Raw genomic sequence first — 57,671 nt, 5'->3', positions numbered from 1 at the left:
GAAGTTATTGAAGAAATCGCAGGTTGGACAAGTCCGAGGTTGGGAATTCGGTTTGAATTAACTGATAGCGAACTGCAAATTTATCGCCCTGATGGACAACAATTTGCCACTTTTGTAGAACTACCCCAACGAGCAGAGCAAGCTGGGGCATTATCACAACAGGAGCGGGCTTTACGAAAGCAAGAACAGCGGCGACCTGAACTGTTGGAACAACGATTGCGGGAATTGGGAGTGAATCTAGAAGATTTGTAATATAGCAATAATGTAAGATTCCTAAGAGGGTGTCTGAGAAGTATCTAATTATGCCAGCCGCTTGAGCATGAGCCGAGAAGATGAACTGAACCTAATAACAACCTGATTCAGAACAAAATATGGATATCCCTCTTCTATCGCTTAGTTTACCTTTCACGAATTTTACGTCATTTCACTTGACGAAAGAACGACGTTTTAGACAGATTTAACAGGAGAACAATAAAGTGATAATGGATCATTTTTCTATCCATAAATCTTTAATATTTTGTGGCACGAAATCAAGGGGAAACTCTTCTATTCCTTGCCAGCCTGGAGAGATATATTCATGAATTTCTATTTCTGTAAAACCATTTACATAAAGTTTTTTGTCGTAATCTATGACAATTTGCAATGACCAATGGTTTGCATCTTCACGTTGCAGTAGTTCTCTTACCTCTTGATAAGAAAGCTCGTACCTTTGTATGGCATTAAGAAAATCCGAGAAGTTTCTGTCATTTACTTCGAGCAAACCATTGCGAAATAAAACAGAATTTTGAGATGTGATACAACTGGGATCGTACCTAGCATAGTCTAAAATCCATTCGACTACAGTACAAACAAAAAATCGCCATTGTGATTGATATTTGATGATGCCAAGTAAATCATCAAGATCGAGTTCGTCTAAGTTCATCTTTCTGTTAATTTTATATTTTTAAAGTTCCTGGAATTGCCGCTTCTACTAACTTTTGTATCCAGTTTGCGGGTAGTTCATATCCAGTAGATTCATGTTCCGCTAAGCCCAATTCTCGTCTAATCGAAGGTGTTGTCTTCGATGGATCTGAAATTTCCGGTGCACTTCTATTATGGCGAATCTCTGACTATCGCTAGTTTTCATTCCTCCATCTTCCAGAATGTAAGTGTGAGGATGGCAATGAAAGCCCCCTGTTGTTCGTGGTAGCTAATAATCTCATTCAGCCGTTCTTCAGTGGTGTAGCGCACGACTTGTAAGGCAGCAGGTACAACTTGTCCAGCGATGCGAATAAACTCTAAGTGGCTGTACGCAGGCTAACCCCGGCTTAATCCACCGAATCTCGTTCATCCGCGTCAAGTCGAGAATCACCCCACCCTCAAGAGGAATGCACTGTCCGTAATTTCCTGTTCCTGCACCTCGCACAGTTAAAGGAATTTTGTATTTCACGCAGGTAGCAGCTACCCGCAAGACTTCCGCCTCATTGACAGGACGCACAACCAAATCACCAGTCTTGTCCGCTAGCTGCGGTTGCAGTACGGGGCTGAAGTGGTAATAATCCTGAGAGAGTTTGGCAATCTGAACAGAGTCGGTAATCGTTTCTATTCCCGCTAATTGGGCTAATAAAGCATCCCTGTCAATTGATTGAGTAGTCGTCGGAGGTATGTAATTTTCCGGTTTTTTCACAAGTTTTCAAGTAGTATTTAGTACCCGCTCATAGTCCCCAGTGAAATAGAGCGATCGCTCCCTTCATCTCGACTTAGGTACCGCTCAAAGAGTAGAGTTGAAGAAATAAACATTTTTTAATCAAACTAATGCGTCAGTTTGTTTTGTGGATCGCTATTTTGTGGACGGCTATTTGTTGGTCTATAGGGCTGTTGTTTAGCCTTTACTTATTTCTCGGCTGGGATATAAACTACCACTCATCGCCCTACGTTGAGCTATCGCGCTCTCTAGTTTTTGGTCTTGTTAGCGGAGGAATGGGGGGATTGGGCATTGCGGTAGGATTGATTTCGATTGTATCCACTCAGTATTGGAGAAGCTTCCTTGTTGTTCCCATAATTTGGGCGATCGCCCTAGTTGCTGGTGCGCTTGTATCCTTAAGCTGGTACGATTACACGTCGCCTGAGATTTTGTTTGCCACCGGAGCGATCGCCGGAGTAATTGGCGGATTGCTTATGGGCTTAATCCTCAAGTGGTTTAAACCTTCCCTAAAAGGGACGCAGGTACTGCGAGTCATCATTGCTTGGGCTATTTGCCTGCCTCTAAGCCTGACGCTATTTCATGATTCCGTCCTACTTATTCTTACTAATATTGTCGGTGGGTTACTGACCTACATTCTGACTACTGTTGTTAGCGGATTGCTCATTGCCACAATTGGCGGTGGAGTAACATTTTGGCAACTAATCGCTAACGGAAAATAAACTCAGCGTCAGGTCAATCCTCACTTATCTATAGCCATCCTACTAAATACCTTGAACCCCTTTTTCTTCTCTTCCTCTGCGTTCTCTTCATAAATTATCCAGTTCCGAGTAATCCGGTAGCTTCGTATCAATCTCCTTACCATTTCTCAAAATAATACGATCGTGCTGCGATCGCGACAACAACTCACTGAAATAACGAGCCTTAAAAATAACTAAGTCCGCTGGCAACCCAATAGCAATTCGTCCAACAGTTGGCAACCCAATTAAATCTGCTGCCGTCTTAGTAACCGTACAAGGAGAGTCCCCATAAGGCGTATCCAAATGAGCAATGCGGACGGATTGGGTAAAAACTTCTAAGACATCGTGGTCGCCAAATCCATAAAAGGCGTCGCGGCAATTATCGCTAGCAACAGCAATCGGGATGCCCTGTTGTTTGAGTTCGTGCAGGATAGTCACGCCTCGCAAACGAGGGGTGCGATTGGGTTGACGGTCTTGCAGATAAAGATTGCACATCGGCAGGCTGACGATGCCAATTCCTGCTTGCTTGACTAAGGAGAGGGTGTTTTCAACTGATTCTGGTGACTGAACTGACAGGCTACAGCAGTGTCCGCAAACGATTTTCCCGGCGAACTGATGGCGGATAGCGGCTTGGGCGATGTGGCGGAGGCAGATTGAGCTGGGATCAGTATTTTCATCCGTGTGGAAGTCAAGGTCGAGATGGCGTTCCTTTGCCAGGGTAAAGACTGCATCTAACTGGGCGTCTAAGTCAGGATGCGTGTAAACTACACCTCCGAGGATGCCGCCGATTTCGGCAATGCGGTCAGCTAAAGCTATTCCTTCTGGAGTTTGGTAGTAATCAAGGGTTACTAGGGAAACTGCTTGCAAAATGACTCGATTCGCCCATTCGTTTTGTAAGGTTTTGAAGACGCCAAGACTAATCGCCGCTTGTTCCCCGAAGGAATCAATGTGAGTGCGAATGGCTTTTGTACCATGGGCGTAGCTGCACTTGATGCCAAACTCCATGCGGCGGTAAACGTCTTCCTCGTTCCAATATTCTGCATCTTTATGAACGGTAGTGAGGGCGCTATCGAAGGTGCCATCGGGATTAGGACTACGCTCGCAAGTGTGACCCTTATCTAAATGGCTGTGGATGTCCACAAAACAGGGAAACACAATCCCATTTTTTAGATCGTGTCTGAGTTCTTGTCGGCTAGTAGCCGTTGCTGGAACAATATTGGCGATCGCATTCCCCGCAATTTCAATATCTACGGCTACTAAACCTTCCCGCGTCTTTGTTGCGGCGATCGCCTCCTCTGGATTCAGCAGACAGGCTGGTACATGAGCATTTGTCAGCCAGTAACGAGGTGCAGTTGGAATCATGACTTTTTCTCTTCCTTTTTTCTGGTAAGTATCTTATTCATAAATGTCAGGATTCGTTTCCATTTTGTGAATGCGAGGTCACTTCTTAGAGAAGTCAGTAATCTGAGAGGCTAACATCTCGCTGACAATATCAATAGAACCTCATCACAACAGACAACCATGTTAGAACTGCATTGTCATACCACTTATTCTGATGGCACCCTGACGCCGGGAGAGCTGGTACAAAAAGCGATCGCGGCTGGGGTGCGGGCGCTGGCGATTACTGACCACGACACGATTTCGGGTTGGGAGGAGGCGTTTGCAGCGGCGAAACACTACGAGCTGGAAATTGTTCCGGGACTGGAGTTGAGTACGGTTCATCGCGATCGCTCTTTGCATATCCTCGGCTTTTATCCGCAACCCGAACGGCTATGTGCGCCTTTACAGGAGCGTTTAGAAGGACGCAAACGCCGTTCTAGGCAAATGATGGAAAAGTTAGCAGAGTTGGGTTATCCGATTGAGCTGCCCTCAATGGGAGAAGGAATGGCACCGGGACGCCCCCATATTGCTAACGCTTTGGTACGAGCCGGATATGTGCAGTCGGCGCAGGAAGCGTTTGAGCGTTGGTTAGGGGATGATCAACCCGCTCATGTGCATTACGAGAAGTTTTCTATTGCTGAGGGGATAGGATTGTTACGTAGTTCCGGTGCTGTACCCATCTGGGCGCATCCCTACCTATTTCGGGGCGGCGCAGTTGAGGAGGTTTTAGAGGAATTAGTCGCCGTGGGTTTGATGGGAGTGGAAGTGTATCATCCTGGTCATAGCCCTAGTCAAATGAGACGCTTAGAAGCGTTGTGTAATCAGTACAATTTACTGATGACGGGGGGGAGCGATTACCACGGGCCCAGCCCTGATGGTAAAAAAGCAGGGAGTACCCTCAATCAGATGCAGGTGCCGCTATCTTTGCTTGAGCCGATTAAACAGGCAGCTCTACAGCTAGCTTAGGAAAATAGTGCTAAATCCCTCGGTTGGTGAGTCAGTCAACCCACTTCCGTGAGCAACTTTTGGCAAGCTTTTATCCCGCCAGACTGGCTTCCTGCTGGAGCCAGCAGTGCAGAAAATCAGTGAGCCATTTTTCCATAGCGATCGCATATACAGCATGATTTTGTAGCTGTTCGTCGCGAGACTGCGCCCCTGGGTTGCTCAGGTGTTCGGCTCCCAGTACAGTCCACTTTTTCAGCATCTCTTCCGTCATCTCTGGATGAAACTGCACACCGACGGCGTTCTCACCGTAACGAAAGGCTTGATTGACAAACGTTTCCCCTGTAGCCAAAGAGACAGCACCCGCAGGCAGTTCCCACCCTTCATTGTGCCAATGATAGACATACAGAGGTTCGGCAAAATCTTTCCTTCCAGCCGAGGTGGGCATAATCGGGAAATAGCCAATTTCTACTTTTTCCTCTGGATGGGGCTTGACTGTCGCCCCTAATACCCGCGCCAACAGTTGAGCGCCCAGACAAATTCCTAGGTAGGGCTTTCCAGAGGCAAGCGCCACAGGAATCCAATCCAGCTCTGTTTTGATAAACGGTAAGGTTTCGTCATCATTAGCACTCATCGGGCCACCGAAGATCACCACCGCTTTGTGGTCATCCATGGTCAGTGGGAGGGGGTCGTTGTTGCTAGGGCAACGGATATCGAGGGTATAACCGTAACGGTGCAAAATCTGCCCCACCAGACCGGGGTCAGACGTGACTTGATGGATGATGACGAGAATTTTGTTCACTGTTTATTTTTAATCGCTGCCTAACTTGTAACTTAACGTGAGTTAGGGAGTTGTGGCTGTTCAAGGCGAGCCGGGGAGAGCTTTCCAAGTAGTATTTGCTCTGGAGGTTTAGATGACTTTCCAATGTGGATTGGTCAAACTTGTGAGGATATGGTCTTCCATTTTCCCATTAACTAATAAATAATTTTTGGCGTATCCTTCTTCAATGAATCCTAATCGTTTTAGCAGCTTGCCACTACGCTGATTGTGGGGCATATAGTTTGCCATCACTCGGTGCAAATTTAAGTTTTGAAAGATATAAGGAATTGTAGATTGTAGAGCTTCGGTCATATAACCTTTGCCTTGTTCTACTTCCGCTAAGTTGTACCCTAAAAAGCAAAATTGTGCTGATCCTCGAACAAAATCAACATTGCCAATAATAGTTTCGGGATTTAATCGTGGAAAAATAAACAACTTTAAAGCTCGATCTTTTCTGAATTCTTTAATGTTTTGATTGACTTGCTTTTGCCAAAATGTTTCAGTAAAGAAGCTGTCAAACCAACGGGGATGAAAGGGGGTGAGATAGGTCTTATTTTCACTGTAGTAGTTGATGATAGCGGCAACATCATCGGGTAAGGCAAGCCGCAGATAAAGGCGATCGCTTGTAATTAGAGGTAACAAGTCAGGCATCTGAATATTAATCTCTCCTGGGAATCCTTCATGGGTACTATCGACGCGGTTCTCCGGCTGATGTGAGTGCCACCGGGAACTTCTAGGGGCAACGTTGACATCAAGTGCTTAGGGGAACGCCTGAGATGCAGTTAGTTGTAGGTGAGGCACTGTCCACCACTGAAAAATGTAGATTTATGCTAAATTGCACGAGCTTTGAGAGAAAACCGGACAACTAACAAAAATACCGTAATCATTACTAATGCACGATCATCACGCTCACTGCAACCATCACGCCGCACTGAATAAAGACTCTGTTGGTTCCAACAAAACTAGAGTACTAACCATCGCTCTGACGTTAATTGCTGGCTTTTCTCTGGTGGAGTTAATGGCTGGTCGATTTAGTCACAGCTTGGCGCTGATGGCAGATAGCGGTCATTTGTTTTCAGATTGCTTTGGTTTAGGGTTAGCACTGTTAGCAACATGGATGACGCGCCAACCCCTGTTGAGAGGCGATCGCCGTTTGGAAGTATTAGCGGCTCTAATCAACGGCATCTCAATTGTAGCGATCGCCTTGTGGATTGGTTGGGAAGCCGTGGTGCGCCTGCAATCTCCCCCCGACGAAATTCTCAGCTTGCCAATGCTAGTCACCGCGAGTGTTGGGTTGGGAGTCAACAGTTTTAATGTTTTTCTCCTGCACAAAGATAGCCACCACGACCTCAACCTCAAAGGCGCATTCCTGCACGTTTTTGCCGATGCTGTTAGTTCTGTGGGCGTTGTGATGGCGGCGATCGCTATTTGGGCACTGAAATGGATGTGGGCGGACGGCGTTATTAGCTTATTAGTCTCCGGCGTGATTCTGATTACGGCTGTTCCCTTAGTTATGCAAAGCCTCAATGCTTTGTGGGGAGAACAGCAGGTAGTAATTGAGGATTAATTAAACATCGCTCTGGCGGTGCTTCGTGGCAGAAAAAAGCGCTATAAATCCTCGCCTGCATCCTACAGCAAAGTCCTGAGTCGGTGAGTTGAAGATTCAACCAGCACTTGCTTTTAGAGAATCCGGAATGCCCTAACCTATGGGGCGACTGGTATAACGTCACTCCTCGCTACAGCTTCGTTACATTTGCGGCGGTTGGCGTCAAACATCGAGTAGATTGGCACAAAATTGAGCCAGAACTTCAGCCTGCGGGCAGATATCTGCACGAAGCATTTAGTAAAGAAGAGGCATATGAAAGCAACTTATTCCCTGAGTCACTCGCTCATTGCTGCCCATCACCCCTCTACCGTAGATCTGCTAATTAGTTTCCAGGGGGAAGCAGAAATCCGCAACCAGGCTCCCCGGCGTCCCCTCAATCTGAGCTTAGTAATCGATCGCTCCGGCTCTATGGCTGGGGCACCCCTCAAACAAGCGATCGCCGCCGCCCAAAGGCTGGTTGAGCATCTGACACCAGAAGATTATCTGTCGATTGTTACTTATGACGATACCGCTGAAGTGGTTTTTCAGCACCAGCTTGTCCAGGATAAATCCGCCATTCGTCAGGTGATTGGCAAAATCAAAGCCGGCGGATGTACGAACTTGAGCGGTGGCTGGCTGATGGGATGCGATCGCGTTGCAACCCAACAGTCCACTGAACGAATCAACCGCGTTCTCCTATTAACCGACGGACAGGCAAATGTCGGCATTACCGATTCCCAGATACTCATCAACACCGCTAGGAAAAAAGCCGAAGCTGGAATCATTACGACAACTTTAGGGTTTGGCAGCTACTTTAACGAAGATTTGCTCATCGGCATGGCAAATGCGGCAGAGGGAAACTTCTATTTCATCCAATCTCCTGATGATGCCTCTGATGTCTTCCGCATCGAACTAGAAAGCCTCACCTCTGTTGTTGCCCAAAATCTTACCGTGACGATGCAACTAGAGGAATCTGTAGAGATTGCCAAGATTCTCAACAATTATCGCACTACGGCACTTGGCAACAACCCAGAAATCTTCTTGGGTGACGTTTATGAGGTTGAGCCGAAAAAGTTAGTAGTAGAACTCTCCCTCCCATCGCTAACTAACCTTGGCGTTACCAACATTGCTACCGTCTCCTACAAATATCAGACGGTTGTAGATGGCAGCATCCAACAGTTCACCGACGCAATCCCGATTGTGATTACCATTGCGTCCGAGGAAGCCGCCAATAGTAGTCAGCCAGATGCCGTTGTCGTCGAACAGGCAAGCCAGTTAAGGATTGCGAAAGTCAAAGAAGAAGCGATCGCCCTGGCTGACAAAGGAGATTACACCGCCGCCTCCCAAAAACTTCGCCAAACCCTTGAGGCTCTCCAGCAGGCATTGCACGAGTCTTTTGAAGTTGCCGAAGAGATAGAGCAGTTGGATCACTACGCCCAACGTCTAGAAAGCAAACAGTTTGATAGTAGTATGCGGAAGGAGATGCGCGACCAGTCTTACCAGGCACTAAAACGCGATCGCGGCGATTTAAAACTGCGAGGCGTTGCGGCGGGTTCAGCTAGCAGCTTAGAAGCGGTTTCCCACGCGGATACAGGCATTCTGGTACAGTGCTTCCGTGAAGGAGGTAAGTTGCGAGTTCGCGTAATTTCTGACGGCTATAACCCCGACTTCAATGTGCAATTCCCCCGGAACCTTCGCCAGGAGGGCGTTACTTATGTCGTTGATGAAATCAAGCTATCGGCTGACAGTAGCTTTTATCGCGCCTCCGGTACAATCCGCCGCTTAGTAAAGCCAGGAGAGGAACGCGCGGCGAATACATCTTCTACCAAAAGCTCAAAACGACAAAAGCTCAATGCACCTACGTCTGCTGCCGATTTAGAAACAGTCGATACGGTGGGGGATGGTGTTCTCGTTCAGTGTGTTAAAGAAGGCAAGAAGCTGAGGGCGAGAGTTGTTTCAGATGGCTACGATCCTAACTACAACATGCGCTTTCCCCGCGACATTCGAGAAGAAAACATCCTCTATGTTGTGGACGAAGTGGAAGAAGCTAAGAATGGGGGTTCTTATATTGCTTATGGAAAGATTCGCCGATTAATTCAATAAGCGATCGCTTTTACGCTCCTGGAAATACGCGCTTTAAATCGAGAGATAAGTCAGGAAAGCCAGGAAGTGTAACCGTTTCATTTGGCAAGGCAATCTGCCTGATCCGATAGCCAAATTTCCCTTGAGTATCTTGATAGGGCTGACTGTAGCGCTCCAGTTGATTAGCAACCAAATTCATCATCCAATAATCCTGAATTTGGTTTTCTGCATACAAAGATAGCTTGACAGTTCGGTCATACTCCAAGGTGGAGTCTGAAACTTCAACGACCAGCAGAATATCCTGGGGATAAGGATGATGGGATAAGTAATCATCTGGCTGTCCTTGGGCGATCGCCGCATCGGGTTCTGGCTCGCTGTCGGCAGATAAAACGATCGGCTCCTGTCCCCGTACCACAGCACAATTGACGACTAACCGATCCAACTCCCGGATTAGCTTAGTATTGCCAACCGAATGCAGCGTACCTTTAGCCGCCATTTGCACGAGTTCTCCCCGAATCAGCTGCACGCGATCGCCCTCAGCAAAGAAACCTAGCTCAATCAGGCGATGATACTCGGTTACTGTAAAGCGCTTAGTGGTGACCGGGAGCATACTGAGTCAGCAGGAAACGACACCTTTATTTTCTCGCAAGTGACGCGGCGGGATATGAAGCGATCGCTCCCCATCATCGGGGAGAAGTCAGAATAATTCTTCTCCCTCCTCGTCAACGGCACCATGCTTTACCCATAAATGACCCAATCAAAACCCTCAGAGGGATTTGGGTACAGCCGTTTCCAGAATTTATCAGTCGCTATTAGCTGATGACGGCGGAAGTTAGGAAAACAACGCCAATGGCGCTAATTGCCAAACCTGCAAGTTGGGTTGGGGAAAAGGGTTTGCCGCTAAAGTTCTGTAGCGCCCATTTGCCGCCTACGAAAGCGAAGAGGGCAATACCGTACTGCATGATGAAGAAACCTAACAGATAAGCAATCAGCGGTGACATTTCTGCACCGATAATGGACTCACCATAGGCGAAACCATGAAATAAGCCTGCAATGGCAGCTATCACGGTGAGTACTAACCCGTTGGGTTTAGTTGGGATTGCCAGAATAGCTCCGAAGGCGACGACAGAAAAGGAAATTACAATTTCAGGGCTTGGTAAGTCAATACTGAGCAGATGAATCCCCGTTCCTGCGAGGGTTGCCACGATGAACCCGGTGGGAATCAATAGTCCCTGCGTCAGTCCAATGGCGACTAATCCGCTAGCAATGACAAACGCTAAATGATCCAGACCTACAACCGGGTGTCCCAATCCTGATAGGAAGCCAGTGATGAAGTTGGCGGGTACCTGTCCTCCTGTGGGATGGTGAGCGATCGCCTCTGGAGCCGCACACAACAACCCAGCAATTACAAGAATGACTATACCCAAGCCAAGTCCCTGTCTATGCTTGAGAAAAGGCGATCGCCCAGGGTGAGCAGAAACAGAATGTACGAGTTTTGCAGATTTGACATGGGACATGGAACACCTCTGTATTCACAACAATAGATTTGACAAACTGGTTTCGGGGACTGGCAATTGATAGTGGGAAAGATACGAAGTTGTTGATTTGCTTGATCCTGAAGATTGTTCCCCAATCTCCAAAACATATCGATGTAGAAATGCACAGTTGAGGGACTGAGCTGCGGTCGCGATCGCTACCTACTCTCACCTGTAATCAAACCTCAATCAGCCTTTCAGCTAAATTTTGTTCAGTACCGTATTCCTAAAACCAGCAACTCGTAGCCTAGGATACTAGATGATTGATGAGCCTCTTACCTAATTCGTCGAGTTAACTGCTCAATCCGCGCTGGTATGACGTTAATTCTCAGCGATTGACTGCTTCCTACAGACAGCGACGGCTATAACCACTAATTAATTTTTGTAATTTCCAATCAGTCCTCATCCGTACCTCGCAGATGTTTTTAATATCGACTTTCTTCATCGGCGGGCATTCTGACTGAGAGAACATCTCATTACAGTTGCGGTACAGTGCCGGATTTTCACCGAACTTTCCCCGTTATCTCTGGTAGCTGCTCCCTACCAGAACCGATGCATGGGTACTGTATCACATTTACTAAACTGGCGTTATCCTCAACAGCCTCGCCAACTTAGGCATTCATAAAAAGAGGGGCACGCTATAGCGCACCCCTATTTATGGAATTCAATTACCTAAAGAAAAAGACTTCCTTTCTTAATCGTCTCTCTCTCTGTTTAAATCGCTGTGTTAGGCGTCGGGGGGTAGGATGACTTGGTCAATGGCATGAATAACACCATTGCTGGCTTCAATATCGGCTTGAACAACACGGGCATTATTTACCATGACGCCAGTGTCGCTGACTACCACTTCTACAGGGCTACCTTGCACGGTTTCAGTTGCTCCAGATTCCAGCATTGTGGAACTCATTTCACCAGGAACTACGTGGTAAGAGAGAACTTGGACGAGTAGATCGCGGTTTTCTGGTCTTAACAGTTGCTCAATTGTACCCGCAGGCAGAGCAGCAAAGGCTGCATCTGTGGGGGCAAAGATAGTGTAAGGCCCTTCAGCCGCTAAGACTTGATCTAAACCTGATGCTCTCAGAGCTGCCGTTAAGATTTTAAAGGAATCATTAGACGCGGCAACACCAATGACGCTGTCGCTTGCGGTGGTGGAGCGAGCTTCCATTGTCGATTCTGTGCCCATCTCCATTGAGGTATTACCCATAGTGGAGCGATCGCCTGTCATGGTGGAGCCAGAACCCATGGCTGATTCATTACTCATACCCATTGAGGTATTACCCATTGAGGCATTACCCATAGTGGAGCGATCGCCTCTCATGGTGGAGCCAGAACCCATTGCTGATTCACTACTCATACCCATTGAGGTATTACCCATTGAGGTAGTACCCATGGTTCTAGAACTACTGGAACTTACTAAGTCAGACAAGGTGCGGGGAGTGAGGGCATTAGCACCTAGGGTAGAAGTGAGGGCAGTAGCGATTTCCTCAGGCACTAGGACTTGGTTAATGACATGAATGACACCGTTGTTGCCTTGGATGTCGGCTTGAGTAACCATCGCATTGCCAATCATGACGCCAGAGGAGCCAACCTGAACATCGACAGAGCTACCTTCAACAGTTTCTGCTGTCATTGACTGAAGTTCGCTGGAAACCATCTCTCCAGACATGACGTGATATTTCAGAATCTCAGTGAGAAGTTCCCGATTTTCTGGCTGGAGTAAGGCTTGGAAGGTTTCTCTTTGCAGTGCCCCAAACGCTGCATCAGTTGGTGCAAAAACGGTATAAGTGCCATTTTCCAAAACGTCGTCTAAACCCGTGAGTTTCAATAAACCGGATAAGACATCAAAAGAATTGCTAGAGTCAGCGATCGCTACAATGCTATTTTCCATCATTGCAGACTCAGAGCCTGAGGGAGTCATCGGCTCAGCTTGTGCCTGAAGCGGGGATTGAGTTCCCACCGTTGGCATGTTCTGAGCGATCGCTGGTAATGCGACAATTGCACCAGCTACTCCTGCAAGCACAGCAAACTTTTTGACTGATTTAGAAAATTTTTGCATATCATATTCTCCTATTAAGAAATATTACAAGTCTTCATTGTCAGCATAGTCATGTCTGCGACGATGAAGCTTCTACCAAAAGGTGGAGGCAAAACAATCTAATCAGCAATAAGGTCATATTTTCAGCTCACCACACTTGTAAATCTGTCTAAAGGCTGATTTTGGGGGTACCTCATCCCCATTCGCCCTAACGCAACACTTCCTCTAACTGATGCTGACTCCAGAGGGAGCGGTATAAACCTTGCTTTGTCAGGAGTTCCGCGTGGGTGCCTATTTGAACAATTGTGCCAGCATCCATGACTAAGATGCGGTCAGCCGTGGCAGCCGCCGAAAGTTGGTGAGAGATAAAAATCACCGTGCGGCGTTGCTTACCCTCAGACAGGTTGTTAAGAATTTGCGTTGCGGTTTGATTATCAACGCTAGACAAGGCATCATCCAGAATCAGAATCGGGGCGTCCATCAGCAGCGCTCTGGCGAGGGCTGTGCGTTGCCGTTGACCGCCAGACAGGGTAATTCCCCGTTCCCCGACAATGGTGTCGTACTGATGGGGGAAGTTGAGAATTTCCGGGTGAATTTGCGCTTGCTTGGCGGCATATTCAACTTCTGAGCGATCGCTCAGAGGGCTACCATAGCGGATGTTGTTCATCAGCGAAGTACTAAAGAGGAAGCTATCTTGAGGGACATAGGCGATCGCTCCTCGTAAGTCTTGCAAGCGTATCTTCGTAATATCCTCTCCATCCAGAAAAACTGTTCCAGTCGCAATATCCAACAAGCGTGGTAACGCATTAGCGAGGGTTGATTTCCCAGAACTAATAGCCCCGACAATGGCAACAGTTTCCCCTGGATGAATAGTAAAGCTAACGTCTTTTAGGGCAGGGATTTCTGCTCCGGGAAAGGTATAGCTGAGATTTTTTGCCCTGATGTGACCTTCGACAGGTTTCGGTAGTTCAATAGCATCAACGGCATCTTTAATCTTTGGCTTTACCTTGAGAATTGCTTCGACGCGGTCAATACTAACTTCACCCCGCTGATAGGCAGTAATTGTAAAGCCTAGTATGGCGGTGGGGAAAACCAAACGCTCAGAGTAAAGAATCAGTGCTACAAAGCCACCGACACTAATTTCTCCCTGGGCGATCTCTGTTGGGCCTAGCCACAGCAGCACGAGTAAACTGACAAACGCTAGGGCTTCGATGATGGGAAATAATGTATTCCGCGTTTTTGCCAGATCGAGGTTAGCAGACAAAAGTTGCTCGTTCAGGCGACGAAAAGCGCGGCGTTCATTTTCTTCCTGAGCATAAATTTTGATCAGGGAGATACCGCTCATATCTTCCTGAATCAGTTCGCTCACATTTGAGAGTTCTTCCTGAACAACTTGCTGTTCATTCCGCAGTCTCTGACTAAAGAGTTGCACGCCGATCAACATGAACGGATAAACAGCGATCGCAAATAGCGTTAGCCGCAGGCTGAGCGACATCATGAAGGGTAGAGTCCAACCATAAGCAAAGATCGTATTTGCCAAACTCAATACCGCAAACCCTACAAGACGGCGGATATTATCAACATCACTTGTCGCTCGATTGATTAAATCTCCAGGCGTACTGCTGGTAGAAAAATAAGCAGGTTCTAACGTCAGCAGGTGCTGAAAAATCTTTTGCTTCAAGTCAAATTCTACCTGACGCCCCACCCCAAATAGCTGAATCCGTGACGCCATCCGAATCAGCAACATCACACTTGATAGAACAAGAATCAGGATGATATAGCGCCAGATTTGAGCAAAGCTGAGTGCTGTACGTAGTTCGTCAATGGCGTCTTTGATCAGTAGTGGGATGTAGACGCCCAAAGCATTGACGACAAATAGAGCCGTAATACCGAGTAGTGCCTGTTTCCAGTGAGGACGCAGGTATTCACCTAATTTTTGCAGCCGCGAGTTAGCCATAAAATCAATTTAACAATTTTTGATTTTAGATGATGACTGGCACTGAATTTTTGGGCAGTCAGGCGATCGCTCCGGCAACCTCACCTAATGACGCTGCTTTTTCAGGCTATCCACTCCCCGGCTTCAAACGTTACCAAATTTTTAACAACCTTGCCTGTTTCGATGAGAGCTACCCGATTTAGAAACTTCTTTAGCGAAGTCTCAGAAAATCATCCATATTTAATCATCCTTTAGATAGAGTTACTAAGTTTAGATTCAGTAAGATAAGTAATAAAGTCACAAATTAGCCGTAAAACTAAAAGTAAGCCTAAACATGATTAATTTTCTCGTCAATACTTTAGAGTTTATTTTGAATTTCTTTTATCGCGATCGCACTTATCCGCGATTTTATGTTCTAGAAACAGTCGCACGGGTTCCTTACTTCGCCTACACTTCCGTACTTCATCTCTACGAAAGCATGGGCTGGTGGCGTAAATCTGATTGGTTAAAGATACACTTCGCCGAATCCTGGAATGAGTTACACCACCTACTGATCGTCGAAGAACTAGGAGGCAATAAATACTGGATCGATCGTTTTGTAGCTCATAGTGGTGCCTTTATATATTACTGGATTTTAGTTTTTGTATATATGATTTCGCCCCGCTCGGCTTACCACTTCATGCAGAAAATAGAAGAACATGCCTATCACACTTATGACACGTTTCTCAAGGAGCATGAAGATGAATTAAAAGCCCAACCCGCGCCAGTGGTTGCTGTTAATTACTATCAAGATGGGGATCTTTATTTATTTGATGAGTTTCAGACCTCTCATCCTGAACAAAAGCGTCGCCCAAAAATCGAGAATCTTTATGATGTTTATCTAGCCGTTCGCGATGACGAACTAGAGCACGTTAAAACCATGGTTGCCTGTCAGCAGATTGACGCCCAAACAACCTTTAAAAGCCCCCACGATATCGAAAACAAGACTTCGCCTGAATCAACAAAATTGGCAATTGAAAAAGCTACAGGTCAATTAGTCCAAGAAGCACTAAAACAAGAACCCGTAAAAATAAACTGAGTATCACTATCCACCTCGAAACCGCCATAGATATTTCCTATAGCAATCCTATTGGTGAGATGCGATCGCCTCATATCCCCGACTTCACGACAATAAATCACCTAGGACTCAATAGCACCAATTTAAAAACATTCATCACAACCGATCAAACCTTGTGCAGGGGGTCTGGGGGAGGCACTCATCCCAAGAGTGAGGGGATTGGGGGGAAGCCCCCCAAGCTGGGTTTTTCTCAAGAACAACTCTTGTTCTCTTAAGTCAGTGACATTCATCTAAGATTGCTATCTATCTGTAGTACAAATTTAGAAAAATCCGATCACGGAGCTACAAAAGCACTGGTGACGACCAGCCTCGGAGAAAGTAGTAAATCGAACTCAGGAATTCTTCTACAACTTGCGTCGTTATCGCCAGTGATTGAACATTGGGGAGGAAACTTTCGACTTCCAGGCGACGACTGGGAGTTGCACCTTCCTGAAAGGTATAAAAATCCGTCGGTCTAGGGATGACTCGTAAACCGAGATTAGAAAAGGTGAGGGTGGCACGACGGGTATTGATACCAGAGGAGACAAGGATCATTGATTCATTTCGCAGTCCCCGTTCCCTCAAAATTCTCTCAACGGCAACAGCACTGGTACGTAGATCTACACCTCTAGGCTCCAGGATAATTTGGTTGCGGGGAACACCGAGGTTGGTGAGGATGCTGGCAATATCGCTAGCTTCGCTCGTATTATTGCCCTCTAGGTCAGGTCGAGGGCCAGCACTGACAATAACAAAGGGTTGTCGTCCCAAGGCAAGTTGCTCTCGATATAACTGAGCGGCATAGAGAATGCGATCGCCTGTATCTGTTAGTTGAATTTGCGTCTGGTAGGGCAGGTTAGCTTCTGTCGTCCCTTGTCCTAAGACCACAATAGCGGCGGCGGCTCGGCTAGCAGTAGGAAGGAGTGGTTCAGGGCAAACCCCCTCACAAATCTCCCGACGTCGTTGCTCAACTTGAATCGCTTCTTGTTCTGCGCGTTGTGCTAGAGAGTAAGAGAGGATGGGCAGGCTAGACAACAGCAAAATAAAAAAAGCTGCCCAAAGGGTAGCCGAGTTCTTTACCTTACTTGCCCCGATTAACAAGAGCGTTAGGGCTGCTCCTAGAGGTTTGAGGGGAAAAGAAAGAATTGCCCAGAAAGTTGACACCATCGTATCGTTGGGATTAAGAAATGCCAGAACGATGATGGCAAACAAAAATAAAGCACCCAAGAACGCCAGATATTGCCTAGGGATGAGCTGCAGCAGCACATAGTAGATAAAGACAACAACTACTATCCACAACAGAACCCGCGTTAGAAGTAAATACATTTCTAGAGCTAAGGGCTAGAGCAGGACACAGGCATCTTATCTAAAAAGATCTGATTGTGTTTATTTTTTATCCTTGTAAATGCTTGCTAATTGCCTCTGTTACCGTCTGAATTACTTGCACACGGGCAAAATACTTGTCATTAGCCGCAACAAGCGTCCAAGGAGCAGTGGGGGTATTAGTCCGCTGAATCGCTTGATTGACTGCCACCTCATACAACCCCCATTGTTCGCGATTGCGCCAATCTTCGTCTGTGAGTTTGTATTGCTTGAAGGGGTCATCTTGGCGACTCTTAAAACGCTGGAGCTGTTCATCTGGGCTAATGTGCAACCAGAACTTGACCAGCACGTAACTAGCATTAGTTAACTGCGCTTCAAACTCGTTGATTTCCCGATAGGCGCGACGCCACTCGATCGCCGTTGCCAAGCCTTCCACTCGTTCCACTAAAACCCGTCCATACCAAGAGCGGTCAAAAATCCCAATCGTTCCGGTATTAGGTAGGCGTCGCCAGAAGCGCCAGAGATAGTGGTGAGCCTTTTCTTCGTCTGTAGGAGCGGCAAAGGTGTTAACGACATAACTGCGAGGGTCAAGAACATCCGTCAAGCGTTTAATTGCTCCGCCCTTACCCGCCGCATCCCAGCCTTCAAATAGCACCAGCACTGGCACCTGCTGTTGATAAATTTTCTGTTGGAGTTTACGCAGTTCGACCTGAGCTTGACGGAGTTGCTTTTTGTATTCATCGGAGGAGAGGCTGAGGCTGAGGTCAACTTGCGCCAAGGCGTCGGGTTCGGTGGGGGTGAGTTGCTCTTGGGGAGGCAGTACAGGGGCAGGCATCTGCAACTGATGTCGATCCAGAGCCTCGGTGAGGGTGGCAACGAGTTGGGTGAGAACTTTCACCCTCGCCCAGCGTTTATCGTTGCCTTCCACAAGTGTCCAGGGAGCAACACCTGTAGAGGTGTAAATCAACATTTCTTCGGCAAAGGCGGCATACTCGTCATAGCGTTTGGCTTGCTGCCAATCTTCTGGGCGCACGCGCCACGCGTCTAATTCATCCTTGGCATATTTTTTTAACCGATCTTTAAGTTCTTTTTGACCCAGGTGAATCCAGAATTTGGCGATCACTACCCCATCATCCACCAATTGCCGCTCAAAGGCGTTGATCTGCCGAATCGCCATCGGCACCTCCACCGCCGAAACTCGATCAAACAGGCGGTCTTCTAAGACATGGGTATACCAGCTATGGTAAAAAATGCCGATACTGCCATTTGCAGGCAATTTTTGCCAAAATCGCCATAAAAACGGGTATTGCTGCTCTTGTTCGCTGGGAGGCCAAATTGGATGTACGGTAAAGCCGCGTGGGTCCATGTAACCCACCATTTTTTTGACCAAAGAGCCTTTCCCTGCTGCCGCCCAGCCTTCGAGAACGACCACCATCGGCAGCTTTTGATCCCGACAGGCTTTTTGAAGCGATCGCAACTGACGCATCAGCGCCTTAATTTGCGAATGGTAGGTACTTTTATCGAGAGAAAGATCTAGATCTAGCGTCTCTAGCATAGACTTAAAGAGTTTTAGGTTGTGTTGTACTGAAAATAAGTAACGACTTTCAACAGTTAGGTAGGACGAAAACTGGGGAGGCATTCAGGTGTCGCAAGTCAAACCAACAATTTTAGTAACGGGTGGTGCAGGATATATTGGTTCTCATGCGGTGCTAGCGCTACAAAAGACAGGATACGGCATCGTCGTTCTAGACAATTTGGTCTATGGACATCGGGAACTCGTTGAAGATGTCTTAAAAGCAGAGCTGGTAGTTGGGGACACAAGCGATCGCCCTCTGCTAGACAAGCTCTTTAGTACCCACAACATTGCGGCAGTCATGCACTTTGCCGCCTACATTGCCGTTGGCGAGTCGGTTGCAGAACCCGCCAAATACTATCGCAACAACGTCACTGGCACGCTAACGCTCCTCGAAGCCATGGTAGCGGCAAACGTTAAGAAGTTGGTCTTTTCTTCCACTTGCGCCATCTACGGAATGCCGCAGCAAGTGCCAATGACAGAAGAGCATCCCCAAAACCCCTTAAGCCCTTACGCCAGTAGCAAGTGGATGGTTGAGCGTATCCTCGCCGATTTCGCTAATGCCTACGACTTGCACTCCGTTGTCTTCCGTTACTTTAATGCCTCCGGTGCTAACCCTGACGGCTTACTGGGTGAAGACCACAATCCCGAAACTCACTTGATTCCCCTGATTCTGTGGGCAGCCTTAGGGCTTCGGGAGTCCATTTCCATTCTCGGCACCGACTACGACACTCCCGACGGCACCTGTATCCGTGACTACATTCATGTCAGTGACTTAGCCGATGCTCATGTGTTAGGTCTGGAGTATCTTTTGGAAGGGGGGACAAGTGAAATCTTTAACTTGGGTAACGGCAGTGGCTTCTCAGTCAGAGAAGTCATTGAAACCGCTAAGGTAGTGACGGGTTGTGAGATTAAAGTAGTAGAAGGCGATCGCCGTGCTGGAGATGCTCCTATTCTCGTCGGTAGCAGTGATAAAGCTAAGACTCTGCTTAACTGGCGTCCCCAATACGCAGACCTCAGGAAAATCATCGCTGATGCTTGGCAGTGGCATCAACAGCGTCATAGATCGGGTGATGCAGTTTAATCACTTTGTGTTTGGATGAAAGAGACTACGGTGAATAGACCCGCTCAAACAGGAAAGACCGCAAATAACTCAACCCCTCCCAAAAAGGGGACAACTCACCCTGAAGTCCGCCTCAGCCGCTTAGAATCAATTGTTGAACAAATTGGCGAAGCGGTACTTGCGACAACTGAGACGATTGAGCGTCTATCTGATCGAGTCGATGCTCTAACCGTGCAAGTACAACACCAAGGACATCAAGTCCAACAGCAGGGTTATCAGCTCTTTGCGTTGAGTGATGCCGTCCAAACCCTGGCGGAAACGCAAAACCATTCTCTAGAGCAACTGTCTCTACTTACAGAAACATTGCAACGCTTTACCGCTGCTATTGAAGCTGGGGATAATCATTAATTGCGAATGGCACTTTGGTTCATGGTGCTAATACTTGCTGGCGATCAACATCTTCCCCAATCCTCAAGATGCTCCTAACGTCGCTAATCAGTGAAGCATCCCGAACTAGAGGAACAACAAACAAACCGTCAAAAAATGTGCTACTAAAACGAGAGTGCGAATATTCGTTAGGAGAGTCTTAATGTTCTTTCTTCGTCGGAATGCCGTCATTTTTCCTGCGGCGGCTGCCCTTAGCGTTTTAATTTTAGGTTGCAGTGAGAGCAAAACTGCTCAGTGCAGCAGGATTATTGAGGTGGCAAATCAAGCCGTTACAAAAACAAAATCCGTCACCAATGGCGGTCAAACCAGTGACCCCAAGGCGATGCTCCAGGCAGCAGATTCGATGGAACAAGCCTCTAAAGAAATGGAATCTCTTGAGCTAACAGATGCCAAGCTTAAGGACTATCAAGCAGGTTTTATTAATATGTACCGCGATACCAGTAAAGCTACTCGCAACTTTATCGCAGCCTTTGAAAAAAAAGACCGTCCCGCTGCTGAAAAAGCCCTAAGCAATTTGCAACAAGCTACGACTCCTGAAAAACAGTTAGTTACCGATATTAATACTTACTGCGCTGGAAGTTAAGGTGGTATAGCGCTTCAAGTATTTGAGACAAACTGAGCCAAGAGAAGGCGATCGCTAATCTATCACCTTTGAGATAAGCTCTTAACGGTGATGCAGCGTTCTGCGTAAATATCCTTGAAACATGCCCTTGTCCACGAGTGGTTAACCCCCAAAGCCACTGGCGGTTCTGAACTAGTTGTCCGAGAAATTCTCAAAAATGTTGATGCCGATTTATATTCCCTAATCGACTTTGAATCAACCAATCCTCAAAGCTACCTCTTCAAACGCTCCATTGGTACTACCTTCCTACAACACTTTCCCTTAGCACGAAACGGTGTACAAAAATATCTGCCGCTTCTACCTCTAGCCATTGAACAGCTAGACCTGCGGGAGTACGACGTCATCCTTTCCTCTGCCCATGCCGTTGCCAAGGGAGTCCTGACAACACCGCAACAACTCCACATCTGCTATTGTCATAGCCCCATGCGCTACGCCTGGGACTTAACCTTCGACTACCTCAACGCTAGCCGCCTAGGACGCGGTCTTCCTAGCTACCTGACACGGGATCTCCTCCACCGCTTGCGTCAGTGGGATGTAATTTCTGCCAATCGAGTAGACTACTTTATCGCCAACTCCCAACACACCGCTCGTCGCATCTGGCGTTGCTATCGACGCCCTGCGGAAGTGATCTATCCCCCGGTGAATGTAGAGCGTTTTTCTTTACAAACCCAAAAAGAAGATTTTTACCTCACCGTTTCCCGGTTAGTGAGTTATAAGCAAGTATCTCTTATTGTCAAAGCATTTAATCAGCTAGGACGCCCTCTTGTAGTAATTGGCGACGGACCGGAATTAAAATTGATTCGTAAACTTGCACAACCTAACGTACAAGTGCTAGGTTTTCAGCCAGATCATGTAGTTGAGCAGTATTTGGCAAAAGCCAAAGCCTTTGTATACGCGGCTTATGAAGACTTTGGAATTGGTTTAGTGGAAGCACAAGCTTGTGGCACACCCGTCATTGCCTACAAAGCGGGTGGTGCATTAGAAACCATTCGTGATATTCGGCAACATGCCGATAAAGGAACAGGTTTGTTTTTTGACCACCAGACGGAAACATCTTTAATTGAGGCTGTTGAAAGTTTTGAGGCTCACGAACGGCAGTTTAGCCCCCAATTGAGTCGATTACATGCCGAATCCTTTGCCCCGGAAGTTTTTGGCAATCGTTACGTGAGTTTCCTAAAACGCTGTTATCAGCATCATCAGTTGCGGTTTTCTCACAATCAATCTCAGTTTTTGGAACTCTAGACGCTATCGCCAGCGTCCTGTGGCTTTATGATCGTGACTGTGTGGTGTGAAATCAAGGAGTAAGATGACTGCCCAGAGCCAACTGATCTCCGTCAAGATATTTCAGGCATATGTCAAGAAAGGCTTCCAGCCCCTTGCAGCCAGAAGCAAACAGAGAAACAAAGTTCTCTTTTGTCTAGACGGTGCTTTCGCTAAACGAACTTTTGATATTTTGTTTTCCTTATCGGTTCTCATCCTTTGCGCTCCGCTGTATCTCATCCTGGGGTTGTTGATTGCCATCAGTTCACCAGGCCCGATTTTTTATGTTCAGGAGCGTGTTGGGAAGAATCACAAGCACTTCGGCTGTATCAAATTCCGCACAATGGTGGATAAGGCCGATGAAGTGTTGCTGGAGATGATAGAAGAATCGCCCCAGTTACGTCAGGAATTTGAGGATAATTTTAAACTCAAGCACGATCCGCGAATAACAGCGATCGGGAAATTCCTCCGGGTAACGAGTCTAGATGAATTTCCCCAATTTCTAAATGTTTTAAAAGGAGATATGAGTATCGTGGGCCCTCGCCCCCTTGTTCCTGAGGAATTACCCAGATACGGGCGTTATATGCATAAGGTACTGACGATTCGCCCCGGCATTACTGGCTTATGGCAGGTCTCTGGGCGCAATGATATTCCCTACAGCCGCCGTATCCAGATTGATGTTTACTATGTCAACTGCCAAAACTTTTGGCTAGATTTGTGGCTGATTATTAAAACTATCGGTGTGATCGTTATTCCGAGGAATAATGGCGCTTACTAACACTAAGCGGTCAAGCGTAGTGTTTGCCAAAAAGACAAGGGGACAAAACCAAAGAGGAGACAAGTTTTTTCCCCTATCCCTTCATCTTACCCAACCAGCAAATGCGACTCAATCCTCCGTGCCTAAAGGGTAGCTTGCTTTAACTTGCCAATTTAAAGGCGGCTATACCTTAGGAATATTGAATTTTGCCTAGAGCCATGCAGCGAATTTTGAGTTAGCTTAGGGAATGATTCGCCGCCTTTTGACTTTTCAGGGTTAGGAGGTCGGTGCCAAAGGCGAACAACCACTCACGAGAGTGCCCATTTTGTTACAGGAATTATAGAGCATGTCACAACGCAAGCGAGCCCTGATTACTGGCATTACAGGTCAAGACGGCTCCTATTTAAGCGAGTTGTTACTTGAAAAAGGGTATGAAGTCCACGGTATTATCCGACGGACTTCTACCTTTAACACCGATCGCATTGACCATGTATATGTAGATCCTCACAATGAAACGGCGCGTTTGTTTCTCCATTACGGTGACTTGACGGATGGCACAACGCTACGTCGGATCTTGGAGGAAGTCCAGCCGGTAGAAATTTACAACTTGGGTGCTCAATCCCATGTTCGCGTCAGTTTTGACTCTCCAGAGTACACTGTAGACGCGGTGGGCATGGGAACGCTGCGACTTTTGGAAGCAATTCGGGACTATCAACAGCGCACCGGGATCGAAGTCCGTTTCTATCAAGCGGGTTCTTCGGAAATGTTTGGCAAGGTACAGGATATCCCCCAAAAGGAGGAAACCCCTTTTTATCCCCGGAGTCCCTATGCTTGCGCCAAGGTTTATGCTCATTGGCAAACGATCAACTATCGCGAATCTTACGGGCTGTTTGCCTGTAATGGAATTTTGTTTAACCACGAATCCCCGCGTCGAGGAGAAACGTTTGTCACGCGCAAAATTACTCGCGCGATCGCTCGTATTGTTGCCGGAAAGCAAAAGAAAATTTTCCTAGGAAATCTCGACTCTAAGCGGGACTGGGGCTACGCCAAAGACTATGTTAAGGCGATGTGGCTGATGTTGCAGCAAGAGCAGCCCGATGATTATGTAGTGGCAACAGGCGAAACTCATTCCATTGAGGAATTTCTAGATATTTCTTTCGGTTGCGTTAATTTAGACTGGCACGACTACGTAGAATTTGACGAGCGCTATCTACGTCCGGCTGAAGTTGATTTACTAATTGGCGATCCTACCAAAGCCAAGCAGAAACTCGGTTGGGAACCCTCTATTACCTTTAAAGAATTAGTGTATCTGATGGTAGAAGCAGACTTGCGAGCGCTAGGGTTAGAGGCACCAAATGGTGAGAGCGCACAACTAATGAAGGATAATGCCTACATTCGTCAAGGCGTCGGCAGTATGGTTGACTAATGCGTCACTATTAAGTAGTTGATCGTCAAAAATAGGTGAGAGGTTAGAGGGAAGAGAGGCTATTTGGCTTCTTCCTCTTACCTCTTGCCCCGTACCTCTTACCTTCAAAAGACAACAACAGATGTCAACCTTAGATTTGAGCAACAAACGAATTCTCGTCACTGGTGGTGCTGGTTTTCTGGGGCGTCAAGTCGTAGAGCAGTTATGTAAAGCTGGGGCAGATCCAGAAAAAATTACTGTACCGCGATCGCGCGACTACGACCTCCGTGACTTGGAAAAGTGCAAACAAGCCGTCGATCAACAAGACATTGTGATTCACTTGGCGGCTCATGTCGGCGGTATTGGTTTAAATCGCGAAAAACCAGCAGAACTGTTCTACGACAACTTGATGATGGGAACGCAGCTCATTCATGCGGCGTACCAAGCAGGGGTAGAAAAGTTTACCTGTGTCGGCACAATTTGTGCTTATCCCAAGTTCACTCCCGTTCCCTTCAAAGAAGATGACCTCTGGAACGGCTACCCAGAGGAAACAAATGCTCCCTACGGCGTGGCTAAAAAAGCGCTATTGGTGCAACTGCAAGCCTATCGCCAACAGTACGGCTTTGATGGTATTTACCTGCTTCCAGTAAACTTGTACGGGCCAGAAGATAACTTTGATCCTAGTAGTTCTCACGTTATCCCTGCCTTGATTCACAAGATTCATGAAGCGCAGCAACGAGGAGATAAAGAACTCCCGGTGTGGGGAGATGGTAGCCCTACCCGCGAGTTTCTCTACTCTACCGATGCAGCACGGGGTATTGTCATGGGTACAACTCATTACAATGACCCAGAACCTGTCAACTTAGGTACGGGCTACGAAATCTCAATTCGCGATTTAGTTGAGCTAATTTGTGAATTGATGGGCTTTAAGGGCGAAATCGTTTGGGAAACGGATCAACCTAATGGTCAGCCTCGTCGTTGTTTAGATACAGAACGGGCAAAGCAGGCGTTTGGGTTTACGGCTGAGGTGGAGTTTAAGCAAGGGCTAAAGAATACGATTGAATGGTATCGTCAGCACGCCGCTTAGATGATGAATTTTGCGATCAGTCTTGATAGTTCCGATAGGTTCTAAGCTTTAGCTCAAATCAACGTAGATACCAAAGTGGTCACTAACGGGTTTACTTCCCTCTTTGTAGTAGCCTTGCCACTGCTTCACCTGACTCACGCGCTTTGACCAGTCTGCACTCAGGCAAATATGGTCAATGTTGTAGCCGATTTCATCGCTGGCAGTCACGCAAACTAAGTTGCTACGTTGCAATTGTTGCTCCAGCAATGCTCGTCCTTCTGGGGTTCCATACCGGAAAGGTTTGTGGAGACACTCGTTGAAGTCACCCGCCACACAAAAGGGCAACTCTGAATTTCTCAGTGTTGCCCAATTTTTTCCGTGCCAGTGGATAGACTCGTAGTGTCGTTGCCACATCTTGGCTTCTCTCTCCCTAACTCCATCAGCTGCCCAAGTGATAATGGTGCCGTAAACTATCAGGTTTCCTAGGGGAGACTCGATTTCTGCACAAACAGCCGTGAATGGCTCTGCTGTTGGTATCTGCTGCTTCACGGGATAGCGAGACCAAATTGTTGTGCAGTTTTCTCCTGGACGGTAATAACTTTCTGGGGGATAGTCTTGGGAGGGAACGCCTTGATGAGTGTTTTTCAGTGCGATCGCGTGATTGGTTTCTGTCAGCACCCAGATATCGGCATTGATGTCTCGAAGCTTCTGGAGAATAGCAGGATTTTTTTGCCATCCGTTGGTACGGGGTCGAGCGAGATTCCAAGTGGCAATTCGGAGGGAATTGGACATAAAAGTGATATCATTTTGCACAAATGATATCATTACTAACTTCAATGATCCGCACCGTAATTAGCCTTGACCCGGAAGATAAGCGTTGGCTGGAGCAGAAATCCAAAGAAACTCAAAAGCCAATGGCAGCTTTAATCCGTCAAGCCATTCGACGGATGCGCCAAGAAGATGAAAGCAACTCTCCTTCTTTTGATACTCTGCTTGAACAAACTCAGGGACTGTGGAAAAAAGAAGAGGGTTTGGCTTACCAGCAGTCAATACGCTCTGAGTGGTAATGAGGCTCTTGCTAGATTCCGTTATCCTGATTGACCACTTCAATAATGTCCCGGCGGCGACTGCCTATCTGAGGGAGAATCAACCAGATAGTGCTATTTCTGTTATTACTAGAGCGGAAGTGATGACGGGTTTTGAGCCACCAGAAGCCAAGTTAGCGGCGCGGCTTTTGGATCGATTTCCGACCTTGGTGGTTGATGTGCAAGTCGCTGATTTAGCAGCAGCATTGCGTCGGGAACAGGGGTGGAAACTGCCTGATGCCATCCAAGCCGCCTTAGCCGAGATCCATAATTTGAGGCTCGTGACTCGCAACTTGCGGGATTTTCCGCCGGAGCAATATAAGTTTGTGCTGATTCCTTATCGCGTCTAAATGCAGAACGCCATTGAAGATCAACTAAGCAAAGCCCAATTACGGCGATCGCTACTCAAGCAGCGCCGCGCTCTCTCTGGAGAGGAATGGCGGCAAAAGAGCGATCGCCTAATTGATCATCTCCAGTCCTCCCCTCTATTCCACCCAGCGCAAACAATCCTCGCCTATCACAGCTTTCGCCAAGAACCCGACCTCAGCCCCTTGTTTAGCGAGAGTAAATACCGCTGGGGATTCCCTCGCTGCGTTAATAAATCCCTCATTTGGCACCGCTGGCAGCCCGGAGAACCGCTACAATTTGGGTCTTATGGCATTGGCGAACCGCATCCGGATTCCCCCACCTTAACGCCCGATCAGGTAGATTTAATTTTGGTTCCCGCTGTTGCTTGTGACACTCGTGGCTACCGTTTAGGTTACGGTGGCGGATTTTACGACCGAATGCTTAGTTCTCCAGAATGGGCAAAAAAGCCGACGATTGGCATTGTTTTTGAGTTTGCTTATTGCCAAGAATTACCAACTGATGGGTGGGACAAGCCCTTGCAGGCTGTTTGTACAGATGTAAACTTTTATCCCCTTGAGCGATGAATCTTGCCTCGAAAAAACCACTCAAAGCCATGCCTTCAAGCAAAGCAAAGGGTCGAAACGCAAAACTTAAGACGATTGCTATGTATGGGTTTTTGGGAGCGATCGCCTTTTTGATGCTGTTTCCTCTACTTTGGCTAATCAGCACATCCTTAAAGTCGCCCACAGAAAACATCTTTCAGTTTCCTCCCCAGCTCATCCCCCAAGAACCCACTGTTCAGAACTTTGTCCGGGTTTGGCAAACGAATCCCTTCGGACGTTATCTGTTCAATAGCACCATTGTTGCCGTACTAACGGTTAGCTTAAATTTGCTGTTTTGTTCTCTAGCCGCCTACCCCTTAGCACGGTTGAATTTTCAGGGACGTGACGCAATATTCACGCTGATCGTCACCACGATCATGATTCCCTTTCAGATCGTGATGATTCCCCTGTACATCTTGACGGTGCAGTTGGGTTTGAGGAATAGCTATTTGGGTGTAATTTTTCCAGCGATCGCTTCCGCCTTTGGTATTTTCCTCCTCCGACAAGCCTTTCAAGGTGTCCCCAAGGAACTTGAAGAAGCCGCACGCATGGATGGCTGCTCAGAACTAGGCTTGTGGTGGCATGTGATGCTACCTGCCATTCGCCCCGCTCTCGTCACCCTAGCTATCTTTGTCTTTATCGGCTCCTGGAGTGACTTCCTTTGGCCCTTAATTGTCTTAGATCGCCCGGAATATTACACCCTTCCCTTAGGCGTAGCGACGTTAGCCGGGACGTTTTCTCTCGATTGGCGTCTCATTGCAGCAGGTTCAGTCATCTCCATCGCCCCAGTACTGCTCTTCTTCCTCTTTATGCAGCGTTATATTGTCCCCACAGAAGCAGGGAGTGGAGTGAAGGGGTAGTTCTTTGAGTCCTGAGTCCTGAGTCGGGGAGAAAGGATGAAGGATGAAGTATGAAGGGTGAAGTATGAAGTATGAAGGGTGGGTGTAGTTATCCCCTGCCCTGCTCCCTTGCTCCCCTGCACCCCTGCGCCCCCGCTCCCCCGCTCCCCTGCGCCCCCGCTCCTCATCACCCCTAATTCCCAACCAACGGCTGAGGATTAAGAGCGGCTTTGGGATAGGGGATGCGTTGGTGATTGGATTGTTGCCAGACGCGGACGAAGACTTCGGCAATATGGGATAAATCTTCCCGTGTTAGCCCAGAGTCTACGAGTTGGTTATCTTGCCAGCGGGCTTTGAAGATTTTCAAAATTGTGGCGAGGGCGGTTTCCGGGGTGGCATCTTTGAGCGATCGCAATGCTGCCTCGCAAGCATCTGCCAGCATCACTACTGCGGTTTCTCGCGATTGGGGAATTGGGCCATCGTAGCGAAAATCTGACTCTCGCACGGGTTGAGTTTCGCCTTCTTTTTCTACTAGCTGTTGAGCTTGGTAATAGAAGTAAGAAATTAGTAGTGTTCCTTGATGTTCGGGGATAAAGTCCCGTACAGCTTTCGGTAACTGGTATTTACGCGCCATCACCAGTCCTTCAGTAACGTGCTTTTTGATAATCTCTGCACTCTTCCAGGGGTCATTAATTTCATTATGCTTATTAGGGCCGCCCATCTGATTTTCAATGAAGCCCAAGGGGTCGTGCATTTTACCGATGTCGTGGTAAAGCGTTCCTGTTCGCACCAGTTCTACATTGCAGTGCAGTTCTCGCGCGGCGGCTTCTGCTAGGGTGGCGACAAAGAGGGTGTGCTGAAAGGTGCCAGGGGCTTCGGTGGCGAGGCGCTTCAAAAGAGAGCGGTTGGGGTTTGCCAACTCCGCCAGACGAATCGGCGTTACTAAGTCAAAGAAACGTTCTAGGTAAGGCGAGATGCCCAGCGCCACGATACTCCACGCCAAACCCGATAATCCATAAATAGCCGCTTCAGGAAGCACGGCATACCAGATCATTCCTGCTGCCGAACTCAGGATTAAGTTGACAATCAGGTTAACGGCACCTTGGGTTAAGCCGACAGCACCGCCTAACAGGGCGAGTTCTTCACGCGATCGCGTTTTTCCCGCCATGAACGCACCCAGTAACCCCCCAGCCGCACCTGCGAGCAAAGACTCCCAGGCAACTTCTAGACCTGTACCTGCGACAACGGTTAGCAGCCCGACGACGGTCAACCCCAAAGGTGAACCGTAAAAGCTGCCTATTAATAAACCAACAGCAGGTAGGCTGCTGTAAGGAAAATTAAAGGCGGCGATCAGGGGGGTGCTCAGGCTCAAAAGCAAAATTAAAATATAGTCACGGCGTCGCAGTGCCATAGAAAAGCGCCGTTCCACCAAGACAAAAACGCCGACGGCACCTGTCACAAAACAGCCAAACCCGGCTAAACCCAGCCAGTTTGTTTGCCGACGACTCAAGCCGAAATGATCGAGCAGCACAAAATCTGCCTGACTAATTGCTTTTCCCGATTCAACAATCACCTCTCCCTGCTTGATTGTGACCAATTGTGGTGGCACAGCTTGGGCGGCTTGTTCTGCCCGTTGTTTAGTTTGTTCCTTATCCTCAACTAAATTGGGTTGCAAAACCTCGGTTAAAAGCTGAGTGGCTAGCGATTCGGTTCCGGTGGGAATCACCATACCGACTTGTAGCCTTACCGCCTCTTTGAGAATTGACTTGGGCAATCCTCGCGGAATTCCCTGGGTAAGCATTCGCGTCGCTGCTTGGTGAATGCCATCTTGTGTCTGTTCCCAATCTGTATCGGATAGCTCCAGCAATGTTACTTCGTAACGGCTATTGGCTTTTTCTGCCCTTGGTGCTTTAAGCTGCTTAACCGCTTGGGCATAACGCTGACGGGATTGAGATATTAAGCTGATGAGGTCATTAAATGCGATCGCTGAATTTGCCGCTCGGTAGGTTTTCAGCTCGGTCACCGTTTGAAAAAATGCTAGATCTAATTTTCTTTCTGTCTCTGAATTTGTCTGGTTGGGGACTAACAAGTCTGGTGAAGGTGAGGCTTTGTCTGGGCTAATCTTGACGGCATTCATCACCGCCTGCCACTCCCAATCTTCGCTACTCCGTAAGTATTGTTGGCTAGACGTTGACAAAACAGCCGGAGCAACAAAGGGAAACGCACCCGCTACTGACCGCACTTGGTCAGCTTCATCCAGGGATTGTTGCAAATTTTGATAGATCTGATCGGTATAAGTTCGGTCGATCATCAAGACGGGGACAAAACCCGTCCGTGCTGCTTTGCGTTTTTCTTCGGTGGTTTTAGTGTCCTCAACTGTGGCATCCTGAGGGGCGCGGATTGTTTGGGGAGCGATGGTACTGACATTTAGTCCCGGCTGGTTGTAGAAGCGGTTTCCCCCTACGCTGGTGAGGGAAACAACTGCAACTACCCACATCATTGAGGAGGGGCAACGTTGGCGATCGCTTCTTTGTGACCGCCGTGTTGCAGAATGCTGACGCTGGGACAAAATTGCCCGTTTTTGAGCCTGAAGTTCTGAGGTATTGGTATCCACTGATGCCTCAACCTCCCCAAATGACAATAGGCTGCGAATCGGCTGAGTTGTCCGCCGCAAACGATCGAGCTGCTGCGTCAACGAGTGAAGCGTTTTCATACCATAAAATTGCCATTTCAGGCGACAGGAGCGGTGGAAGTACCCAAGTTAATTAGTTTGGGTATAGGTGTCTTACTGCAATCGAGTCTATAGATTTCTATTGATAGAGCCTAGCGTTTGAATACACTTGTTCCTACCTTACAAAACCAGAGGGAAAAATGCCTATCCCCCTAACTAAGTAGTTAGAAGTAGTTACGAAAAAAACACAATTGACGGGTTAAACTCTAGAGCGGTCGCGAACGGCGCTGAATAACGTAGGGTGCTGCTACTGCCGCCACAAAGCAACGTTCCGCTGCCCTATCATCATAGACTCCTGACCATACGGCAAAAAGGCGCTCTGCGAGTTTCAACATCCCCATATCGCTACTTGAATAAGTTGAAGCTAGACGCCAGCCGATAGGAATCCCAGCAAGACTATTATAAGCACCTGATAAAGCCCCAGTCAGAGCTACAATTGTTTGCTGTTGATGGCTGATCCGGACGGCACGGGTGACGCTAAGGCGAAAGTCTTCGGGAGTACTAAGGAAGCAGTAAAACGCCAGCGCGATCGCTTTTGTCGGTGTCGCAGGCTGACGACGAAACTGCGCGATCGCCCTATCTAAGCCTGCACCTTTGTTAATCAGGAACTGTACCTCTTCTAGCTCTTGAGCAACCAGTGAATCTGGCATCGCTCCATTAGCTAAGAGGCGAGGAATTAAGGTGTGGGGATGCAGTTGTTCTTTCAGAGCAGAAGCGATCGCCTCTCCCAAGGTGAGGATTGCTACGGACGCCTCGGATTCCCCTTGCCAAAACGAGGCGGATTGGTTAAGCATATCGCGCTGCTTAACAGTATCTTCATGGAAAAACAGGGCTACGGGTAACGTGGCGATCGCGGCTTCACTCAGACTCACCACCTTAGGGCTGTGAGTTGCCAGAAGCGACTTTACTGTTGTTTTCGCCGCCCCTCCCCAATCCTCTAAATTCAGTCCCCCACAACGCACCAGACTGTCGATGCCAATTGCTGCCACCTGAGTCCAACCTGATGCCACTGTAGGTGGTGAGGCATCCTTAAGTAACCCCGATGGCATACTTTGCCACCGTCCACCCACCCGATCCCCAAAAGTTTCTCCAATCAAGCAGCCTAACAATGCCCCCCGAAAGCGGCTCAATAGAGAATACTGCATTAGTTCCTTCTATCAGTCAAAACCTATCGCTTACTTTCGCCATAGTATGGCAAAAGCGACAATCACAAGTTACCCATCCCTAGTCAGAAGTCAGCCCTAATGAGCTTACGTTTAATTGAAGTTTTTTTGCCAGATGAAACAGGCGATCGCATTGAAGATTTGCTCGAAAATTACTCATTTCTCGGCATTTGGCACGAACATTTAGAGAATCATCAACTGCTTGTAAAAATCCTCGTCTACTCAAAAGAAGTTGAACCTCTGATTGATTGTCTAGGACAAAAATTTTCTGGAGTAGAGGGTTTTCGCCTGCTGATACTGCCTGTGGAAGCCTCCATACCACGCCCGGAACTGATTGAATCTGCCGTATCTGAACCCGACTTTGCCCAAAATGGGGAAAACTCTGACACCCCGTTCCCACGCATTAATCGGGAAGAACTCTATGTCGCTGTGGCTGAAAGTGTCAGATTGTCTTGGACGCCAATTTTAATGGTATTTCTCTCCACCACAATTGCCGCCATTGGCTTACTGAGGAGCAGTGAAGCGGTAATCATCGGCGCTATGGTAATTGCACCATTGCTAAAACCAAATATGGCATTAGCGGTAGCGACCACCTTAGGGGATATGGCACTAGCATTACGTACAGTTAAAGTTGGTAGCGTGGGCATTTTTGTATCGCTTTCGCTTTCAATCTTGATCGGACGTTTCTTTCCCATCAATCCTGATTTACCAGAGATTGCCTTCCGAACGCAGGTAAGTTTAGCCGATGTAGTTTTGGCTTTGGCGTCGGGAATTGCTGGAGCAATTTCGTTGACTGCCGGCGAGACAAGTGCGATCGTGGGGGTCATGGTATCTGTAGCCTTATTGCCCCCATTAGTAACCTTTGGTATGTTGCTGGGTTCAGGAGAATGGGAGATTGCTGGCGGTGCAATGCTGCTAGTGCTAACAAACCTAACTTGCTTGAATTTGGCAAGCGTCGGCACCTTATTGCTACAGAAAGTAGCACCTGGCGAATGGTGGCAAGTCTATCGCGCTAAAAAGGCGACAAATATTGCCTTTGGAGTATGGTTTTTATTGTTATCAGCTCTGATAGGAGTGATTCTGACTTGGAAACGGCATTAAAATTGAGTGACTTTCAGCAACTCAGCGTCGGCTCTACCTTTAACATCACCCTTCTGAGAGTAGTCGCTGCCAAATCCGCACTCCAAAAGCCCAGAGAATAAACGAAATTAGTCTCGTTGCAATTCTCTGAGGTGGTTAACTAGTGCCTGTAACCCTAGACGATAGCTTTCAGCTCCAAAACCGCTAATCTGTCCGATGGCGACAGGCGCAATATAGGAATGATGGCGAAAAACTTCCCGTTGGTAAATATTACTGAGATGAACTTCCACTGTGGGAATCTTCACAGCCGCGATCGCATCCCGTAAGGCAACACTGGTATGGGTATAGGCACCAGCATTAATCAAAAGCCCTTGTTGCTGCCCTAAGGTTTCATGAATGGCATCAACCAACACCCCTTCATGATTAGACTGAACGGCAAGAATCTTGGCTTTCAGCCCTTGTCCTTCCGCCTCTAACAGACGATTAATTTCAGTGAGAGTGACCGAACCGTAAATCCCTGGTTCTCGGCGTCCCAACAAGTTCAAATTAGGCCCATGTAGAACCAGGATATTCAACCAACACAAAGGTTCCGAAGGCACTGCAATTGTTACCGACGACGCCGGGGTTCATCCACAGGAATGGGAATGAGTTCCGGTTCTGGTTGGGATTCTGGGCCATGTAAGGTCTCAATGAGCCTACGCGCCCACTCTTTTAGTTTCTCCAGAACTTTTTCGAGGTATTCCATCAAACAGAAGGCTCCTATGAGACAAGCTGTGTCTTCTTTTTATCTTAGGTCAGCTTAATCGATCAAAAAATCCGTGTTTAAGCGGAAAACGATCAATCTCAGCCTAGCCAGGATTTTTACTTCAACACCAGTTTGAAAAACCGTTGCATTTCTTATTATTAACCTAACATTAACACACCCGCCAATAAGCGGTCATCCTACCCAAGAAGGGGCGAATGTTCCCCCAAATGTAGAGGCGAAGAACCCAAAGGCAGGATAGATGAGGGAAGTATGAAGTGTGAAGGGTGAAGGATGAAGTATGAACGAGGTTATTGGTTCACTCCATCCCTCTATTCCCTCATTACTAAATCAGATGCGTAAGAGCTAGGGGCGCAATAAACGACGCCGCAGTAAATCGAGGGCGTTACAAGTACTCGCATGACGGATGGAAGATCGACTGCGGTTTTCTCCAAGTTGATACCGAACGCCTTCTACTTCATCCCCCGGCCCAGCTAATCCGATGTAAACTAGCCCAACGGGTTTAGTTTCTGTACCTCCGCTAGGGCCAGCAATACCTGTAATGCTTAGTCCCCAAGTGGTTTGGAGAAGCGATCGCACGCCTGTTGCCATTTGTTTTGCTACTGATTCACTCACCGCACCATCGGAGCCTATATCCTGAGGATTGACTCCTAAAACCGATGTTTTCACCGCGTTGTCATAGGAAATCACCCCTCCCAGAAAATAGTCAGAACTGCCGGAAATCTCCGTGAGCGTTTGCCCCAGACCGCCTCCGGTGCAGGATTCGGCAACACTCAGTGTTTCCCCTGATCCCCGTAGCAACTGACCGACTACCGACGCTAGGGTATCTGTGTCACTCCCAAAATAGTAGAGTCCGCCAATTTCTTGGAGTTGTTTGGCTACAGGCTCAATTAACTCCCGCGCTACTGCTTCGGATGACGCTTTGGCAGATACTCGTAAGCGAACTTCCCCTTGTCCGGCATAGGGAGCAACGGTGGGATTAGATAAATTGAAGTAGGACGATACTTTTTCCGCTAAAGCCGACTCCCCGATTCCCCAAAATCTTAAGACTTGGCTATAAATAATTTCCTGACCCCAGCCCTGAGCTTTGAGAAAGGGAATGGCGGTATCTTCCCACATCCGCTTCATCTCCAAAGGGACACCTGGAAAGGTGAGAATAGCCAAATTCGGACGGGGTTGCCAGATGATGCCAGGAGCCGTCCCTGTAGGGTTGGGGAGCACTTCCGCACCCTGGGGAATCAAGGCTTGTTTGCGATTGTTGGGCGTCATCTTCCGCCCTCTAGAGGCAAACTTCTGGGCAATCTCTTCGAGGAGATCGGCGCGTTCTACTAAGGAAGTGTCAAAAAAATCAGCAATTGTCTCTGTGGTTAAGTCATCCGGTGTTGGCCCTAAACCACCTGTGAGGATGAGAATACGAGAGCGATCGCTGGCAATCTTCAATACTTGTTTCAGACGCTCTGGATTATCTCCCACCACTGTTTGGTAATAGTGAGGAATTCCCAGCGTTGCTAGCTCTTGTGCCAAAAATTGAGCATTGCTATTAAGAATTTCGCCTAGTAGTAATTCTGTCCCAACACAAATAATTTCAGCGCTCATTGAGGATTAGGTATTAAGTATTCAGGCATGACTAGAAAATATGTAAGATGAAATTTCATCTCCATTTTTATGATCTGTTTTTTTATGTTTGACATGGCTAGTTTTCCTTTATAAGCTAAATAGAAAAGCTAGGTGTCTCCTAAATTAATTAATAGAAATTGGATACACCCAATCAGAATAATTTGGATCGCGGTTTTCTGTAATGGCTACCAGCTTTTCTCTGATCTTTTCTGCAATCAGGTAAGATTCTGGCAGCTCATAGTTTTCAATTCTTTTTACAGAAACAACCTTAGCAGCCGTTCCACTTAAAAAGACTTCATCTGCAATAAAAAGCTCGGATTTATCAACAGGTCTTTCAATTGTTTTGATTCCTAAATCCTGGGCAATTTTTAGGACACTATCTCTAGTAATTCCTTCTAAAATATCCTGCTCAAATCCGGGAGTAATCAGTTGACCGTTTCTGACTATAAATATATTCATCCCAGAAGCTTCGCTGACTTTCCCTTGAGAATTCATCAAAATTGCTTCGTCAAAGCCAGATTCTACGGCTTCAGTTTTGGCTAATGCTGAGGTAATGTAAGCAGCGCTCAGTTTGCCTCTCAGCGGTAAGCTGCGTTCTTCTTGGCGATACCAGGAACTAATGCGGCAACTAATACCTTCCGCTGGAAGATAATCCCCAAGTTCTAGTCCATAAATGAAAAAATCTTTTTCGACTTTGTGCAATCTTGGTGCAATACCTAAACCTGATGAATAGACAAATGGTCGAATATAAAAGGATTTTTCAGGTTTGTTTTTTTTGACAAAATCAACAATCAATTCCTGAATTTTAATAGCCGATAAGTCGTAATGCAGGAACTTAGCGCTGTTGCTTAGTCGTTGACAGTGCCGCTCTAATCTAAATAGTAAAATTTGTGATGGATCTTGCGGATCGGGGATGCCGCGCAATCCGCCAAGCGCTCCGGTTCCGTAGTTTAATGCCTGGGTAGCAATAGAAACATTGGCTTCGCTAAAGGGGATAAATTGGTTACGTAAGTAAGCAATGGGCAGAAAAACATCCATGATGATGACGAATTAGCTAGAGGAATTAGAGAAGCAGAGAGAGTTTATTTCAACCATCCGATGTAGTTTTTTTGTTGAGCGGCGGTGGGCTTTTCGATGGGAACAATTTGGTGGCGACTAAACTGAGGTGTTCCTAACGTAACGGGGAAGGTATGGAGTTCGTCGTGATGGAAAACGCTGACTTGGATAGTGTCGCCAGGGTTATAGTCTTTGAGGCGATCGCTTAATTGTTCTGTTGTCACCCGCAAGTCATCAATCGCCAGCAACTCATCGCCAGCATCAATTCCCGCTACACCCGCAGGAGAACTGCTGTCTACAAACTTGACTAAATCTCGCCCGTTGTTACTCTGTAGCGTTACGCCAAGGTAGGGGGTGGGTTCTTCCTCGACCTCTACCACCTTTAAGCTGAAGGGTTCTAGATACTCATTAAAAGGCAATTCTGCCGTGCCATCGACGTACTGACGGAAAAAATCGCTCAAATCGACACCCGCGACTGATTGTAGGAGATGACGTAGCTGTTCTTCAGTAAAGCCAATTTCCTCCTTACCGAACTGCTGCCACATTTGGCGCATCACATCATCAAGCGATCGCGTATTTCCATATCGCGCCCGAATCAGCAAATCTAGCAAAAATGACACCATTTCCCCTTTTAAGTAGTAGGAAATCTGAGAGTTGTCGCTATTGGCATCCCGGCGATACAGCTTGATCCAGGCATCAAAACTAGACTCGCTCAAAGGCTGCACCTTCCGTCCCGGTATGGCTTGCACTCGGCTAATTTCTTTACTCAAGCCTTCTAAGAACGCCTTGCTATCATAAATTCCTGCCCGATAGGGAATAACTAAGTCGTAATAACTCGTCGTCCCCTCGCAAAACCAGAGCGAGGTAGTATAGCTTTCCTGCTCGTAGTTGAACTTCTCCAGCACCTTGGGACGAATCCGCTTCACATTCCACAGGTGGAAAAACTCGTGCGCCACCAACTGCATAAAGCGGTTGTACTTTTCCGTTGTCCGAAATCCCAAACGGGGGTAAATCAGCGAACAAGAATCCTTGTGTTCTAATCCTCCAAAACCACTAGAGGCAAGGTGCAATAAAAATAGATATTGTTTATACGGTAGTTCCCCGTATAAGTCGGCTTCTACCTCAATAATTTTTTTAGTGTCTTCAATAATCTGCTCTGGATTCGCATTTCCCCGTCCCCAAATCGCCAACTGATGCGGTAATCCCCTCACCTCAAAGTCATACAAGCGCTGGGTTCCAATCTCAAAGGGACTATCAACCAAGGCATCAAAATTGGACGCCGAGAAGGTGTTGGCTTTTCCCCGCACAGGTGGCAAAGGTGTTGTGACTTGCCACTCCGGTTTGGGCGGCACAATTGTCACCTGAATCGGTTCGTTTTCCCAGCCAGGAATGAAGCAGAACAACGCCGCACCGTTAAAGTAGCCGTGGGTGCTGTCGAGGTGATTGGTTCGCACCGTTAGCTCGTTGGCGAAGATGCGGTAACGTACCGTTATTTCCGCCGCCTCCCCTGTCTCAACTTGCCAGTGATTTTTGCCGACTTTTCGGGCGGGTAACGGTTGGCGATCGCTAGTCTCGGCCGTAAAATCTTGGAGATGCTTGGCATACTCCCGCACCAAATAAGAACCGGGCGTCCACACGGGCATCTTCAAGTCCAGTAACGACTCTTGCCACGCCACCTGCAACGTCACCTCAAACAAATGGGACTGGGGCTGAGGCATGGCAACCTCATAGGAAATCGTCGGTAGGGTGCGGTTGTGGCGACTGGCGGGAACCGTTATTGCTTCAGTCATTCTGTATGTGTCCGTTATCAATAGAGAGGGAGAAAGTTTGAAGGATGAAATTAATCGGGACAGCTAAGAGCATCAAAACACCATTTAGCGATCGCCAACTAATAACTAAATCCTATACTCGCCCTGCTAAATGAGTTAATTGCTTGGTATTGACTAAATAAAGTGTCTGATTTGTCGAGTCAATCTTAAGCCAGCCCTTACTCTCAAGCTTTTCGATAATTTTGTTGGTGTCATCAACGGTGATATCGGTGACATCCGCCAAATCTTTAGAGGGAATGTTAAAAATTTCCATTCCGTCTTCAGTCGCTTGACCGTAATTCTCTGCCAAGCTGATCAGAGTATTCGCCAGCTTGACGGCTGGAGGCTGGTGGCGTCGTTGAACGCGAAGATTGGTAAAGCGCAGCCGCTTGACCATAAGCTGCAACATTCGGTGGTGCAGTTGGGGGTCTCTGAAGAGGGTTTGAATGAATCGTTGAGCAGAGACACTCAGCAACTGCACATCAGACAGGGCAACGACATCTGTAGAACGAGGAGATTCATCGAGAATTGCCATTTCTCCAAAAAAATCTCCTCTACCCAAAATTGCTAGGGTGACGGCATCCTCTCCATAGAGGCGTCGGACTTTCACCCAGCCAGAAGCGATAAAGTAAACGGCATTACCCCAGGCATCTTCCATCAAGACAGCGCGGTCTGCTGGGTATTCGTGCTCAACTACAACAGATAGCAGCCAGTCTAATGTCTCTGGATTGGCAGTGTTGAACAGGGGGAAAAGCTCACTAAAAGCTTTGGTCTGCATGAAAGGTCTTTCAGGATAAAGTCTCAGGACGCGCAACTAGTAATGACACTCACTCGCTAGCCTAAAAAACGTTGCGGTTAATGCACGCTCTTAGGCATCGAGATAAGGGTGGCATCTCTACCCAACTACCGGAAGTTAGCTGCGGTGTGTAATCTCCCACGATCCCATTACAGCACACCTGAGTCAACTCCCCCAACTCTCAGGCATTAGGAGTATGTGTCCACGCTTCTTAACAGCGCGGGTTTTAATTTATTAAGAGAGGGTTTGTAAAATTAAGTGAAGGTGGGTGCGATCGCTAAACGGCGCAGCATCTCTAGGTTATCTAACTAGCAGTTGTGCTTGTTCCAGGCAATCTCGCAATTGGTTAGCTAGCACCCGCACATGAGGCTCAACCATCATCGCAATATGGTCGCCAGGGATGTGATAAACCTCTATCGGTTGAGTAGAAAGCTGGCTCCAGTCCCACTGTGGCTCCCGCAAGATTTCAGCAGATTCCTGACTATCAAAATCCTTGGGATGCTCCTCGCTAGATTGGAAAAGAGTAATTCGACCCGGATAAATGTCCTGTGGCACATAATGGGCTTGAAGATTTGCCTTGTAAACTTCCACAAGTCCGCGAACCTGGGTTGTACCCGCCTCAGGAGGGAGCAAGTTCACCCGTTCCAGTCCTTGCTTGAGATAGTTAAATTGCTTGTCTGGCTCTAAGGATTGGAGGATTTCGTAAGATACCTCCAGATTTGTTTCGTACAGGCGTTCTACTAAACCAGCAATCTGAGTCAACCATCTCGCGTTGTCCCAATCCATCCCAACCGTTGACTGACTGCCAGGAAGTGGTGCTGGAGTATCTAAAATCGCTAAGAGAGCGACCTTATGCCCTAGCTTTTCTAACTGAATCGCCATCTCAAAGGCAACTTGTCCCCCGTAGGAATGACCGCCGAGAAGATAGGGGCCTTCTGGCTGTAAGGATTGTATGGCTTCGATGTATTGGGCAGCCATATCTTCAATTCTGGTGTATGGCTGTGATTTTCCATCCAGTCCTGATGCTTGCAGTCCATAAAACGGTTGGTCAGAACCTAGATGATGGGCTAAAGCATACAAGTAAATGACGTTACCCCCTGCCCCAGGTACGCAGAAAAACGGTCGTTTAGAGCCATTCGACTGAATTGGCACTAAGGGAGACCAGGGTAGGTCGGCGTTTTCCTGACGAAGTAGCCTTGCCATCTGTTCAATCGTTCCGGCTTGGAAAAGCGTTGCCAGCGGGAGATTCTTTTCAAATTGCTCCTGGATTTGAGCCATGAGGCGAACGGCTACAAGAGAATGACCACCGAGTTCAAAGAAGTTGTCTTGTACTCCGATGGGGGAGATTTCTAATGTTTCTTCCCAAATATGCACCAGTTGCCGTTCTAAGGCGTCACGGGGGGGAACAATCGTGGCTGCTTTCGCCAGACTAGCGCGATCGCATGCAGGTAAGGCACGGCGGTCTATCTTACCATTGGAAGTTAGAGGTAGGGACTCTAACATGACATAGGCTGAAGGCATCATGTACTCTGGCAACTTCTGCTTAAGCCAGTTGCGTAACTCCTTCGCAGAGGATGGGGATGGGTTAGGGACAATGTAGGCGGCTAAGTATGGGTTACCCGGTACATCTTCTCTGGCAATAACGATCGCTTCTTGAACGGTGGGATGCTGTCTCAGTAATGCCTCAATTTCGCCTAACTCGATGCGGAAGCCGCGAATTTTGACTTGATAATCGATGCGATCGCAAAACTCAAGATTGCCGTCAGGTTGATACCGCACCAAGTCCCCTGTTTTATACAAACGAGACTCAGGATCATTGCTAAAGGGATTTAGGATAAACCGTTCGGCAGTCAGTTCAGGTCGATTGAGATAGCCTCGTGCTAAACTTGCACCGCCGATGTACAGTTCGCCAGTAATGCCGATGGGAACAGGTTGGAGAAATTGATCTAAAACATAAAGTTGAGTGTTGGCGATCGCACGACCAATTCCAGGTGTACCATTGCCTTGTTCGTCGGCAAGCATCAGCCCTGATGTTGTCACCACCGTATTTTCGGTAGGGCCATAGTTATTGATGACCTTAAAGGGCAGAGAAGCCCATGGATATTGATGTAGCTTATCCCCTCCAATGAGCATGATTCGCAACGCTGAATCCGACCATTCCAGAGTAAATAAGCTTTCTGCTAGTGGTGTGGGTACAAACGCGATCGTAATTTCTTGAGATATTAACCAATCTCGTAGAGCAACGGGTGAGTGAATAATTTCCGACTCAACCAGATAAACGCTTGCTCCAGCGGCAAGATAAGGGTATAGTTCCCAGACTGACGCATCAAAAGCGATTCTGGCTAACTGCGTGGCTCGGTCTGATGGAGTAATCTTAAATGTACGTTGATGCCAGAATACTAAGTTGAGTAGCCCTTTATGAGGAATAGCAACTCCTTTAGGCTGACCTGTAGAGCCTGACGTGTAGATAACATAGGCTAAATTTTCGACTGTAACTGGGCTAACAGGATTTGTCTCGCTTTCTTGGGAGATTGCCCCCCAATCTGCATCTAAACAGATTACTTGGGGATTTGGAATGGAGGAATTCTGCTTAAGTATTGCCTGCAACTCAGGTAATTCTTCTAGCAACTGCTTCTGGGTCAAAAGGACGGATACTTGAGCATCGTTTAGCATGAAGGTTAGACGCTCTTGGGGGTCGCTGGGATCTAAAGGCAGATACGCTCCACCCGCTTTGAGAATACCTAGCATCCCGACTACCATCTCAATAGAGCGATCGCTACAAATACCAACCAAAACCTCTGGTTTAACACCCAACTTTTGCAGATAGTGTGCGAGTTGGTTGGCACGGCAATTTAGTTCGTGGTAGGTAAGCTGTTGGTTTTCAAAGACTACTGCTACTGCATCTGGTTTTTTTTCAGCTTGAGCGGCAAATAGCTCATGAATACACTGATTTTTAGGATAATCTGCTTGGGTGTTGTTCCACTCTACAAGCATTTGATGGCGTTCTGTTGGGGTGAGTAGGGGTAAATCACACAGACGTTGGTGGGGGTTAGTGGCGATCGCTTCTAGCAATGTCTGGAAATGCCCTAGCATCCGCTTTATGGTGCTATCGTCAAAGCGATGACAGTCGTAGATCATCCGCACCCCTAATTTTGTACCAGGCAGAACAATCACAGAGAGGGGATAGTTTGTGCGCTCAACAATGTGAACGTTGCTAATAGTTAAGTTGTCGCTTAATTCTTGTATAGATGCATCAACTGGATAATTCTCAAATCCTAAAATGCTCTCAAATAAAGGCAAATCGCGCTTAACATCAATCCATCCCTGAATTTCCACGAGAGAACTATAGGAATAGGGTTCCCGCGCTACCTGCTGTTGCATCAACTGTTGCAGCCAAAGCAATAGGGAAGCGTCTCCTGGTACTTGCACTCGTACTGGTAGAGTATTAATAAATAGCCCCACCATCGATTCCACCTTGGGTAGGCTATTCGGGCGACCGGAGACTGTAGCCCCAAATACAACTTCCGCTTCACCACTGTAGCGACTTAATAGAAACGCCCAAGCCCCTTGTACCAGGGTATTTAAAGTTAGGCGATGCTGTCGAGCCACCGATTGTAGTTCAGTTGCGATCGCTTGTGATAATTGCAGATCTTGTTCGGCGTAGGTTGGTTTGTGGTTGGATAAATTTGCGGCTTTCCCTACAGCTAAAGGGGTGGGAGCAGTAAAGCCTTGCAGTTCTTGCCGCCAGAACGCTTCTGCTTGAGAAAGGTCTTGCTGTTGCAGCCAAATGATATAGTCTCGATAAGGGCGTGACGTAGGCAGATATAACTCTTTTCCTTGGTCAAACGCATCATAAAATGCAAAAACTTCCTTGAGGATAATCGGCAACGACCAACCATCAATTAGCAGATGATGATGGCTCCAGATAAATTGGTAAGTATCGTCAGTAAATTGAATCAGGATACAGCGCATTAGTGGCGCTTGATTCAGTTCAAAACCCTGCTCGCGATCGCCTTTTAGAAAAGTCGCTAACTGCTCTTGCTGCTTGGTTGCAGATAAATGTCGCCAATCGTGCTGTTGCCAAGGGATTTCGACTTGCCGATGGACGACTTGCAACGGCTTCTCTAATTCTTCCCAATAGAAAGCAGTCCGTAAAATTGGGTATCTTTCTACTACTTGCTGCCAAGCTTGTTGAAATGCTGCAACATTGAGATTGCCCTCAATCGTGCAGCTAAATTGGTTGAAATACACCCCCGAATCAGGTGCATAAAGGCTGTGGAAAAGCAGCCCTTGCTGCATGGGCGAAAGCTCATAGATATCTGCGATATTTTCCACTACCCTACCCCCGACTGGATTGTTTGATTTTCTTCATGAATTTATCAAGCTGATTAGAATTCAATCTGGCGGCTGGGAAGTCTGAAGGAGTGTAGCCTTCTGTCTCTGGTGACTGACAGTGGGTAATAAGTGATCGCAATTCCTCAATAAACCCCTGAGCCAAACGTTCAATTGTGGCGCGTTGATGCACCTTCTCGCTGTACGTCCACTCAAATTGCAACTTGCCCGCACTGATGAATCCGTCTATCTCTAGCAAATAGCGACGGTTTCCTAATGGACTGTGATTTGAGCCACTGTTGCTCAGTGTCCAGAGGGAGGGTTCTGATTGTCCTCGATCCAACTGCCCCAGGTAATTAAAACTAATTTCTGCTTGAGGCAGGGATTCCAGCTTTGCTCGTGTTGTTTCATCTGAACTCAGATAACGCAAGATGCCGTAACCTATACCCCGTTTTGGGATTTGACGCAGTTGCTCTTTAATTGATTTGAGTGCTTCCCCTGGATTGAAAGCTTGTAACTGCAAGCGAACGGGGAAGATACTGGTAAACCACCCTACGGTGCGAGATATGTCAACCCCCTCAAACAATTCTTCATGTCCGTCGGTGCGAGATATGTCAACCCCCTCAAACAATTCTTCACGTCCGTGACCCTCTAAGTTAACGAGCAGGGTTTGCTTTCCACTCCACTCTCGCAAGCTTTGCACCAAAGCAGTCAGTAGAACATCGTTAATTTGAGTGTGGTAGGCAGAAGGGACTTCCTGCAACAGGGCGCGGGTTTGTTCTGCACTGAGAGAAACAGATACTTTAGCAGAGGAAGCAACAGTGTTGGCATTTCTACCCTCTGGATAGTCTATAGGTAAGGAAGTAGAGCCACTGGGGGATTGAGTTAGCCAGTAATCTAACTCAGAAGCGACTCCTGATTCGCCATACTCTGCTAATCGAGATGCCCACTGCTTAAAGGATGTTGTCTTCGGTGCGAGTTTTATTGCTTCACCTTGGCTGAGTTGTTGGTAGGCAGTTTGCAAATCCTCCAGCAGAATTCGCCAAGAGATACCATCCACTGCTAGGTGATGGATGACGATGAGTAAACGGTTAGGGTTTGTTTTCTCGCCGTGAGATCCCCCCCAGACCCCCTTAACAAGGGGGGAGAATTCACTCAAAGTCCCCCTTTTTAAGGGGGATTTAGGGGGATCTGAATTGATACCCAGATTAAACAGAGTGGCTCGAACAATTGACCCCTGTGACAGATTCAAGCTGGCTTGCACTTTAGCCGTTGCTGCCTCAAACGCTGCTTGCTGCTCTTGGGGTGCAAGTTGGGATAAATCCACTACATTAAAAGGAATGGTTTCATCGGGAGCCGCATTAACTTGCTGCCATCCCTCCGTTGAATGCTCAAACCTTAGCCGCAAAGCATCGTGATGTTGTAGTAATTGTTGCAAAGCTTGCTGCAATAACTCTGGCTTTAGGTCTGGTGGTACTTCTAGCAGCACAAATTGATTGAAGTGGTGAGGTTCTGCCAGATTCTGCTCAAAAAACCACTGCTGGATTGGGGTTAGTGGTACTGAACCTGTGATTATTCCTTGTTCTGCTTGAGTTTGTAGCGTAGTACCCGCCACAGTCGCTAATTGGGCAATTGTCTGGTGCTGAAATAGCTGCTGAGGTGAAAGCTGTAGCCCTGCTTGATTCGCACGGGAGACGATTTGCAGGCTGAGAATGGAATCCCCGCCTAATTCAAAGAAGTTGTCATGAATGCCGACTTGTTTTAGTCCTAACACCTCAGCCCAGATTTTGGCTAAAACTTCTTCTGTAGCCGTGCGCGGGGCGACAAAGGTGTTGGCGGGTGTGAGATGGGATAAATCGGGTGCAGGGAGGGCGCGACGGTTTGCTTTGCCATTAGGTGTTAGCGGCATTGCGTCTAAGATTACAAAGACGGCTGGCATCATGTAATCTGGCAATTTCTCTTTCAGGAATTGGCGCAACTCATTGATTAATTTGGATCGGTCAGGACATTGATCGGGAACGATATAAGCAATGAGGCGTTTATCGGTGGGGGAATCTGCTTGAACCGTGACAACTGCTTCTCGCACGGTGGGATGTTGAGACAGTACCGCTTCAATTTCTCCCAGTTCAATGCGGAAGCCCCGCACCTTAACTTGATAATCCCTGCGCCCCAAATACTCTAGGCTGCTATCGGGACGATACCGCACCAAGTCTCCAGTTTTATACAACCGTTGCTCAGGATCGGCGCTAAAAGGATTTTGAATAAAGCGTTCAGCGGTCAACTCAGGTCGATTCAAGTAACCTCGCGTTACGCCAGCACCACCGATATACAATTCACCTGTCACGCCGATGGGGACAGGTTGGAGAAATTGATCTAAAACATAGACTTGGGTGTTGGCAATGGGGCGACCAATGGATACAGGTTCTTGAACACCCCGCTCAATGTCTTTACAGGTACAGTAGATGGTGATTTCCGTCGGTCCGTAGATATTAATGATCCGCTGGAGATGGCTTTGCTGATACAGTTGCTGTACAAGGGCGTTGTGTAGAGGTTCACCCCCCAAGGTCATTGAGACAATGCTTGGCGGAAGGGTATGGGTTTGCACCATAGCTGCGATCGCCGAGGGAACACCGTTGATATGAGTAATTCTTGCTGCGACTGATGCAGATAGGCTGGGAAGTTGCAGGATGTTTTCAATGAGGATAATGGTGCAACCGCAACTGAGGGGAACAAACAGCTCCAAAATTGAAATATCGAAGCAAATCGAGGTGGAAGCTAACATCCCCTTCATTTGGGCGGTCGTGACAACTGCTAGGGTGCCATGAATGACTGAAACAGTATTGCGATGTGCGATCGCAACTCCTTTCGGTCTTCCCGTCGAACCAGAGGTATAAATGGTGTAAGCAAGATTATCAGCACTAACGCTACTGCGCGGATTCTCTTGGCTTTCCTGAGCAATAATTTTTTCCCAATCCGAATTTAGAAAAACGACCTTGGCATTGTGTGCTGGAAGTGCTTGCGATAAAGACTGTTGCGTTAACAGCACCGCTATCTCTGCATCTTCTAAAATAAAGCCCAAACGCTCTTTAGGATAGCTTGGGTCTAGCGGCACATAAGCGCCACCCGCTTTGAGGATACCTAATAGTCCCACCACCATCTCCACCGATCGCTCAACACAAATCCCGACTAAAGTTTCTGGAGCAACTCCCAATTTTTGCAGGTAATGTGCCAGTTGATTTGCACGGTGATTCAGTTCTCGGTAGGTCAATTCCTGATTTTCAAATACCAGTGCAATAGCATCCGGGGTTCTTTCGACTTGAGCCTCAAATAATTGATGGATACATTGATTTTGAGGATAATCAACCTGAGTTTTGTTCCACTCCACCAGGAGTTGATCCCGTTCTGCTGGGGTAAGCAGGGGTAATTCACTGAGGCGTTGTTCTGGGTTATTAATAATTGCTTCTAATAACGTCCTAAAATGTTCCTCCATCCGGGCAATCGTGGCAGCATCAAATAAATCAGTATTGTATTTGAAAGCTCCTAACAGCGATTCATCTAGCTCCACCATTTCTAAGAATAAATCAAACTGTCCTTCCTGCTGGGGAATGTCAAATGGCTCTAGCTCTAAACCGCCCCAATTAACGCGAAACTCAGCGTCACTGAGGGTTAGCAGTTTAGCAATTTCCTCGCAGCGTTGCGGCTTTTGGAAGGCGAACGTAACTTGGAATAGGGGAGAGTGGCTGGGATCGCGGTTGGGTTGTAAGCGATCGACAAGTAACCCAAAGGGATAATCTTGATGCGCGATCGCACCTAATACCGTCGATCGCACTTGACTGAGAAATTCTTTGAATGTGGGATTATCAGCAATTTTTGAGCGCAAAACTACTGGATTGACAAAGTAACCCACAACCTCTGAAAATTCGCTAAAATTTCGCCCAAAGGTTGGGGAACCCACTAATATATCCTCTTGACCTGTATAACGATAAAGCAGCACTTGAAAAGCTGCTAAGAACGTCATATAAAGCGTGGCTTTCTCCTGCTGTGCCATACTCTTAAGCTGCTGAGTTAGTTCCTCATTGAGCTTGAAGTGATGGGAAGCGCCCTCATAGGTTTGGATAGGGGGACGGGGGCGATCGCTTGGTAGCTTCAGTACGGGTAACTCGCCTGCTAACTGTTGTTGCCAGTAGTGCCAAAACTGTTCTCCTCGCGCCCCTGCTAGCATCTCAGCTTGCTTTTGAACATAATCTGCGTAGGATGTTGTGAGCGGGGGGAGAGATGCTGAAATACCTGCTTTTTCGGCTGGGTATAGCACTCGTAACTCATCCATTAGCACGAGCAACGACCAGAAATCGCTGGCAATGTGGTGGATAACCAGTAACAGAATATGATCTGTAGGGGAGCGCGTAAACAAACACACCCGCAGGGGTAATTCTTGTTCGAGATTAAACGGACGATAAGCTGATTTTCTCACCTGAGAATTGAGTTCATCCCAACTCCAATTAGAAGCATCAATCTGCTCAAAGGGTACGTCTGGGGAATCCTGAATCTGCTGTAACGGTTGGCGCTCCCGTTCTGTATACGTGCTGCGTAAGGAAGGATGCCGCGAAATTAGCGTTTGAAATGCCTGTTGCAAGGCGGTTACATCCACCTCTGAGCGAATTCTAGCCGTAAATAAGGTATTATACGCCCAACTCTGCGGTGCCAAATTATACAAAAACCATAGCGCTTGCTGACCCTGAGAAAGAGGAAATATGGATTTAGAGGGATTTGATGCGATCGCTTTTTTCTGAAGCAGTTGTGCCAGCAATTCCCGCTTTTGTTCTGGGGAAAGTTTTGTATTCTGAAAGCGATCGCTCATCCATTAACCTCCTCTGTTACTAATAGCTTACTGAGTAAAGCATCAACTTCCTGCTCTGAGAGTTGATCCAAATTAGATAACAACTGCTGTGCCTGATTCGCGTCGATGTTGGCAGGAATATCCGCTGGCTTAAGCAACTGATCCTCTTCATCGGTTGCCGCATTTAAATTATCTTTAAGATGTTTGAGCGAGTCGAGAGATTTCATGACCGCATCAACTTCAACGCCAAAGTCAATTAGACAAGCAATTTCATCCACGCCAATTTTCTTGAGGCGATTCACCATTTCCAAACAAGTATCAGGAGTGCCAAATAAAGCACTGGTTTGGAAGTAGCGTTCAAACGCATAAGCCAGCAAATCTTCTCGCTCTTTTTCAGTCAACTCATCTAGATTTTGAGAACTTTGCCGCCACAAATCCACCGAAGTTTTAAGATAGTTTGTAAACGGCTGTCGCACCTGCTGACGAACCCTAGCTAAATCTTCACCAACAAAAGTATGCAGCATCAGCGTCACATGACCTGCATCAGGAGCGTAACCGTGTTTTGCTCGTGCATTCCGGTAGATAGCAATTTTTTCACCTAATTCTTCAATCGGTTGGAAAAGCAGGGCTGTGAGGATATTAGCCCCCATCGCACCCGCTTCTATAAATCTCTCTTTACCCCCACTACAAGTAATCCAGATTGGTAACTCTGGTTGCTTTGGTAGAGGATAGATTTTAATTGGCGTTTGTTCACCTACACCATTAGGCAATGAAATCAATTCACCCCGCCAAAGCTTTTGTACTGTTTGAATGTTGGAATATAAAGCTTCTGTCCGGTTTTTATAAGCCTTTGGTGCAAGCACAAAGTCATTGGGATTCCAACCTCTAGCAAAGGCAAGATCGACTCTTCCCCCTGATAAGTTATCCACCACAGACCATTCCTCAGCGACTCGGATTGGGTGGTGCAGTGGTAAAACTACACTCCCTGCTCTTAGGCGTACCCGCTTTGTAACCATTGCTAAGGCAGAAGCCAAAACTGAAGGATTGGGATAAATACCACCGAAGGCGTGAAAATGACGCTCAGGTATCCAAACGGCAGTAAAGTCCTGCTCATCGGCAAACTTTGCCCCGTCAATCAACAGTTGATATTTATCGTTAGCAAACTCAGCCTCGTTACTAGAAAAGTAAAACAGGCTAAATTGTATTCGTTCTTTAGCTGTTAGTGTTGGCGACTGAGTCGCGTTAGCTGGCATGGATTGCTTTTGGGAAGGTGCTGCGGGTTGCGCTGATGAAGCGGCTAGTTCACTTGCCTCAGTCCCTGCACCCTCTGTTAAAATCTGGTTGGCTAGCTGGGCAATGGTGACATCCTCTAAAAATGTCTCCATCGGTAGCACTACCTCAAAATTGGCTTCTAAGTCATTTTTAATTTCAATCGCTTTCAGTGAATCAAGCCCCAGCGTATTAATTGGCTGTTGCAGGTTAAGTTGAGCAAGAGGAATCTGCAAGAGTTTTGCAATGCTATTTCGCAGGTCTAATTCCAACGTCCGTTGTTCAAGACTGACAGATTCTCTGCTATTAGATCCCCCTTCCGTCCCCCTTAAAAAGGGGGAAACCAGAGGTTGTTCAAGACTGATAGACTCCCCCCTTAAAAAGGGGGGTTGGGGGGGATCAACTTCTAAGATGCTAGAACCCACCACAGATAAGCTTTCTTCTAAAAACCCTTGCCGACAAGCATGACGTTGAATTTTGCCACTAGACGTTTTGGGAATACCAGCCGTCTTCAGCAGCAGCACAGCATATACTTGCAATTCATGCTGCTTCCATACAGCCTGACGAATTGCCCCAACCACCTCATCAACATCTAACTTCCGCAGATAGGTTCGTTCCACTTCTTGGACAACAACCAATCGTTCTTCGTCATCAACTTCGATAGAAAACGCTGCTCCCGCACTCGATCGCAACGCGGGATGACTTTGTTCTACAGTTAGTTCAATATCTTGGGGATAGTGATTGCGTCCCCGGATAATAATCAAGTCTTTGAGGCGACCTGTAACAAATAACTCCCCGTCCTGCAAAAATCCCAAGTCGCCTGTACGCAGATATGGCCCTTCACCTGTATCTGCCAGGTATGCCTGAAAGGTGTATTCGGTTTCAACAGGACGTTGCCAATACCCCTGCGCCACGCTAGCACCGGATACCCAAATTTCACCCACTTGATTGGAGGCACAGCGAGTTAGGGTTTCGGGATTTGCGATGGTCGCTCCGCGAACCGCCGTTGGCATCGCCATTTTCTGTTGTCCTAAAGCTTGACCACAACCGACCAAGGTTCGCACGTCTTGCGATTCGACCTCTGCCAGAATCACCTGATTTTTCTCTAGCGCTTCTCCCTGGACATTTTGCAATATAGGTGGTGCAGATTTCAGTCCACCTGAAACAATTAGAGTATTTTCCGCCATGCCGTAGCAGGGATAAAATGCCTCTCGCCGGAAGCCGCAAGGAGCAAAGGTTTGTGTAAATCGCTCAATAGTTTCGGCGCGGACGGGTTCAGCACCATTGAAAGCGACTTCCCAACTACTTAAATCGAGTTGCGATCGCTGTTCGGGTGTAATCTTGCGAACACACAAATCATAAGCAAAATTAGGGCCACCGCTAGTAGTGGCTTTGTAGCGAGAAATAGCTTGCAGCCAGTTAAAAGGGCGTTGCAAAAACGCCACCGGAGACATGAGAATGCAAGGGATACCCAGATAAAGGGGCTGAAGCACATTACCAATCAGACCCATGTCGTGGTAAAGAGGCAACCAACCCACAAAAATCGTTTGCTTAGTATGTTGAAACCCCTGTTGGATTAAGCGTTGGTTATGTAACACGTTGCCATGACTGACCATCACCCCCTTGGGTGTCCCGGTAGAACCCGATGTGTATTGAAGAAACGCTAATGTATTGCTGTTTGCATGTGGCAGTTGCCATCCCACTGCCGTATCACTTTGTACCTTATCAGTGGCTAGCCAGTGCAGTGCCTTTAGCTCCGGGAATTCGGTAAATCGTCGCTCTAGATTGGAGAGGATAGAGGTCGTGGTAAGGGCAATTGTCGCTTGAGCATCTGCGATAATCGCTTGCAGACGAGACAAGGAATGGTTGAGTCGAGGGGGATAGGCGGGAACAGCTACCACTCCGGCATATAGACAGCCAAAGAAGGCGGTAATAAATTCCAATCCCGGTGGGTAGAGTAATAAAGCACGGGAGCCAGTTGCATTAAGGCGTTGCAGATGAGCAGCAATGGCTTGCGATCGCTGGTCTAATTCTTGATAGGTGAGGCTGTCTTCTTCGGTTTCGCCATCTGCCAAAAAAATATAAGCAGTTTTGTCGGGTTCTTGATTTGCTCTACTTTGAAGGAGATCGATTAACGTGGCAACATTGGGGCAGGAATCTGGCGAATCATTTAAGCAAACAGTCATGAGGGTTCAGATTAACCAAGAACAACCGAAAGTCCAAGCTCAACACCCAACATTCGGATAATCGGCTTAAAGTCTATATTTACTTCGGGTTAATCATAAAACTACAAGAACTAAAGAATATCCACCTAGAGGTATGTTTAGCAATAAAACTCTGTCTCTAGGTAGATAAAATGACTATATCTAAAGTAGCAGGAAGAGATTAACCAAGTTAGTCCCCACTGGTGTCTCGTCCACAACACCACAACAAAGAATAAAAATCCTTTTACCCTCTGTTAGTTGAGCGAGAGTTTAGCTGATGAGTAAAGGGGTTGAAGCTAGAATTCCCTCCTTTCAGGTTGGGGAGAATGTCAACCGATTCCCTGTTCCCTATTTTCAGATTAGGTAATTTGGGACGCACCTATGTATCAAGATGAAGGAAGGCTCTCTACATGAGATTGAGCCTGAAGCGTCATTCTACCCTTTTGCACCTCCAACTGTGTGAGGCGCAGTGACATTCCCTCTAGGGCGAAGTCCCGCAACTCTAACAAATTACTAATCTTATCGCGTAAGGTTTTGGTGACTTCCGGTGATAAGTCCTTCCCCTCGCTGTACTGGATATCTTCTAAGGATATGGTTCCACGACTTCGGTCTAAATGGGGTACTGCTGTAAAGGCAACTGAATGAGTTTCGCCCGTCTCTTGCATAAAAACTTCAGCCTTCACGCCAATCTTACCGTTACCTGGTAAAGAAAATTCTGCCTGTTGTACATCAACCGTTGTGGATTTACCCTCTACCTGCACGCTTAGATTTTGCAACTCATTATGCACAAGTTCCGAGTTGAGCGCTCGACTAACGTCTTGTTCCGTTAGGACAATACGAGTAGTGGCATCAGTCGGATTTTCCAGCTTAATATCGCCAAAGGCAGCACTCATTGCATCAATGTTGATGCTACCAATGTCAATTTCCATTTCTTCAACGCGCAAGTCTCCCTGCACTATTTTCTTACCTTTCATCGAGACTGAATCCACCTTGCCCTGAATTGCATTAAGGGGATTAGTCTGAATATCTACATCCAACTCCTCCACCTCATCGAGTTGGCTAGAAAATCCAGCTTCTGCTGCCTTGCTGAGTGCTTGTTCGCCGAGTCCTTTATCGCTTGACATCTCTATAGTTTTCAGTGGTACTTTACAACTGGTCACTATAGATATTCCGCGATCGCAATGTCTCTACATAGCGGTGGAATTTAGCCTAATCAGGAAAAATTTATTGTCATCAAGTAGTGCTTACTTAATGAATGAAATGAATGAAAATATAGGCATGAAGCAAGCACTATAGCTTTTAACGAATTGCTTGTGTTCCTATAATTATGGTTTCTGGGACTAAACTACCCAAACGATTTTCTTCATATTCATAGCTAGCCGGGTATAGATATGAATTTGGGGAATGGACATCAACAAGACTAGCAATATCCCTCGAATAAGCAACAGAAATTAAACTAAGCGACTCTCAAGTAAGGAGAAGATCAGATAGAAAAAAGTACGTTTACCTTTAGGCAAAATTTAGCCTGGAGGACAAACAAAATCCTGAAAAGCTTAAGATATTTAATAAAGCGATTTCTTCAAATCTTCACCTATTGTTAGAAAATCGGATTGGCGGGAGTATTCATCCACTGGGGAAACGTTTGCCGCGAAGACCTAGTGCTGTAGATTAAAGCAAGAATATTTTCTGTAGGACAGCCCTAGCGATCGCTACCTCTTTTAGGGTTTGTTTTCGCTCCTTATCCGTCAGATTCAGTTTCAAGGGGACTTTGACTGAATACCCTCTTTCCTTGACACTTCCTGACTCGGAGGAACTGGACGTGTCCCAGCAGCGCTTTTTTAAGGAAACTGGGAGGGATCTCCAGGTTGAAAAACACACCCTAGGGCTGCAACCTTAAGCAATTCTTTCCATTTGAAGGCTAGTTAATGCCCCTGTAGGGGATTGATTTTTGAGAGTGAGAATCGCTTTACTTATACGTTGGAACAAAGATAATAAAAGGATTTTGAGTTGTGTTGATGCCCCGCTGGTCTCTGGGGTTTCTGCTAATAGTGCAGATGCTAGCCGCTTGTAGTAACCCTCAGACCACTGAGTCTAGTAATATCCAGTCTTCTGGCTCGAAAGAGCAAATCGTCTTAGCTATCGGTGGAGAATCAGAGGAAGGCTACGATCCTACCCTTGGCTGGGGGCGCTACGGTTCTCCCTTGTTTCAAAGCACGCTACTCCGGCGCGACGAGAACCTCAAAATTGTCAATGATTTAGCAGAACGCTATGAAGTTAGCGAAGACAGAAAAGTCTGGACGGTAAAAATCCGCGAGGATGCCAAGTTTTCGGATGGTAAGCCACTAACGGCGGAGGATGTTGCCTATACCTTTAACAAGGCGGCGGAAAGTGCAGGGTTGACGGACATAAGCGTATTAGACAGAGCCGTTGCTACCGGAAGTTACGAAGTCGAACTGCGTTTGAAAGAGCCGCAAAGTACCTTTGTCAATCGGCTAATTACCTTGGGAATTGTGCCGAAGCACGCCCACAACGAAAACTATGCCCGCAATCCTATCGGTTCTGGCCCCTATAAGCTTGTGCAGTGGAATGAAGGACAGCAATTAATCGTTGAAGCTAATCCGGAATACTACGGGGAAAAACCCAAAATTGAGCGTTTAGTCTTCCTTTTTACGGAAGAAGACGCTGCTTTTGCAGCAGCGAAGTCTGGGCAAGCGCAGGTAGCGGCGGTACCTCAATCCCTAGCGGTGCAGAAAATTAACGGCATGAAGCTGTACGACGTGAAAAGTGTCGATAATCGCGGCTTGATGTTTCCCTACGTTCCTGCTTCGGAGGGGAAAAAGACCCCTCAGGGCGATCCAATTGGGAATGATGTAACGGCGGATTTGGCGATTCGTCAGGCGATTAACTACGCCATAGACCGGAAGGCATTGGTTGAAGGGGTACTAGAAGGTTATGGTTCCTCTGCTTATGGCCCGGTGACAGGGTTAGCGTGGGAAGAGCCGGATGCGAATATTCAGGATGCCCAACCGGAGAAGGCAAGGCAAATTCTGACGGAGGGAGGCTGGAAAGATAGCGATGGCGATCGCATTGTTGATAAAAATGGCTTGAAGGCAGAATTTACTATTCTCTATCCCTCCAACGACAGTACCCGTCAGGCGTTAGCCTTGTCTGCTGCCGAAATGATTAAGAACATTGGCATTCAGGCAAATGTCGAAGGTAAGAGCTGGGATGAAATCAAACCCCGGATGCACAACAACGTCATCCTCTTCGGCTGGGGAAGTCACGATCAAACGGAGATTTACAACCTCTATCACAGTTCCTCAGCGCAAGGGGACTTTAATAACGCGGGCTACTACGCCAATCAGGAAATTGACAAGACATTAGATCTAGCAATGGGTGCGCCTTCTGAAGAAGAAGCGATCGCCTTTTGGCAAGCTGCACAGTGGGAGGGGCAAACGGGCTTCACCACCAAGGGCGATGCTACTTGGGCATGGTTGGTGAACCTTCACCACACCTATTTTGTCAGCGAGTGCTTGGATATTGGCAATCCTCAGGTCGAACCTCACGGACACGGTTGGCCGATTACTAGCAATATTGCTGATTGGAAATGGGTTTGCAATTAAGGATTGGTTGATGCCACGCCTGCAACCCTTAGCCAAAGCGCCATTGACCACGGACAGCGGATAAATGACCAAAGCGATCGCCCAATTTATTTTTCAGAAACTGCTGCGGTTAGTTCTTTTACTAGTAGCGGTTGCCATCTTTAGCTTCGTTTTAGTAAGCCTTTCACCGATTAACCCGGTGGATGCTTATATCGGTGCGGATATGTTGCAGATTGGGGCAGAGCAACGGGAGCTGATTGCCCAGCGCTGGGGCTTGGATCAACCCATGACAACGCGCTTTTTCCTCTGGCTGCAACAATTTATCCAGGGGAATCTTGGCACCTCAATGATTTTTAATCAACCTGTTACTACCGTCATTGCGACGCGCTTCCAAACCTCTCTCCAGATGCTGGCGGTGGCTTGGTTGCTGTCGGGGGTTTTTGGTCTGTTGTTGGGGGTCTTAGCCGGAGCGTGGGAAGGGTCATGGCTGGATCGGGCAATTCGCCTCTATGCCTACACCCTGGCATCTAGCCCCACCTTTTGGGTCGCGCTGTTGCTGTTGATTACCTTCTCTGTCAACTTCCGCGTGACACCGATTTGTTGTGCCTCACCGCCTGGTGTATTGCTAGAAGATGTGACGATTTGGCAGCGCCTGCACCATTTACTTCTACCCGCCGCCACCTTGAGTCTGATTGGTGTAGCGAGTATTGCCCTACACACTCGTCAGAAATTGATTGAGGTTTTAAATAGCGATTACGCCCTCTTTGCCAAAGCGCAGGGGGAAACTACAGCCGGGTTTGTCTGGCACCACGGCTTACGCAATATCATGCTGCCAGCAATTACCCTACAGTTTGCGTCCTTGAGCGAGTTGTTTGGGGGTTCAGTACTCGCCGAACAAGTTTTTGCCTATCCTGGTTTGGGGCAAGCCACAGTCCAAGCCGCCTTGCGGAGCGACGTACCACTGCTGATTGGTATTGTCTTCTTTAGCGCCATCTTTGTTTATACAGGAAACGCGATCGCTGACATTACCTACCAACTCATTGACCCCCGCATTCGCATTGGCAGGTCTGCGCCATGAAATCCTTGACGCCTCCAGAAAGCGCCACCCTAACCTTACCGGGAAAACAACGCCAGAGATTCGGCAATCGCCGCCACCGCACCCTCTGGACGATTGGGGCGTGCGTCGTGTTTTTGGCAGCCGTTATCCTCAGCAGCCAGATATTAGGGGATGCAGGGCTAAATCCGAGTTTAGGCGATCGCAATCAGCCTCCCAACTTGGCTCATCCCTTCGGCACCGACTGGCTAGGGCGAGACATGCTCACCCGCACCCTGCACGGGCTTTCCTTGAGCCTCTGTATCGGCTTACTAGCGGCGGGATTTAGTGCCGTCATTGGTACTGTCTTAGGGATAATCTCCGGAACAGTTGGGGGCAAAGTAGATGCCGTAGTTACCTGGATTATCGATGTCTTCTTCAGCCTGCCTCACCTGGTACTGCTGATTATGATTGCCTTTGCTGTCGGTGGCGGTACATCAGGTGTAATTATTGCCGTTGCCCTAACGCACTGGACAAGTCTGGCACGCATCATCCGCGCCGAAGTTCTGCAAGTCAGTAGCTCCAACTACGTCCAGCTTGCCTACAAACTCGGACATTCGCCCTTGTGGGTAGCCCGTCACCACATGATCCCTCATGTCATCCCCCAGCTACTAGTTGGTTTAATCCTCCTCTTCCCCCATGCCATTCTCCACGAAGCCGCCCTCACCTTTATCGGCATCGGCTTATCTCCCCACACCCCCGCCATCGGCATCATCCTTGCAGAGTCCATGCGTCACCTATCCACAGGCTACTGGTGGCTCGGCGTCCTCCCCGGTGTCGCCCTCCTAATTGCCGTCAAAGCCTTCGACATCCTCGGCGAAAATCTCCGAACACTTCTTGACCCGAAAACGAGCCAGGATTGATGGGGTGCGGGGGAGCAGGGGAGATGGGGAGCAGGGGAGCGGGGGTGCAGGGGAGCTGAGGGGATGGGGGGAGAAGCACTATTGACCTAATAACCAATCATTTTACGGGCACGGTACTGCCGTGCCCCTACACAGGACTCCCTTCATACTTCATACTTCATACTTCATACTTCATACTTCACCCTTCATACTTCATACTTCATACTTCACCCTTCATACTTCATACTTCATACTTCAC

Annotated in this window: 45 protein-coding genes, 1 pseudogene and 1 riboswitch (1 of these 47 running past the window's edge); of the genes and pseudogenes, 22 read left to right on the top strand and 24 right to left on the bottom strand. The window is 47.5% G+C overall.

The window, feature by feature from the left end; genetic code table 11:
• Positions 1-252: the 3' portion of a Uma2 family endonuclease gene (locus AC5JR3_RS02150; protein ID WP_495842584.1), read on the top strand. The gene continues 444 nt to the left of window position 1, outside the view; only the last 252 of its 696 coding nucleotides appear in the window; its start codon lies beyond the left edge, outside the window; it ends in the stop codon at positions 250-252.
• 235 nt (positions 253-487) lie between these two features.
• Here AC5JR3_RS02150 and AC5JR3_RS02145 read toward each other — a convergent pair whose 3' ends face one another.
• Both AC5JR3_RS02145 and AC5JR3_RS02140 read right to left on the bottom strand, forming a co-directional pair.
• Positions 488-922, bottom strand: a complete 435-nt coding sequence (locus AC5JR3_RS02145; RefSeq protein WP_495842582.1) for a hypothetical protein — start codon at positions 920-922, stop codon at positions 488-490.
• Positions 923-1,285: 363 nt separating this feature from the next.
• Positions 1,286-1,645 (bottom strand): annotated as a pseudogene (locus AC5JR3_RS02140) (FAD-binding oxidoreductase); the annotation flags it as partial.
• A 149-nt stretch (positions 1,646-1,794) separates the two neighbouring features.
• Here AC5JR3_RS02140 and AC5JR3_RS02135 point away from each other — a divergent pair.
• Positions 1,795-2,403 (top strand): hypothetical protein, encoded by a 609-nt coding sequence (locus tag AC5JR3_RS02135; RefSeq protein ID WP_495842579.1) that lies wholly within the window; start codon positions 1,795-1,797, stop codon positions 2,401-2,403.
• 87 nt (positions 2,404-2,490) lie between these two features.
• Here AC5JR3_RS02135 and AC5JR3_RS02130 read toward each other — a convergent pair whose 3' ends face one another.
• Complete coding sequence (locus tag AC5JR3_RS02130; RefSeq protein ID WP_495842576.1) at positions 2,491-3,783, bottom strand: cytosine deaminase; 1,293 nt, start codon at positions 3,781-3,783, stop codon at positions 2,491-2,493.
• Between the two features lie 159 nt (positions 3,784-3,942).
• Here AC5JR3_RS02130 and AC5JR3_RS02125 point away from each other — a divergent pair, with 159 nt between their 5' ends.
• Complete coding sequence (locus AC5JR3_RS02125; RefSeq protein ID WP_495842574.1) at positions 3,943-4,767, top strand: PHP domain-containing protein; 825 nt, start codon at positions 3,943-3,945, stop codon at positions 4,765-4,767.
• A 70-nt stretch (positions 4,768-4,837) separates the two neighbouring features.
• Here AC5JR3_RS02125 and AC5JR3_RS02120 read toward each other — a convergent pair whose 3' ends face one another.
• Positions 4,838-5,545 carry a glutamine amidotransferase-related protein gene (locus AC5JR3_RS02120; RefSeq protein ID WP_495842572.1) on the bottom strand — a complete coding sequence of 236 codons (708 nt, stop codon included), beginning with the start codon at positions 5,543-5,545 and terminating at the stop codon, positions 4,838-4,840.
• Positions 5,546-5,653: 108 nt separating this feature from the next.
• Positions 5,654-6,214 carry a GNAT family N-acetyltransferase gene (locus tag AC5JR3_RS02115; RefSeq protein WP_495842570.1) on the bottom strand — a complete coding sequence of 187 codons (561 nt, stop codon included), beginning with the start codon at positions 6,212-6,214 and terminating at the stop codon, positions 5,654-5,656.
• Between the two features lie 241 nt (positions 6,215-6,455).
• Between AC5JR3_RS02115 and AC5JR3_RS02110 the strand changes: the two genes are divergently transcribed.
• Together AC5JR3_RS02110 and AC5JR3_RS02105 are read left to right on the top strand one after the other, a co-directional pair.
• Positions 6,456-7,130 carry a cation diffusion facilitator family transporter gene (locus tag AC5JR3_RS02110; protein WP_495842568.1) on the top strand — a complete coding sequence of 225 codons (675 nt, stop codon included), beginning with the start codon at positions 6,456-6,458 and terminating at the stop codon, positions 7,128-7,130.
• Positions 7,131-7,421: 291 nt separating this feature from the next.
• Complete coding sequence (locus AC5JR3_RS02105) at positions 7,422-9,251, top strand: vWA domain-containing protein (protein ID WP_495842566.1); 1,830 nt, start codon at positions 7,422-7,424, stop codon at positions 9,249-9,251.
• Positions 9,252-9,261: 10 nt separating this feature from the next.
• Here AC5JR3_RS02105 and AC5JR3_RS02100 read toward each other — a convergent pair whose 3' ends face one another.
• From AC5JR3_RS02100 to AC5JR3_RS02085, 4 genes are all read right to left on the bottom strand, one after another.
• Positions 9,262-9,840 carry a Uma2 family endonuclease gene (locus AC5JR3_RS02100; RefSeq protein WP_495842564.1) on the bottom strand — a complete coding sequence of 193 codons (579 nt, stop codon included), beginning with the start codon at positions 9,838-9,840 and terminating at the stop codon, positions 9,262-9,264.
• 202 nt (positions 9,841-10,042) lie between these two features.
• Positions 10,043-10,747: a HupE/UreJ family protein gene (locus AC5JR3_RS02095; RefSeq protein ID WP_495842562.1), complete on the bottom strand. Its 705-nt coding sequence runs from the start codon at positions 10,745-10,747 to the stop codon at positions 10,043-10,045.
• A gap of 447 nt (positions 10,748-11,194) precedes the next feature.
• Positions 11,195-11,334, bottom strand: a riboswitch (cobalamin riboswitch).
• Positions 11,335-11,492: 158 nt separating this feature from the next.
• Positions 11,493-12,821 (bottom strand): fasciclin domain-containing protein, encoded by a 1,329-nt coding sequence (locus AC5JR3_RS02090; protein WP_495842560.1) that lies wholly within the window; start codon positions 12,819-12,821, stop codon positions 11,493-11,495.
• A 187-nt stretch (positions 12,822-13,008) separates the two neighbouring features.
• Positions 13,009-14,757 carry an ABC transporter ATP-binding protein gene (locus tag AC5JR3_RS02085; protein ID WP_495842558.1) on the bottom strand — a complete coding sequence of 583 codons (1,749 nt, stop codon included), beginning with the start codon at positions 14,755-14,757 and terminating at the stop codon, positions 13,009-13,011.
• Positions 14,758-14,786: 29 nt separating this feature from the next.
• Between AC5JR3_RS02085 and AC5JR3_RS02080 the strand changes: the two genes are divergently transcribed.
• Both AC5JR3_RS02080 and AC5JR3_RS02075 read left to right on the top strand, forming a co-directional pair.
• Positions 14,787-14,939 (top strand): hypothetical protein, encoded by a 153-nt coding sequence (locus tag AC5JR3_RS02080; RefSeq protein WP_495842556.1) that lies wholly within the window; start codon positions 14,787-14,789, stop codon positions 14,937-14,939.
• 131 nt (positions 14,940-15,070) lie between these two features.
• Positions 15,071-15,814: an alternative oxidase gene (locus AC5JR3_RS02075; protein ID WP_495842554.1), complete on the top strand. Its 744-nt coding sequence runs from the start codon at positions 15,071-15,073 to the stop codon at positions 15,812-15,814.
• A gap of 321 nt (positions 15,815-16,135) precedes the next feature.
• Here AC5JR3_RS02075 and AC5JR3_RS02070 read toward each other — a convergent pair whose 3' ends face one another.
• Positions 16,136-17,155 (bottom strand): YdcF family protein, encoded by a 1,020-nt coding sequence (locus tag AC5JR3_RS02070; protein WP_495842552.1) that lies wholly within the window; start codon positions 17,153-17,155, stop codon positions 16,136-16,138.
• 67 nt (positions 17,156-17,222) lie between these two features.
• Positions 17,223-18,707, bottom strand: a complete 1,485-nt coding sequence (gene pap, locus AC5JR3_RS02065) for a polyphosphate:AMP phosphotransferase (RefSeq protein ID WP_495842550.1) — start codon at positions 18,705-18,707, stop codon at positions 17,223-17,225.
• Between the two features lie 88 nt (positions 18,708-18,795).
• On the opposite strand from pap, the gene galE reads away from it, so the two are divergent.
• The 7 genes from galE to AC5JR3_RS02030 all read left to right on the top strand — a co-directional run bounded on the left by galE (position 18,796) and on the right by AC5JR3_RS02030 (position 25,366).
• Positions 18,796-19,809: a UDP-glucose 4-epimerase GalE gene (gene galE / locus AC5JR3_RS02060; RefSeq protein WP_495842548.1), complete on the top strand. Its 1,014-nt coding sequence runs from the start codon at positions 18,796-18,798 to the stop codon at positions 19,807-19,809.
• Positions 19,810-19,824: 15 nt separating this feature from the next.
• The gene (locus AC5JR3_RS02055; RefSeq protein ID WP_495842546.1) at positions 19,825-20,196 is read left to right on the top strand and encodes a hypothetical protein; all 372 of its coding nucleotides are present in this window, start codon (positions 19,825-19,827) and stop codon (positions 20,194-20,196) included.
• 181 nt (positions 20,197-20,377) lie between these two features.
• The gene (locus tag AC5JR3_RS02050; protein WP_495842544.1) at positions 20,378-20,818 is read left to right on the top strand and encodes a hypothetical protein; all 441 of its coding nucleotides are present in this window, start codon (positions 20,378-20,380) and stop codon (positions 20,816-20,818) included.
• 114 nt (positions 20,819-20,932) lie between these two features.
• Complete coding sequence (locus AC5JR3_RS02045) at positions 20,933-22,099, top strand: glycosyltransferase (RefSeq protein WP_495842542.1); 1,167 nt, start codon at positions 20,933-20,935, stop codon at positions 22,097-22,099.
• A 64-nt stretch (positions 22,100-22,163) separates the two neighbouring features.
• Entirely contained in the window at positions 22,164-22,895 is a 732-nt protein-coding gene (locus AC5JR3_RS02040) for an undecaprenyl-phosphate galactose phosphotransferase family protein (protein ID WP_495842540.1), read from the top strand.
• A gap of 325 nt (positions 22,896-23,220) precedes the next feature.
• Positions 23,221-24,300, top strand: a complete 1,080-nt coding sequence (gmd, locus tag AC5JR3_RS02035; protein WP_495842538.1) for a GDP-mannose 4,6-dehydratase — start codon at positions 23,221-23,223, stop codon at positions 24,298-24,300.
• A 121-nt stretch (positions 24,301-24,421) separates the two neighbouring features.
• Entirely contained in the window at positions 24,422-25,366 is a 945-nt protein-coding gene (locus tag AC5JR3_RS02030) for a GDP-L-fucose synthase family protein (protein ID WP_495842536.1), read from the top strand.
• A 48-nt stretch (positions 25,367-25,414) separates the two neighbouring features.
• On the opposite strand, the gene AC5JR3_RS02025 is transcribed toward AC5JR3_RS02030, so the two are convergent.
• Positions 25,415-26,137, bottom strand: a complete 723-nt coding sequence (locus tag AC5JR3_RS02025) for an endonuclease/exonuclease/phosphatase family protein (protein ID WP_495842534.1) — start codon at positions 26,135-26,137, stop codon at positions 25,415-25,417.
• A gap of 44 nt (positions 26,138-26,181) precedes the next feature.
• Between AC5JR3_RS02025 and AC5JR3_RS02020 the strand changes: the two genes are divergently transcribed.
• From AC5JR3_RS02020 to AC5JR3_RS02005, 4 genes are read left to right on the top strand one after another with little or no spacing between them, the layout of a single operon-like run.
• Positions 26,182-26,412 carry a ribbon-helix-helix protein, CopG family gene (locus AC5JR3_RS02020; protein WP_495842532.1) on the top strand — a complete coding sequence of 77 codons (231 nt, stop codon included), beginning with the start codon at positions 26,182-26,184 and terminating at the stop codon, positions 26,410-26,412.
• Positions 26,412-26,780 (top strand): PIN domain-containing protein, encoded by a 369-nt coding sequence (locus AC5JR3_RS02015; RefSeq protein ID WP_495842530.1) that lies wholly within the window; start codon positions 26,412-26,414, stop codon positions 26,778-26,780. The genes AC5JR3_RS02020 and AC5JR3_RS02015 overlap by 1 nt, the downstream gene beginning before the upstream one ends.
• On the top strand, positions 26,781-27,362 hold the full coding sequence (locus tag AC5JR3_RS02010; protein WP_495842528.1) for a 5-formyltetrahydrofolate cyclo-ligase: 582 nt from the start codon (positions 26,781-26,783) through the stop codon (positions 27,360-27,362).
• Positions 27,363-27,391: 29 nt separating this feature from the next.
• Positions 27,392-28,240, top strand: coding sequence for a carbohydrate ABC transporter permease (locus tag AC5JR3_RS02005; protein WP_495842525.1), 849 nt, complete (start codon positions 27,392-27,394; stop codon positions 28,238-28,240).
• A 172-nt stretch (positions 28,241-28,412) separates the two neighbouring features.
• On the opposite strand, the gene AC5JR3_RS02000 is transcribed toward AC5JR3_RS02005, so the two are convergent.
• The gene (locus AC5JR3_RS02000; RefSeq protein WP_495842523.1) at positions 28,413-30,932 is read right to left on the bottom strand and encodes an HD family phosphohydrolase; all 2,520 of its coding nucleotides are present in this window, start codon (positions 30,930-30,932) and stop codon (positions 28,413-28,415) included.
• Between the two features lie 224 nt (positions 30,933-31,156).
• Positions 31,157-32,095, bottom strand: a complete 939-nt coding sequence (locus tag AC5JR3_RS01995; RefSeq protein WP_495842521.1) for an ADP-ribosylglycohydrolase family protein — start codon at positions 32,093-32,095, stop codon at positions 31,157-31,159.
• Positions 32,096-32,194: 99 nt separating this feature from the next.
• On the opposite strand from AC5JR3_RS01995, the gene AC5JR3_RS01990 reads away from it, so the two are divergent.
• Entirely contained in the window at positions 32,195-33,214 is a 1,020-nt protein-coding gene (locus AC5JR3_RS01990; protein WP_495842519.1) for a TIGR00341 family protein, read from the top strand.
• Between the two features lie 107 nt (positions 33,215-33,321).
• Here AC5JR3_RS01990 and aroQ read toward each other — a convergent pair whose 3' ends face one another.
• From aroQ to AC5JR3_RS01940, 10 genes are all read right to left on the bottom strand, one after another.
• The gene (gene aroQ, locus AC5JR3_RS01985) at positions 33,322-33,792 is read right to left on the bottom strand and encodes a type II 3-dehydroquinate dehydratase (RefSeq protein ID WP_495842517.1); all 471 of its coding nucleotides are present in this window, start codon (positions 33,790-33,792) and stop codon (positions 33,322-33,324) included.
• Between the two features lie 8 nt (positions 33,793-33,800).
• Positions 33,801-33,938, bottom strand: coding sequence for a hypothetical protein (locus AC5JR3_RS01980; protein WP_495842515.1), 138 nt, complete (start codon positions 33,936-33,938; stop codon positions 33,801-33,803).
• A 363-nt stretch (positions 33,939-34,301) separates the two neighbouring features.
• On the bottom strand, positions 34,302-35,552 hold the full coding sequence (locus tag AC5JR3_RS01975; RefSeq protein WP_495842513.1) for a competence/damage-inducible protein A: 1,251 nt from the start codon (positions 35,550-35,552) through the stop codon (positions 34,302-34,304).
• Between the two features lie 144 nt (positions 35,553-35,696).
• A complete protein-coding gene (locus AC5JR3_RS01970) occupies positions 35,697-36,611 on the bottom strand; it encodes a branched-chain amino acid transaminase (protein WP_495842511.1) in 915 nt (304 codons plus the stop codon).
• Positions 36,612-36,655: 44 nt separating this feature from the next.
• On the bottom strand, positions 36,656-38,419 hold the full coding sequence (locus AC5JR3_RS01965) for a M61 family metallopeptidase (protein ID WP_495842509.1): 1,764 nt from the start codon (positions 38,417-38,419) through the stop codon (positions 36,656-36,658).
• 112 nt (positions 38,420-38,531) lie between these two features.
• Positions 38,532-39,215 (bottom strand): Crp/Fnr family transcriptional regulator, encoded by a 684-nt coding sequence (locus AC5JR3_RS01960; protein WP_495842507.1) that lies wholly within the window; start codon positions 39,213-39,215, stop codon positions 38,532-38,534.
• A 318-nt stretch (positions 39,216-39,533) separates the two neighbouring features.
• Complete coding sequence (locus AC5JR3_RS01955) at positions 39,534-43,568, bottom strand: thioesterase II family protein (RefSeq protein ID WP_495842505.1); 4,035 nt, start codon at positions 43,566-43,568, stop codon at positions 39,534-39,536.
• Positions 43,569-43,572: 4 nt separating this feature from the next.
• Positions 43,573-48,423 carry an amino acid adenylation domain-containing protein gene (locus tag AC5JR3_RS01950; RefSeq protein WP_495842503.1) on the bottom strand — a complete coding sequence of 1,617 codons (4,851 nt, stop codon included), beginning with the start codon at positions 48,421-48,423 and terminating at the stop codon, positions 43,573-43,575.
• On the bottom strand, positions 48,420-51,857 hold the full coding sequence (locus AC5JR3_RS01945; RefSeq protein ID WP_495842501.1) for a MupA/Atu3671 family FMN-dependent luciferase-like monooxygenase: 3,438 nt from the start codon (positions 51,855-51,857) through the stop codon (positions 48,420-48,422). The genes AC5JR3_RS01950 and AC5JR3_RS01945 overlap by 4 nt, the downstream gene beginning before the upstream one ends.
• 404 nt (positions 51,858-52,261) lie before the next feature.
• On the bottom strand, positions 52,262-52,999 hold the full coding sequence (locus AC5JR3_RS01940; RefSeq protein WP_495842499.1) for an LmeA family phospholipid-binding protein: 738 nt from the start codon (positions 52,997-52,999) through the stop codon (positions 52,262-52,264).
• 891 nt (positions 53,000-53,890) lie between these two features.
• Here AC5JR3_RS01940 and AC5JR3_RS01935 point away from each other — a divergent pair.
• The 3 genes from AC5JR3_RS01935 to AC5JR3_RS01925 all read left to right on the top strand — a co-directional run bounded on the left by AC5JR3_RS01935 (position 53,891) and on the right by AC5JR3_RS01925 (position 57,433).
• Entirely contained in the window at positions 53,891-55,498 is a 1,608-nt protein-coding gene (locus AC5JR3_RS01935) for an ABC transporter substrate-binding protein (RefSeq protein WP_495842497.1), read from the top strand.
• 64 nt (positions 55,499-55,562) lie between these two features.
• The gene (locus AC5JR3_RS01930) at positions 55,563-56,555 is read left to right on the top strand and encodes an ABC transporter permease (RefSeq protein ID WP_495842495.1); all 993 of its coding nucleotides are present in this window, start codon (positions 55,563-55,565) and stop codon (positions 56,553-56,555) included.
• The gene (locus AC5JR3_RS01925) at positions 56,552-57,433 is read left to right on the top strand and encodes an ABC transporter permease (protein ID WP_495842493.1); all 882 of its coding nucleotides are present in this window, start codon (positions 56,552-56,554) and stop codon (positions 57,431-57,433) included. Before AC5JR3_RS01930 ends, AC5JR3_RS01925 begins: the two co-directional genes overlap by 4 nt.
• The last annotated feature ends 238 nt before the right edge of the window (positions 57,434-57,671 follow it).

Source organism: Kastovskya adunca (assembly GCF_059505785.1).
The sequence above is the reverse complement of the archived record's forward strand: the minus strand, read 5'-3'. Positions and strand labels throughout refer to the sequence as shown.

What these genes read in the sequence shown, in the direction of transcription:
- AC5JR3_RS02025 (WP_495842534.1), bottom strand. Translation starts at nt 26,137, where the DNA reads ATGTCCAATTCCCTCCGAATTGCCACTTGGAATCTCGCTCGACCCCGT.
- AC5JR3_RS01945 (WP_495842501.1), bottom strand. Translation starts at nt 51,857, where the DNA reads ATGACTGTTTGCTTAAATGATTCGCCAGATTCCTGCCCCAATGTTGCC.
- AC5JR3_RS02015 (WP_495842530.1), top strand. Translation starts at nt 26,412, where the DNA reads ATGAGGCTCTTGCTAGATTCCGTTATCCTGATTGACCACTTCAATAAT.
- AC5JR3_RS01995 (WP_495842521.1), bottom strand. Translation starts at nt 32,095, where the DNA reads ATGCAGTATTCTCTATTGAGCCGCTTTCGGGGGGCATTGTTAGGCTGC.
- AC5JR3_RS02005 (WP_495842525.1), top strand. Translation starts at nt 27,392, where the DNA reads ATGCCTTCAAGCAAAGCAAAGGGTCGAAACGCAAAACTTAAGACGATT.
- AC5JR3_RS01950 (WP_495842503.1), bottom strand. Translation starts at nt 48,423, where the DNA reads ATGAGCGATCGCTTTCAGAATACAAAACTTTCCCCAGAACAAAAGCGG.
- AC5JR3_RS02095 (WP_495842562.1), bottom strand. Translation starts at nt 10,747, where the DNA reads ATGTCCCATGTCAAATCTGCAAAACTCGTACATTCTGTTTCTGCTCAC.
- AC5JR3_RS02040 (WP_495842540.1), top strand. Translation starts at nt 22,164, where the DNA reads ATGACTGCCCAGAGCCAACTGATCTCCGTCAAGATATTTCAGGCATAT.
- AC5JR3_RS02000 (WP_495842523.1), bottom strand. Translation starts at nt 30,932, where the DNA reads ATGAAAACGCTTCACTCGTTGACGCAGCAGCTCGATCGTTTGCGGCGG.
- pap (WP_495842550.1), bottom strand. Translation starts at nt 18,707, where the DNA reads ATGCTAGAGACGCTAGATCTAGATCTTTCTCTCGATAAAAGTACCTAC.
- AC5JR3_RS02070 (WP_495842552.1), bottom strand. Translation starts at nt 17,155, where the DNA reads ATGTATTTACTTCTAACGCGGGTTCTGTTGTGGATAGTAGTTGTTGTC.
- AC5JR3_RS01935 (WP_495842497.1), top strand. Translation starts at nt 53,891, where the DNA reads ATGCCCCGCTGGTCTCTGGGGTTTCTGCTAATAGTGCAGATGCTAGCC.
- AC5JR3_RS02135 (WP_495842579.1), top strand. Translation starts at nt 1,795, where the DNA reads ATGCGTCAGTTTGTTTTGTGGATCGCTATTTTGTGGACGGCTATTTGT.
- AC5JR3_RS02085 (WP_495842558.1), bottom strand. Translation starts at nt 14,757, where the DNA reads ATGGCTAACTCGCGGCTGCAAAAATTAGGTGAATACCTGCGTCCTCAC.
- AC5JR3_RS01990 (WP_495842519.1), top strand. Translation starts at nt 32,195, where the DNA reads ATGAGCTTACGTTTAATTGAAGTTTTTTTGCCAGATGAAACAGGCGAT.
- AC5JR3_RS01925 (WP_495842493.1), top strand. Translation starts at nt 56,552, where the DNA reads ATGAAATCCTTGACGCCTCCAGAAAGCGCCACCCTAACCTTACCGGGA.
- AC5JR3_RS02115 (WP_495842570.1), bottom strand. Translation starts at nt 6,214, where the DNA reads ATGCCTGACTTGTTACCTCTAATTACAAGCGATCGCCTTTATCTGCGG.
- AC5JR3_RS02105 (WP_495842566.1), top strand. Translation starts at nt 7,422, where the DNA reads ATGAAAGCAACTTATTCCCTGAGTCACTCGCTCATTGCTGCCCATCAC.
- AC5JR3_RS02010 (WP_495842528.1), top strand. Translation starts at nt 26,781, where the DNA reads ATGCAGAACGCCATTGAAGATCAACTAAGCAAAGCCCAATTACGGCGA.
- AC5JR3_RS02090 (WP_495842560.1), bottom strand. Translation starts at nt 12,821, where the DNA reads ATGCAAAAATTTTCTAAATCAGTCAAAAAGTTTGCTGTGCTTGCAGGA.
- AC5JR3_RS02020 (WP_495842532.1), top strand. Translation starts at nt 26,182, where the DNA reads ATGATCCGCACCGTAATTAGCCTTGACCCGGAAGATAAGCGTTGGCTG.
- AC5JR3_RS02075 (WP_495842554.1), top strand. Translation starts at nt 15,071, where the DNA reads ATGATTAATTTTCTCGTCAATACTTTAGAGTTTATTTTGAATTTCTTT.
- AC5JR3_RS02145 (WP_495842582.1), bottom strand. Translation starts at nt 922, where the DNA reads ATGAACTTAGACGAACTCGATCTTGATGATTTACTTGGCATCATCAAA.
- AC5JR3_RS01965 (WP_495842509.1), bottom strand. Translation starts at nt 38,419, where the DNA reads ATGACTGAAGCAATAACGGTTCCCGCCAGTCGCCACAACCGCACCCTA.
- AC5JR3_RS02100 (WP_495842564.1), bottom strand. Translation starts at nt 9,840, where the DNA reads ATGCTCCCGGTCACCACTAAGCGCTTTACAGTAACCGAGTATCATCGC.
- AC5JR3_RS01940 (WP_495842499.1), bottom strand. Translation starts at nt 52,999, where the DNA reads ATGTCAAGCGATAAAGGACTCGGCGAACAAGCACTCAGCAAGGCAGCA.
- AC5JR3_RS02030 (WP_495842536.1), top strand. Translation starts at nt 24,422, where the DNA reads ATGTCAACCTTAGATTTGAGCAACAAACGAATTCTCGTCACTGGTGGT.
- AC5JR3_RS01975 (WP_495842513.1), bottom strand. Translation starts at nt 35,552, where the DNA reads ATGAGCGCTGAAATTATTTGTGTTGGGACAGAATTACTACTAGGCGAA.
- AC5JR3_RS01930 (WP_495842495.1), top strand. Translation starts at nt 55,563, where the DNA reads ATGACCAAAGCGATCGCCCAATTTATTTTTCAGAAACTGCTGCGGTTA.
- AC5JR3_RS01980 (WP_495842515.1), bottom strand. Translation starts at nt 33,938, where the DNA reads ATGGAATACCTCGAAAAAGTTCTGGAGAAACTAAAAGAGTGGGCGCGT.
- AC5JR3_RS02125 (WP_495842574.1), top strand. Translation starts at nt 3,943, where the DNA reads ATGTTAGAACTGCATTGTCATACCACTTATTCTGATGGCACCCTGACG.
- AC5JR3_RS02050 (WP_495842544.1), top strand. Translation starts at nt 20,378, where the DNA reads ATGTTCTTTCTTCGTCGGAATGCCGTCATTTTTCCTGCGGCGGCTGCC.
- AC5JR3_RS02080 (WP_495842556.1), top strand. Translation starts at nt 14,787, where the DNA reads ATGATGACTGGCACTGAATTTTTGGGCAGTCAGGCGATCGCTCCGGCA.
- AC5JR3_RS02055 (WP_495842546.1), top strand. Translation starts at nt 19,825, where the DNA reads ATGAAAGAGACTACGGTGAATAGACCCGCTCAAACAGGAAAGACCGCA.
- AC5JR3_RS01970 (WP_495842511.1), bottom strand. Translation starts at nt 36,611, where the DNA reads ATGGATGTTTTTCTGCCCATTGCTTACTTACGTAACCAATTTATCCCC.
- gmd (WP_495842538.1), top strand. Translation starts at nt 23,221, where the DNA reads ATGTCACAACGCAAGCGAGCCCTGATTACTGGCATTACAGGTCAAGAC.
- AC5JR3_RS02110 (WP_495842568.1), top strand. Translation starts at nt 6,456, where the DNA reads ATGCACGATCATCACGCTCACTGCAACCATCACGCCGCACTGAATAAA.
- AC5JR3_RS01960 (WP_495842507.1), bottom strand. Translation starts at nt 39,215, where the DNA reads ATGCAGACCAAAGCTTTTAGTGAGCTTTTCCCCCTGTTCAACACTGCC.
- AC5JR3_RS02130 (WP_495842576.1), bottom strand. Translation starts at nt 3,783, where the DNA reads ATGATTCCAACTGCACCTCGTTACTGGCTGACAAATGCTCATGTACCA.